Origin of the sequence: Corynebacterium sp. HMSC074A09, from assembly GCF_001811545.1 — a bacterium.
Lineage (GTDB): Bacteria > Actinomycetota > Actinomycetes > Mycobacteriales > Mycobacteriaceae > Corynebacterium > Corynebacterium hiratae.
This window is the reverse complement of sequence record NZ_KV805124.1, coordinates 55,480-111,821: the sequence shown is the minus strand read 5'-3', so window position 1 is coordinate 111,821 and position 56,342 is coordinate 55,480. Positions and strand designations below refer to the sequence as shown.

The 56,342-nt window shown below is 61.3% G+C and carries 51 protein-coding genes (2 of these 51 only partly in view); 20 read left to right on the top strand and 31 right to left on the bottom strand.

Annotation, left to right across the window (positions count from 1 at the left end; genetic code table 11):
* Both HMPREF2807_RS02860 and HMPREF2807_RS02855 read left to right on the top strand, forming a co-directional pair.
* A protein-coding gene (locus tag HMPREF2807_RS02860; RefSeq protein WP_070510387.1) for a hypothetical protein crosses the window boundary here: on the top strand, nt 1-377 show its 3' portion. Its footprint begins 214 nt before the window's first position; 377 of the gene's 591 nt are visible here — the last part of the coding sequence; its start codon lies off the left edge, out of view; it ends in the stop codon at nt 375-377.
* Nucleotides 378-484: 107 nt separating this feature from the next.
* The gene (locus tag HMPREF2807_RS02855; RefSeq protein WP_070510385.1) at nt 485-805 is read left to right on the top strand and encodes a putative quinol monooxygenase; all 321 of its coding nucleotides are present in this window, start codon (nt 485-487) and stop codon (nt 803-805) included.
* A 260-nt stretch (nt 806-1,065) separates the two neighbouring features.
* On the opposite strand, the gene HMPREF2807_RS02850 is transcribed toward HMPREF2807_RS02855, so the two are convergent.
* The gene (locus HMPREF2807_RS02850; RefSeq protein WP_232751605.1) at nt 1,066-3,420 is read right to left on the bottom strand and encodes an acyltransferase family protein; all 2,355 of its coding nucleotides are present in this window, start codon (nt 3,418-3,420) and stop codon (nt 1,066-1,068) included.
* A 95-nt stretch (nt 3,421-3,515) separates the two neighbouring features.
* Nucleotides 3,516-4,313, bottom strand: a complete 798-nt coding sequence (locus tag HMPREF2807_RS02845; RefSeq protein ID WP_232751604.1) for an HAD family hydrolase — start codon at nt 4,311-4,313, stop codon at nt 3,516-3,518.
* A gap of 97 nt (nt 4,314-4,410) precedes the next feature.
* On the opposite strand from HMPREF2807_RS02845, the gene HMPREF2807_RS02840 reads away from it, so the two are divergent.
* Nucleotides 4,411-5,445, top strand: coding sequence for an enoyl-CoA hydratase/isomerase family protein (locus tag HMPREF2807_RS02840; RefSeq protein ID WP_070510383.1), 1,035 nt, complete (start codon nt 4,411-4,413; stop codon nt 5,443-5,445).
* A 39-nt stretch (nt 5,446-5,484) separates the two neighbouring features.
* Here HMPREF2807_RS02840 and HMPREF2807_RS02835 read toward each other — a convergent pair whose 3' ends face one another.
* From HMPREF2807_RS02835 to HMPREF2807_RS02825, 3 genes are read right to left on the bottom strand one after another with little or no spacing between them, the layout of a single operon-like run.
* The gene (locus tag HMPREF2807_RS02835) at nt 5,485-6,645 is read right to left on the bottom strand and encodes a DUF6882 domain-containing protein (RefSeq protein WP_070510382.1); all 1,161 of its coding nucleotides are present in this window, start codon (nt 6,643-6,645) and stop codon (nt 5,485-5,487) included.
* 12 nt (nt 6,646-6,657) lie between these two features.
* A complete protein-coding gene (locus HMPREF2807_RS02830) occupies nt 6,658-7,806 on the bottom strand; it encodes a glycosyltransferase family 4 protein (RefSeq protein ID WP_070510380.1) in 1,149 nt (382 codons plus the stop codon).
* Nucleotides 7,807-7,812: 6 nt separating this feature from the next.
* Complete coding sequence (locus tag HMPREF2807_RS02825) at nt 7,813-9,033, bottom strand: NAD-dependent epimerase/dehydratase family protein (protein WP_070510378.1); 1,221 nt, start codon at nt 9,031-9,033, stop codon at nt 7,813-7,815.
* 193 nt (nt 9,034-9,226) lie between these two features.
* Between HMPREF2807_RS02825 and HMPREF2807_RS02820 the strand changes: the two genes are divergently transcribed.
* Nucleotides 9,227-9,883, top strand: a complete 657-nt coding sequence (locus HMPREF2807_RS02820) for a sulfite exporter TauE/SafE family protein (protein ID WP_046646929.1) — start codon at nt 9,227-9,229, stop codon at nt 9,881-9,883.
* Nucleotides 9,884-9,992: 109 nt separating this feature from the next.
* Here HMPREF2807_RS02820 and HMPREF2807_RS02815 read toward each other — a convergent pair whose 3' ends face one another.
* Both HMPREF2807_RS02815 and HMPREF2807_RS02810 read right to left on the bottom strand, forming a co-directional pair.
* A complete protein-coding gene (locus HMPREF2807_RS02815) occupies nt 9,993-10,538 on the bottom strand; it encodes a gamma carbonic anhydrase family protein (protein ID WP_070510376.1) in 546 nt (181 codons plus the stop codon).
* Between the two features lie 16 nt (nt 10,539-10,554).
* On the bottom strand, nt 10,555-10,953 hold the full coding sequence (locus HMPREF2807_RS02810) for a hypothetical protein (protein WP_046646927.1): 399 nt from the start codon (nt 10,951-10,953) through the stop codon (nt 10,555-10,557).
* Nucleotides 10,954-10,988: 35 nt separating this feature from the next.
* On the opposite strand from HMPREF2807_RS02810, the gene HMPREF2807_RS02805 reads away from it, so the two are divergent.
* From HMPREF2807_RS02805 to HMPREF2807_RS02785, 5 genes are all read left to right on the top strand, one after another.
* Nucleotides 10,989-11,858: a patatin-like phospholipase family protein gene (locus HMPREF2807_RS02805; protein WP_070510374.1), complete on the top strand. Its 870-nt coding sequence runs from the start codon at nt 10,989-10,991 to the stop codon at nt 11,856-11,858.
* A 181-nt stretch (nt 11,859-12,039) separates the two neighbouring features.
* Nucleotides 12,040-13,605 carry an aspartate:alanine exchanger family transporter gene (locus HMPREF2807_RS02800; RefSeq protein ID WP_070510371.1) on the top strand — a complete coding sequence of 522 codons (1,566 nt, stop codon included), beginning with the start codon at nt 12,040-12,042 and terminating at the stop codon, nt 13,603-13,605.
* 155 nt (nt 13,606-13,760) lie between these two features.
* Nucleotides 13,761-14,939: an acetyl-CoA C-acyltransferase gene (locus HMPREF2807_RS02795; RefSeq protein WP_070510369.1), complete on the top strand. Its 1,179-nt coding sequence runs from the start codon at nt 13,761-13,763 to the stop codon at nt 14,937-14,939.
* Nucleotides 14,940-14,976: 37 nt separating this feature from the next.
* Nucleotides 14,977-16,038, top strand: coding sequence for an enoyl-CoA hydratase/isomerase family protein (locus HMPREF2807_RS02790; RefSeq protein ID WP_070510367.1), 1,062 nt, complete (start codon nt 14,977-14,979; stop codon nt 16,036-16,038).
* A gap of 68 nt (nt 16,039-16,106) precedes the next feature.
* Nucleotides 16,107-16,871 (top strand): enoyl-CoA hydratase, encoded by a 765-nt coding sequence (locus HMPREF2807_RS02785; RefSeq protein WP_010187514.1) that lies wholly within the window; start codon nt 16,107-16,109, stop codon nt 16,869-16,871.
* Nucleotides 16,872-17,004: 133 nt separating this feature from the next.
* On the opposite strand, the gene HMPREF2807_RS02780 is transcribed toward HMPREF2807_RS02785, so the two are convergent.
* The 3 genes from HMPREF2807_RS02780 to HMPREF2807_RS02770 all read right to left on the bottom strand — a co-directional run bounded on the left by HMPREF2807_RS02780 (nt 17,005) and on the right by HMPREF2807_RS02770 (nt 20,089).
* Entirely contained in the window at nt 17,005-17,505 is a 501-nt protein-coding gene (locus HMPREF2807_RS02780; RefSeq protein ID WP_010187512.1) for a MarR family winged helix-turn-helix transcriptional regulator, read from the bottom strand.
* A 132-nt stretch (nt 17,506-17,637) separates the two neighbouring features.
* Entirely contained in the window at nt 17,638-19,368 is a 1,731-nt protein-coding gene (locus tag HMPREF2807_RS02775; RefSeq protein WP_070510365.1) for an AMP-binding protein, read from the bottom strand.
* Between the two features lie 160 nt (nt 19,369-19,528).
* A complete protein-coding gene (locus tag HMPREF2807_RS02770; RefSeq protein WP_070510363.1) occupies nt 19,529-20,089 on the bottom strand; it encodes a TetR/AcrR family transcriptional regulator in 561 nt (186 codons plus the stop codon).
* A 231-nt stretch (nt 20,090-20,320) separates the two neighbouring features.
* On the opposite strand from HMPREF2807_RS02770, the gene HMPREF2807_RS02765 reads away from it, so the two are divergent.
* Nucleotides 20,321-21,529, top strand: a complete 1,209-nt coding sequence (locus HMPREF2807_RS02765) for an acyl-CoA dehydrogenase family protein (RefSeq protein ID WP_010187505.1) — start codon at nt 20,321-20,323, stop codon at nt 21,527-21,529.
* Nucleotides 21,530-21,609: 80 nt separating this feature from the next.
* The gene (locus HMPREF2807_RS02760; protein WP_010187503.1) at nt 21,610-22,359 is read left to right on the top strand and encodes an SDR family NAD(P)-dependent oxidoreductase; all 750 of its coding nucleotides are present in this window, start codon (nt 21,610-21,612) and stop codon (nt 22,357-22,359) included.
* A gap of 59 nt (nt 22,360-22,418) precedes the next feature.
* Here HMPREF2807_RS02760 and HMPREF2807_RS02755 read toward each other — a convergent pair whose 3' ends face one another.
* Entirely contained in the window at nt 22,419-23,552 is a 1,134-nt protein-coding gene (locus HMPREF2807_RS02755) for an acetoin utilization protein AcuC (protein ID WP_070510361.1), read from the bottom strand.
* Complete coding sequence (locus tag HMPREF2807_RS02750; protein WP_070510359.1) at nt 23,549-26,188, bottom strand: GNAT family N-acetyltransferase; 2,640 nt, start codon at nt 26,186-26,188, stop codon at nt 23,549-23,551. Before HMPREF2807_RS02750 ends, HMPREF2807_RS02755 begins: the two co-directional genes overlap by 4 nt.
* Before the next feature lie 232 nt (nt 26,189-26,420).
* Between HMPREF2807_RS02750 and HMPREF2807_RS02745 the strand changes: the two genes are divergently transcribed.
* Both HMPREF2807_RS02745 and mmsB read left to right on the top strand, forming a co-directional pair.
* Complete coding sequence (locus HMPREF2807_RS02745; RefSeq protein ID WP_010187497.1) at nt 26,421-27,935, top strand: CoA-acylating methylmalonate-semialdehyde dehydrogenase; 1,515 nt, start codon at nt 26,421-26,423, stop codon at nt 27,933-27,935.
* A 12-nt stretch (nt 27,936-27,947) separates the two neighbouring features.
* Nucleotides 27,948-28,835 (top strand): 3-hydroxyisobutyrate dehydrogenase, encoded by an 888-nt coding sequence (gene mmsB / locus HMPREF2807_RS02740; RefSeq protein WP_070510358.1) that lies wholly within the window; start codon nt 27,948-27,950, stop codon nt 28,833-28,835.
* A 4-nt stretch (nt 28,836-28,839) separates the two neighbouring features.
* On the opposite strand, the gene HMPREF2807_RS02735 is transcribed toward mmsB, so the two are convergent.
* Complete coding sequence (locus HMPREF2807_RS02735) at nt 28,840-29,421, bottom strand: TetR/AcrR family transcriptional regulator (protein ID WP_070510355.1); 582 nt, start codon at nt 29,419-29,421, stop codon at nt 28,840-28,842.
* 75 nt (nt 29,422-29,496) lie between these two features.
* On the opposite strand from HMPREF2807_RS02735, the gene HMPREF2807_RS02730 reads away from it, so the two are divergent.
* Nucleotides 29,497-30,996: a GntP family permease gene (locus HMPREF2807_RS02730; protein WP_070510353.1), complete on the top strand. Its 1,500-nt coding sequence runs from the start codon at nt 29,497-29,499 to the stop codon at nt 30,994-30,996.
* Here HMPREF2807_RS02730 and HMPREF2807_RS02725 read toward each other — a convergent pair.
* The 4 genes from HMPREF2807_RS02725 to pth (HMPREF2807_RS02710) form a co-directional block, all read right to left on the bottom strand.
* Nucleotides 30,993-32,003, bottom strand: a complete 1,011-nt coding sequence (locus tag HMPREF2807_RS02725) for a CaiB/BaiF CoA transferase family protein (protein WP_070510351.1) — start codon at nt 32,001-32,003, stop codon at nt 30,993-30,995. The two genes, HMPREF2807_RS02730 and HMPREF2807_RS02725, sit on opposite strands and share 4 nt — an antisense overlap.
* Nucleotides 32,004-32,079: 76 nt before the next feature.
* Nucleotides 32,080-33,711 (bottom strand): peptide chain release factor 3, encoded by a 1,632-nt coding sequence (locus HMPREF2807_RS02720; protein ID WP_070510349.1) that lies wholly within the window; start codon nt 33,709-33,711, stop codon nt 32,080-32,082.
* Nucleotides 33,712-33,735: 24 nt separating this feature from the next.
* Complete coding sequence (locus HMPREF2807_RS02715; protein WP_070510347.1) at nt 33,736-34,593, bottom strand: SDR family NAD(P)-dependent oxidoreductase; 858 nt, start codon at nt 34,591-34,593, stop codon at nt 33,736-33,738.
* Nucleotides 34,594-34,634: 41 nt separating this feature from the next.
* Complete coding sequence (gene pth, locus HMPREF2807_RS02710; RefSeq protein ID WP_070510345.1) at nt 34,635-35,315, bottom strand: aminoacyl-tRNA hydrolase; 681 nt, start codon at nt 35,313-35,315, stop codon at nt 34,635-34,637.
* Between the two features lie 38 nt (nt 35,316-35,353).
* Between pth (HMPREF2807_RS02710) and HMPREF2807_RS02705 the strand changes: the two genes are divergently transcribed.
* Together HMPREF2807_RS02705 and HMPREF2807_RS02700 are read left to right on the top strand one after the other, a co-directional pair.
* Nucleotides 35,354-36,337 carry a nitronate monooxygenase gene (locus HMPREF2807_RS02705; RefSeq protein ID WP_070510343.1) on the top strand — a complete coding sequence of 328 codons (984 nt, stop codon included), beginning with the start codon at nt 35,354-35,356 and terminating at the stop codon, nt 36,335-36,337.
* Between the two features lie 64 nt (nt 36,338-36,401).
* On the top strand, nt 36,402-37,856 hold the full coding sequence (locus HMPREF2807_RS02700) for a glyceraldehyde-3-phosphate dehydrogenase (protein ID WP_070510340.1): 1,455 nt from the start codon (nt 36,402-36,404) through the stop codon (nt 37,854-37,856).
* Between the two features lie 177 nt (nt 37,857-38,033).
* Here HMPREF2807_RS02700 and HMPREF2807_RS02695 read toward each other — a convergent pair whose 3' ends face one another.
* The 12 genes from HMPREF2807_RS02695 to HMPREF2807_RS02640 form a co-directional block, all read right to left on the bottom strand.
* Nucleotides 38,034-39,566, bottom strand: coding sequence for an ABC-2 family transporter permease (locus tag HMPREF2807_RS02695; RefSeq protein WP_083295520.1), 1,533 nt, complete (start codon nt 39,564-39,566; stop codon nt 38,034-38,036).
* The gene (locus HMPREF2807_RS02690) at nt 39,559-40,302 is read right to left on the bottom strand and encodes an ATP-binding cassette domain-containing protein (RefSeq protein WP_049154265.1); all 744 of its coding nucleotides are present in this window, start codon (nt 40,300-40,302) and stop codon (nt 39,559-39,561) included. Before HMPREF2807_RS02690 ends, HMPREF2807_RS02695 begins: the two co-directional genes overlap by 8 nt.
* A gap of 86 nt (nt 40,303-40,388) precedes the next feature.
* Nucleotides 40,389-41,060, bottom strand: coding sequence for a response regulator (locus HMPREF2807_RS02685; protein WP_049154268.1), 672 nt, complete (start codon nt 41,058-41,060; stop codon nt 40,389-40,391).
* On the bottom strand, nt 41,041-42,246 hold the full coding sequence (locus tag HMPREF2807_RS02680) for a sensor histidine kinase (protein ID WP_049154269.1): 1,206 nt from the start codon (nt 42,244-42,246) through the stop codon (nt 41,041-41,043). Before HMPREF2807_RS02680 ends, HMPREF2807_RS02685 begins: the two co-directional genes overlap by 20 nt.
* Nucleotides 42,247-42,276: 30 nt before the next feature.
* Nucleotides 42,277-43,182: a polyphosphate kinase 2 gene (ppk2, locus tag HMPREF2807_RS02675; RefSeq protein WP_070510336.1), complete on the bottom strand. Its 906-nt coding sequence runs from the start codon at nt 43,180-43,182 to the stop codon at nt 42,277-42,279.
* Nucleotides 43,183-43,270: 88 nt separating this feature from the next.
* The gene (locus HMPREF2807_RS02670) at nt 43,271-43,738 is read right to left on the bottom strand and encodes a PepSY domain-containing protein (protein ID WP_232751603.1); all 468 of its coding nucleotides are present in this window, start codon (nt 43,736-43,738) and stop codon (nt 43,271-43,273) included.
* A gap of 96 nt (nt 43,739-43,834) precedes the next feature.
* The gene (locus tag HMPREF2807_RS02665; protein ID WP_070510334.1) at nt 43,835-44,713 is read right to left on the bottom strand and encodes a fumarylacetoacetate hydrolase family protein; all 879 of its coding nucleotides are present in this window, start codon (nt 44,711-44,713) and stop codon (nt 43,835-43,837) included.
* Between the two features lie 5 nt (nt 44,714-44,718).
* Nucleotides 44,719-45,258: an aminoacyl-tRNA hydrolase gene (gene pth, locus HMPREF2807_RS02660; RefSeq protein ID WP_070510332.1), complete on the bottom strand. Its 540-nt coding sequence runs from the start codon at nt 45,256-45,258 to the stop codon at nt 44,719-44,721.
* A gap of 144 nt (nt 45,259-45,402) precedes the next feature.
* Nucleotides 45,403-46,059 carry a 50S ribosomal protein L25/general stress protein Ctc gene (locus HMPREF2807_RS02655; RefSeq protein ID WP_049154276.1) on the bottom strand — a complete coding sequence of 219 codons (657 nt, stop codon included), beginning with the start codon at nt 46,057-46,059 and terminating at the stop codon, nt 45,403-45,405.
* A gap of 209 nt (nt 46,060-46,268) precedes the next feature.
* On the bottom strand, nt 46,269-47,243 hold the full coding sequence (locus tag HMPREF2807_RS02650) for a ribose-phosphate diphosphokinase (protein ID WP_049154279.1): 975 nt from the start codon (nt 47,241-47,243) through the stop codon (nt 46,269-46,271).
* A 24-nt stretch (nt 47,244-47,267) separates the two neighbouring features.
* A complete protein-coding gene (glmU, locus tag HMPREF2807_RS02645; RefSeq protein WP_049154281.1) occupies nt 47,268-48,731 on the bottom strand; it encodes a bifunctional UDP-N-acetylglucosamine diphosphorylase/glucosamine-1-phosphate N-acetyltransferase GlmU in 1,464 nt (487 codons plus the stop codon).
* Nucleotides 48,732-48,796: 65 nt separating this feature from the next.
* Complete coding sequence (locus tag HMPREF2807_RS02640; protein ID WP_070510330.1) at nt 48,797-50,056, bottom strand: MFS transporter; 1,260 nt, start codon at nt 50,054-50,056, stop codon at nt 48,797-48,799.
* 70 nt (nt 50,057-50,126) lie between these two features.
* Here HMPREF2807_RS02640 and HMPREF2807_RS02635 point away from each other — a divergent pair, with 70 nt between their 5' ends.
* Nucleotides 50,127-51,761 carry a multicopper oxidase family protein gene (locus HMPREF2807_RS02635; RefSeq protein WP_070510522.1) on the top strand — a complete coding sequence of 545 codons (1,635 nt, stop codon included), beginning with the start codon at nt 50,127-50,129 and terminating at the stop codon, nt 51,759-51,761.
* A gap of 73 nt (nt 51,762-51,834) precedes the next feature.
* Here the strand turns inward: HMPREF2807_RS02635 and HMPREF2807_RS02630 are convergent, their stop codons facing one another.
* Nucleotides 51,835-52,473, bottom strand: coding sequence for a DUF4352 domain-containing protein (locus HMPREF2807_RS02630; RefSeq protein ID WP_070510327.1), 639 nt, complete (start codon nt 52,471-52,473; stop codon nt 51,835-51,837).
* Nucleotides 52,474-52,933: 460 nt separating this feature from the next.
* Here HMPREF2807_RS02630 and HMPREF2807_RS02625 point away from each other — a divergent pair, with 460 nt between their 5' ends.
* Nucleotides 52,934-53,653, top strand: coding sequence for a trimeric intracellular cation channel family protein (locus HMPREF2807_RS02625; RefSeq protein ID WP_232751610.1), 720 nt, complete (start codon nt 52,934-52,936; stop codon nt 53,651-53,653).
* A gap of 293 nt (nt 53,654-53,946) precedes the next feature.
* On the opposite strand, the gene rhuM is transcribed toward HMPREF2807_RS02625, so the two are convergent.
* Entirely contained in the window at nt 53,947-54,942 is a 996-nt protein-coding gene (gene rhuM, locus HMPREF2807_RS02620; RefSeq protein ID WP_083295519.1) for a RhuM family protein, read from the bottom strand.
* 565 nt (nt 54,943-55,507) lie between these two features.
* On the opposite strand from rhuM, the gene HMPREF2807_RS02615 reads away from it, so the two are divergent.
* Together HMPREF2807_RS02615 and mfd are read left to right on the top strand one after the other, a co-directional pair.
* On the top strand, nt 55,508-56,116 hold the full coding sequence (locus HMPREF2807_RS02615; protein WP_046648318.1) for a TetR/AcrR family transcriptional regulator: 609 nt from the start codon (nt 55,508-55,510) through the stop codon (nt 56,114-56,116).
* A gap of 12 nt (nt 56,117-56,128) precedes the next feature.
* A protein-coding gene (gene mfd / locus HMPREF2807_RS02610; RefSeq protein ID WP_070510324.1) for a transcription-repair coupling factor crosses the window boundary here: on the top strand, nt 56,129-56,342 show its start. 3,425 nt of this gene lie beyond the right edge of the window; 214 of the gene's 3,639 nt are visible here — the first part of the coding sequence; the start codon lies at nt 56,129-56,131; the stop codon falls past the right edge of the window.

The window sequence follows — 56,342 nt, the reverse complement described above, 5'->3', positions numbered from 1 at the left end:
AGTTTAACGTCCAGTTGCCGGGCTTCATTAAGAAGCCGACCCCGGCCGTCGCCGGCGAACTCGTTGGTGCTACCCACGCCCACCTGCTCAAGCAGGGCCACCACGAGGATGCCAACGCCAAGAACATCGCGCAGGAGTGGGCAAACCAGGCAGCAGCTGGCAAGGTCACCTTCCACGACAATGCAGGCGATGGGCTGACCCACCTGGAGGAGGGCAGCGGCAACATTTACAAGCTCACCGAATCTGAGGCCAAGGAGCGCGTGGACTGGCTCAACCGCGACGTGCCCGTGACCAAGACGGATGGCACCGGCTTCGGCGTCGCCCAAGCTTTTGACGGAACCTACGTCTATGTGGCGGAGTACTTCTTCAACAAATAATCCTCCCGAGAGGCTCTTTTTAAGGCCCTGCTGGAATTGGGCTAGCTCAGTTCAGCCATTGGCGGGGCCTTCTGCACGTTTTCGTGGAGAAGGTTACAGTGGGGCCCATGATTTTGATCAACGTACAGTTCCACGTCAAGCCCGAGTATGCCGAGACCTTCCTCGACGAGATCGACTGGTACACCAAGGCCTGCCAGGCTGAGCCCGGCTGTATCGATTTCAAGTGGTTCCGCGATCCGGAAGACAAGCAGCGCTTCCTGCTCCTCGAGTCCTACAAGGACGGCACCGACGTTGACCACGTCAACACCGAGCACTTCAAGCGCTCCTGCGAGGAGCTCCCGAAGTACCTGGTGGAGACGCCGGACATCATCAACACTCACATCGATGGAAAGACCAATTGGGATAAGATGGCTGAATTCTCCGTATAGGAGAGTGAGCAGCTTGGCTTCCAGTAAGAAGGAAGCACACAAGTAACGGCGAAGCGAGAACGGCCGGGGAGGCACATCCCCGGCCGTTTTCTATGTGCTCAGACCTAGAGGCGAATCACGTCAACTGCCCGAGTTGCCAAAACATGTGCTCCCGCCGCAGGATCTGGCCAGAACTTTGTCAACTTTGGCAGTGCTGCTGGGACAATGCTGCTAGCGCACTGCCCTGATTGGAGAGCAGCTGACTCGAGAGCGGCCGAAGGCTAGAGCGAGCAGGCCGTGGTGCTGGACTTGTCCCCGTTGGCGTACTGCTCGAGGGCGTCGGAAAGCGCCTGCACATACAGCGCTGCGCCCTCGGCCTGTGGGTGCACGCCGTCGTCGTAGAGCAACGCCGGGTTCTCTTGGGCCATGCCGCACCAGTCGGCCACGTAGACGTTGTCGTGCTCCTTTGCGGCCTCGATAATCTCTGCGCGCGCCTGACCCATCCAGTCGCGCTCGCCGTAGGGCACGACGAGGATAACCGTGCGATCGGAACCGAGGATGGTGAGGAGCTCGTCCATCTCGCCGTCCGCAGCCGGCCCGTTCGTTCCCAGCCCCACAAAGACGGTGGAACGTAGCTGTTCAGAGTCCTTCAGCTGTCGAATCGCAGGAATCGCCTCCCCATACTGGCGGGAAACCGCCGCATCGATGAGGATTCCGGGGAAGCGCTCGTTGAGGGCTTCGGAAGCAGCAAGCATGACCGAATCACCCACCGCGTTGATCTCCGTGCCCGCAGGTAGCGCCCGCTTCTCCTTCGGCTTCGTGGTTTCTGTCGGTGTTGCCGGGGCCGATGCCGCTGCCTGCTCGTTGGCTTGGGACATGCGCTCCAATTCTCGCTCCAGCTCGGTCTGGTCCTGTGACGTGACCAGCCCATAGGCCACGCCCAGCGCGGAGAAGATCACCATGGCGGGCACGGCAGGCCACATGGCCTTGCCGAACCCTTCCTTCATCTCTCCCACAGTGGGGCGCGAAGCCCAGTAAGTGCGCCACGTGGCGACATATCCGGCGCGGCGGAAGGGGTTCTCAACGAACTGATACGTCACCTCAGCCAGCAGGCAGGACACGGGAAGCGCGAGTAGTCCCAGCAGCCACGCCGGGGCATCAGACAGCTCGCGGAGGATCATCACCACCGGCCAATGCCACAGGTACAGCGAGAAGGAACGCTGGCCCAGCCACCGCATCACCCGGGTGCGGAAGAGCCATGTGAGCGGTCCGGTCTCACGCACCACGCCCCAGATCATTGCCGCGCCGAGGAGGCTGGTGAGGACCAGGCCGCCGCGGTAGGTGAATTCAAGGTCCGCGCCCATCCACACCAGCTGCGTCAGGTATCCGATTAAGGCAAAGGACCCGATGGTGCCGGCGATAACGCCTGTGCTTGTCGACGCCCATGAGTCCGCCTTCGCCTCCTTCGACGTCGAGGTGAGTAGAAGGGATAACAGCGCACCGATGAGGAGGCCGAAGGCATGGGTATCGGTGCCGTAGTAGACACGGGTGGGGTCTTCGCCCGGAGTGAACAGCAGCGCCATCGCGGCAGCGGAGGCGGCTGCGAGGACGAGAGAGAGCGCGATGGGCAGGCGCTTGGGTTGGCGTCGCGACAGCGCGAAAGCGCCAAACATGAGCAGAGGCCACAGGAGGTAGAACTGCTCCTCAACCGCCAGGGACCAATAGTGGGCGAAGACTTGCACCTCATTGGGCGCAAAATAGGTCTGGCTGGTGGCGATCTGGGTCCAGTTGTTGACGAAGAAGAAGGTACCCAAGAACTGTTCGCGGATCCCCACAGCGAGGTCCCCGCCGATCATTGCGACGAGGGCCGTGCACAGGCATAAGACAACGAGTGCAGCCGGAAGGATGCGCCGGAAGCGCCGGATCCAGAAATCGGTGAGACTGATGCGCCCGGTCACGGCGAACTCGCGCACGAGCAGCGAGGTGATAAGGAAGCCGGAGAGGACAAAGAACATATCCACGCCGAGGTATCCGCCGGGGAGCAGATCCCCGAAGAAGTGGTAGATCACCACAGCCAAGACCGCGAGACCGCGCAGCCCATCCAAACCAGGTACCGGGCGCAGGCGCGCGCGACGCTGGCGCGTGACGGTGGCAGATTCCTTTGGCACCGCTGGAGTGTCAGCGCCCTTCGTGTTGTCCTGTCGCGCGGCTTGGCGCTGTTCCCGGGAGGGGCGTGGTGTTTTGAGCTGCTTGCTCGTCGGTGTGCCGACGGGCTGCGAGCGCCGCGCCAAGGCGCGCGATATCTCATTCTCAGGCCGTGGTTCGGGGGAACTCTCGGCGGGTGTGGGCTGAGCTGGGGGCTGCGAAGCGGCCTTGGCGATCCGCTCGACAGGCTGAGCCGGACGGGGCTGTTCGTCGCACTGCGGCCGGGTAGATTGAATACGCTGTGGCCGCGTAGCGCGCGGGAGCGGGCGGCGGCGCGGCGAGGGGGTTTCCTCGGCGGCCTCGCGGGCTTTGTGCAGCTTGGCCTTGCGCACAGCGGATGCCTTGGGGAGGGACCCCGGGTCCAGCTCAAGGGAGGTGTCCGTGGCCCGACGAGGGACACGGGGCCCAGGGGATCGCAGGAACTTCTTCACTGAACACTCCACACGTAAGGGATCGGGGGTCTAGGGAACCGGGGTAATCCTACTCGGGTGGTGGCAGAGAATCGGGAAGGTTTCCTGGGAGCGTGTTAGGTGCGCAGAAGCTGGCGCAGCACCGTGCTCACACCATTGTCGGTATTGGCAGGCGCGATAATATCCGCTATTTCCTTCAGCTTCGGATGCGCGTTGTCCATGGCGATAGCCGTCCCAGCGGCGCGCAGCATTTCGAGGTCATTGAGGTAGTCACCGAAGGCCACGGTGGCGGTGATTGGAACGTTGGCAAGTTCAGCGAGCTTGAGCAAGGCTGTGCCTTTATCCACGCCGCGGGCCATGACATCGAGCCAGACCTTGCCCGATACCGCCACGTTGTCCTCCGGTACGGCACGACGAATCGGCTCGTAGAGGTGAGCCTCGGAACCGGATTCGCAGAAGATGGCGATCTTGATGATGTCGCTATTGGGGACGTCGTCCAAGTCGTCGACCCACGTGACCGCCTTGTAATACTTGGAAATCTCCGCGCGTGCTGCCTGCGTGACATCCCGCGCCACGTAGGCGGTCTCCGGAGAACAGAGAACGACGGTGTGCGCCTCGCTGATGGCGGCTGCGGCCTCGCGCGCGGCGCGCACGGTTTCTTCCTGCAGCGGGAAGGTGGCGATGATCTCGCTGCTGCGCAAAATCACCGAGCCGTTCTCGGCAATGAATGTGCCACCCTTTGGGAACATGTCTTGTAGGGTGGCCAGCTGGCGTCCCGAGGCCGGAACCAGCTCGCAGCCGCGGGCAGTGGCGAGCTCCTCAAGCTCTGAAAAGTCTGCGGGCAGCTGACCGTGGGCATCGAGGAGGGTGCCGTCCATGTCAAGAGCAACAAGCTGTGGGAGCAAGAAATTCACACCAATCTGAAGGTTGGGTTTAGAAGCAGGGGTCGATGTTAAAACCAGCCTCAAAAACAGGTGGCTGAAACATGTGTGATATGGAACACTGGTGCGCATGACTACGACTGATCCAGTACTCGTTTCCGTCCGCAACCATACCGGAGTCCTCGAACTCAATCGGCCGAAGGCCCTGAACTCGTTGACCCCGGACATGATCGATATCATCCGCCGCTCCCTCGAAACGTGGGCGCAGGACGATGAGATTGAGCAGGTCCTGATTTACTCCAATAGCCCTAAGGCATTTTGCGCGGGCGGCGATGTGCGCCACGCGCGGGAGGGAATCGCGGAAGGCAAGCTGGAGGAGGTCGATGCCTTCTTCGCCAGCGAGTACCTCACTAACGGTGATATCGCAGAGTTCCCGAAGCCCTATATCGCCGTCATCGACGGTGTTGTCATGGGCGGTGGATTGGGCATTTCTCTGCACGGCTCGCACCGCGTGGTGACGGAAAAGGCCTTCGCCTCGATGCCGGAGATGAACATCGGCTATGTCACCGACGTCGGTGTGGCCTATGCGGCCCAGCGCATGGTGGGCACCCGCGGTATCGCCTCACCGGGCTTGGCCAAGTTCTGGGGTCTTAGTGGATACCGCATGTATGCCGCAGACATGTTGTGGACTGGCGTGGCAACCCACGTTGTCAAGGATGCACACGAGCTGATTGAGGCCGCCATTGAGCGCGGTATTGATGCCGCGCTGGAGGACCTCGCCCTGCCCGCACCCGAAGAGCCCGCCCCGCTGGAGCAGGTGGCCAAGGACCTGGAGGAGACGTTTGCCCTGCCAACGTGGGAGGAAATCTCCGCGGAGCTGGACAAGCGCCCGCTCATTGCCGGTGAGGTCCGCCGCCTTATGGCAGGGGCGTGCCCAGCTGCCATTATCGCGGCTAACGAGCTTTATGAGGCAGAGGCCGGTGTCGACGACATTCGCGAGGCCCTCCTTTTGGAACTCAAGCTGGGCATGCACATGTACCGCCGTCCCGACTTTTCTGAGGGCGTGCGCGCGGTACTAGTGGACAAGACCCAGGACGCAGCGTTTAACCCGGCCACCACAGAGGAGGTTGACGTCGAGGAGTTCCGCGCCGTGCTGAACTCCTAACGCTCCCAGCCGCTCACGCACTCAGCGCTGTCCGAGCACTTATAGGGGGCGCGCCCGGTGGTAGGCAGCGCGCGCCCGCTGCTCGTCCACGCCTGCCGGCACCGCAACGTTGAGGGTGGCTTGCGTGGCCGCCGGAGTCGGTGCGGGGAGGTGGAACGCGGGGGCATCGGACAGCGCGAGGCCTTGGCGGCCGTCGGGAAGCTGCACTGGCAGCAAGGTCCACAGGCCCAGAACTGGCATGGCCAGCTGTGGCAAGCGTGCAGAGCGTGCCTCAGTGATGGACACGCGGGCCCGAATCAACTCGGGGATAGCCTGGTCATATCCGAAGCGGCGCAGGTTCGCCGCTGCTTGGGCGGACATGGAGCTGGACAGCTCATCTGCCCAGGCCCAGGTGAAGGCGTTCGTGGAGGCGTCGATCGTCGCGATGAGGTGCGCGGGCACCGTGAGCGAGCCGTAATCGGAGTTCACCACGGTCCGCGACGTAACAGGATCAAGGTCCGCCCACAGGTTGGGGAAGCGGGCCTCCAAGAAGAAGTTGTGCTCGGTGGCGAGGAAGTGGGCGTCGGCCAACACTTCGCGCGCGCTGAGCCCAACGCGGCCCGGGGCCTGGGGGAGAGCCACGATCCGGGAGCCGTGGAAAAGCGCGAGATTTTCCGCGTGGCTCTGCGGAATGCCCAGGTAGGCGAACAACTCGCCGGTGGCTAGGCGCTCGTCGACGCCACCGGTGACGTCCCCTGAGTGCTCAATTCCGGCCAGGATGCTCACCCGAGGATCCGGGTTAATCTCCGCGAAATCGACGGCGACCAATGCTTCGCCATCGCCCTGTGGGACGCGGACAACGGGCCGGTCGCCCACCAGCCGTCGTGCCAAGCCGCGCAGCAGGGCAGAGTCAGGTTGCGGCCCGTGGAATTCCGGCTGCGGTGCGTGCTCTGCCATGCCGGTGGTCCAGCGCAGCTCCCCGTTGTGGATGGTGGCAAGACGCAGTCCATCGAAATCATAGACCCCGGAATCAGTGCTAAAACGCACGACGGCGCGCTGATCCAGGTCTGGCTGCCCTTCCTCCGAGGTTGCTGATGCGGAATCGGTGGGAATGAAATTCACCTCGACGTCGCGAACGACGCCCAGGCGTGAGGCAAACGTGGAGTCGATGCCGGCTTGGATAAAGGCGCCAGCGGAGTACAGGTTCTGGGCTGAATCCATGGGTCTCCTTGACTAGTTTGTATTCCTGCGGAAGGGGTGCTCGATGGCCTCCTCGTAGGCCTGAAGGAGGGCTTGGGTGGATTCTACCCAGGAATGTTTTTCAGCTTCGCGGCGGGCGGCCTGTCCCATCTGCGCCCGGCGGGAGGAATCACGGAGGAGGCTGAGAGCGGCGCGGGCCCACGCGGTGTCGTCAGCGTCGGGCTCGATGAGATGTCCTGTGACGCCTTCTTCGATAACGAAGGGGATGCCGCCGGCATTCGTGCCGATGACCGGAACCCCAGAGGCGAAGGACTCGAGAGCCACGAGTCCCAGGGTCTCCGTGGCGGAGGGGAAGAGGAAAACATCCCCCACGGCGAAGGCGGCGGCGAGCTCCTCGCCGGAGAGGTAGCCAGTGAATACGGTGTGCGCAGGATTGAAGCTGGACTTGAGCTCCTCCAAGGCGGGGCCATCGCCAACGATGGCCAGGCGGGCGTCGCTAAGCTGTGCCCTCACCAGTTCCATCACGTTATCGAGGCGTTCCAAGTCCTTCTCCTTGGAGACGCGGCCGATATAGGTCACCAGCGGGGAATCCGGGTTACCGTCGGTCAGGCGCTCGCGCATCTGTTCCGTGGCGCGACTGGGGTGATAGGTCTGCGTATCAACAGCCTTGGGCCACAGCTGCACGTTGCGGATCCCCATCATCCGAGCCTTATCCACCATGGGGCCGGAGGTGCACAGGTTCACCGCAGCCTGGTTGTGCAGGTACTTCAGCGCGGCTTCGGTCAGCGGCCTAGTCCACCCAATCCCCAACGCTTCAACGTACTCGGGGACATTGGTGTGGAAGCTGGCCACCAGCGGTACGGCATCGCGCTGCGCGGCAAAGACGCCGAGGGCCGCGGTCCAAATGGGATTGACCGCGTGGATGACATCGGGATCGAAATCCCGGATCTCCTTGAAGAATTTCCACGAGGGCAAACCGAATTTAATCTCCGGGTAGACCCACAGCGACAAACTGGGGATGCGGGTGACCTCGAAGCCAGCATAGGTGTCAGGGGCCTTGCCTGTGGCAAAAATCCGCACCTCATGGCCCATCGCGGACAGCTGGTCCAGAGTGCGCGTCAGGCGCGTGACCACGCCGTCGATCTTGGGCAGGAAGACCTCGGTAACGATAGCGATGCGCACGAAGGTTTAAGCCTCCGCAGCGTCCGCGCCGTTGGCCAAGGCTTCGGGAACACCAGCGTGCTGCTGGCGCGTCCATAGCGACTGGGCTGGAATCTTGGAGCGGTCAGCACGGTCGGCGTACTTACGCGCGACTTCCTCCACCTCGTGGAGCAACCCCTCCGACAAAGTGGTCGGCTCCAGGCCGAGCTCGAGGAACGTGTCGTTGGTGACGTGGAGTTCATTCTCTGCGGATTCCTTGCGCGGGTTCGGCACATAAGCCACTTCCGCACCAGAGATCTTCGCCAGTAGTTCTGCCAGGTCACGCACGCGGTGGGTTTCGGTCATCTGGTTGATGATCTTGACGCGCTCCCCGCGTGCCGGCGGATTCTGCAGGGCTAGCTCGATGCAGCGCACCATGTCACGAATGTGAATAAAGGCGCGGGTCTGTCCGCCGGTGCCGTGGACGGTCAGCGGATAACCAATGCCGGCCTGAATGAGGAAGCGGTTGAGCACCGTTCCGTAGTCACCGTCATAATCAAAGCGGTTAATGAGGCGCTCGTCCTTCTGGGTCTGCTCAGTGTGCGTGCCCCAGATGATGCCCTGGTGTAGGTCGGTGATGCGCAGCTCATCATTCTTGGCGTAGTAGGCAAACAGGTGCTGGTCCAGGACCTTCGTCATGTGGTAGACCGAGCCCGGGTTGGAGGGGTAGAGGATTTGCTGCTTGACGACGCCATTCTCGCCCGCATCCACCTGCACATCCAGGTAGCCCTCCGGAATCTTCATACCGGCGGTGCCGTAGCCGTAGACACCCATGGTGCCCAGGTGTGCGACGTGGATATCCTGCTCAGATTCGACGATGGCGGCGAGCAGGTTGTGGGTGGCGTTGATGTTGTTATCCACCGTGTAGCGCTTGGTGCGCGAGTTCTTCATCGAGTAGGGCGCGGCGCGCTGCTCAGCGAAGTGCACCACCGCATCCGGGCGTTCGGTATTCAGGAACTCCAGCAGGCCATCGTAGTCCTGGGCCACGTCGAGGTTACGGAAGCCGATGGTCTTGCCGGAGACCTCGGTCCACGCGGACAGGCGCTCCTCAATGGAGGCGATGGGTGTTAAGGATTCCGCGCCCAACTCCTCATCGATGGCACGCCGGGAGAGGTTATCCACGATGATGACCTCGTGGCCTTGGTCGGAGAGATAGAGGGAAGCGGGCCAACCGCAGAAGCCGTCTCCGCCGAGAATCGCTACCTTCATTTTTGTCTCTCCACTTCTTGGGTCGGGGTCAAAACGTGCTGTACCAGCAGGGGCCTAGTCTATGTTGACACGCGTAAGTTTGGGGTGCGTTACGTGGCACACTTTTTCGAACATACCGTTTGCTCGCCTGCGTCGGGGGCGCGCGGGGTAAACAGTAGATGAATGTTCTCTAAGAGCCTGTAGACTAGCCCGCATGCTTGAAGCCGTGCTGAATGCCTTCGCCGATTCCGTCAACGCGCTTCTCATCGGAATCCTGGTGGCCATCGGCATCATGCTTCCGCGGGGGAGCTACCGCAAGATCGCGGCCCTCGTCATCGTCGGTGACTGGTTCGGTGTGCTCACCGCCGCTGCTGTGGTGATGTTCGTCTTCGTCGGTATCCAGGACAAGGTGGCCGCCGCGCTGGAATCACCGCTGCTTGGTTGGGGTCTGGTGGTCATCGGCCTGGGGCTGGGCCTTCTGGCCTGGCGCTCCAAGGGCGAACCCAATGACATGGTGCAGAAACTCCTCGGCCCACTGCGCACGCCCTCGGCCAAGACTGTCGCGGTGGGCTACGCCATGGGTGTTATCCAGTCCTTGACCTCCGTACCCTTCTTTTATGGGCTGATGCACCTTGCTGCCGGGGATTTCAGCAACACCGTTAAATACGGTGGCCTCTTCTTCTACGCCACCTTTGCGCTGTCCTTGCCCACGGTGTGCGGGCTTTTCATCGCGCTTGTGCGGGCGAAGCCAGACTCCTGGGCCGGACGCGCCTTCGCGTGGGCGCGGGAGAACTCCGCAGCGGTTGCGCTTTGGAGCGGCTACGGAGTGGCCGCCTTCCTGGTGGTGATGGGTCTCGTTGCTCTTCTATAACGAGCCGGCTGGTGGGCAAGAGTTCAAAAGTGAACTGCCCTAGTTGCCAAAGTTCTGGTCAGTTTTTGCGGCGGACTCGGGAGTTTTGTCAACAACGGCAGTTGCGGTGCTAGTCGTAGAGGACGTCGTCGAGGGGGAGGGCGTCGCCAAGCGGCGCCTGATTCTGAGCAATGTCGACGTAGCGCGCGGCGTGCGGGATGAAGGCAGCGGATTCCTCAGGGCTCAACTCACGGCGCACCTTGGCGGGCACCCCGGTGGCCAAGGCGCCGGCGGGAATGTTTTGGCCTTCGAGCACCACCGCGCCGGCGGCGATGAGAGAGCCTGGGCCCACGGTGGAGCCGGAGAGCAAAGAGGCCTTCATTCCAACCAGCGTGCCCGCGCCAACGTGCGTGCCGTGCAGCATGGCCATGTGGCCCACGGTGACGTCATCCTCCAGCACACATGGCGCAGTGGCTTCGACGTGGATGACGCAGTTGTCTTGGATATTGACGCGGGCGCCAAGGCGGATGGCACCAACATCTCCGCGCAGCACGCTGCCATAGAACACGGAAGAATCTGGCCCGATGGTGACGTCACCGATGATGGTGGCATTCGGCGCAATCCAGGCGCTGCGGTGGATGCGGGGAGTGTGCCCTTGGAAGGGGAGGATGAGCATGGCGGATTAGCTTTCTTCAGGGGGTGGGTTCGACGGACACAGCGAGTGACTCGGAAACTTCATAATCGCCGGGCTCCGCGTTGAGTTGGGACAGCGTCTCTCTTTCTGCAAGCGACAACGGGATGGCCCATCCCTTCTTGGGGTCGTGGACGGGACGCTGTTCTCTAGTCGTGGGGGAGAGATGCACCGTGGTCTGAGGGCCACGCAACTGCGCGGGCTCGCCGGAGCGCGCCACCTCACTGAGCACCTGCGCACCGGCAGGGGAGGTAACCAGGATGATGAGACCGCTCGCAGTGTGCACGGAAAGATGATCGAAAGAAACCTCGACGGCGTGGGGATCCGGGGAGGCCAAACGGACAGTGCTGGAGCCGCCAAGCTTGTCGACGGCATTCTTAACCGCAGAAAACAATCCCATGGCGCGATCCTAGCGCGGGGGTACCATCGGGCACTGTGATTGACGCGAAAGATACAGCACTCGTCATTGAAGGCGGCGGCATGCGCAATTCCTATACCGCCGCGTGCATCGTCAAGCTCCTAAAGGAGGAGGTGGAATTTGGCTGGGTTGGAGGTGTTTCCGCGGGCTCTTCACACACCGTGAACTTCCTCTCCCGCGACGTGAGCCGCTCGGAAGAATCCTTCGTGGATTTTGCCAAGAACCCCAGCTTCGGTGGCCTGGGTTCGCTGCTGCGCGGTAGCGGCTACTTCAATGCGGAGTTCATCTATGAGAAGGCCGCCGATCAGGACATGCCCTTTGACTGGGAAGCATTTCAGGCCAACCCGGCGCAGATGTGTATTTCCGCCGCGCGCGCCGATACCGGCGAAAGCGTGTACTGGGGGCGCGAAGACATAAAGACACAAGAGGACCTGATGGTGCGCGTGCGCGCCTCCTCGACCTTGCCGCTGATCATGCCGATGCGTGTTATCGATGGCGCACCGTACGTCGATGGTGCGATGGGGGAATCCGGTGGCATCCTCATCGAGCAGGCCGAGAAGGCCGGCTTTGAGAAGTTCTTGTTCCTTGGCTCGAAACCGCGTGGTTACGTGCGCCCTGAGGTAGGGCGGCCGGCGGCGCTGCGGAGGGTCTTCCGCAAGTACCCGGCTGTCGCGGAGGCGATGATTGAGCGTCCGCCGAAATACAACGCGTCCAAGGACCGGCTTCTGGAGCTGGAAAAGGAAGGGCGAGCCCAGCTCTTCTTCCCGGAGGATATGCAGGTGGCTTCGACCGAACGCTCCGTGACTAAGCTGCGCGCGAACTATGAAGCTGGGCGCGCGCAGACCTATGCGGAATGGCCGGCGTGGAAGGAATTCCTCGAAGGCTAACGGCTGCTAGCAGCGGCTGCATGAGTAGGACACTGTGACCCGCATGGTGTGAGACGTGCCTCCTTGCCAGGGGAGGCAGTCCCGGAGGAAATGCTGTGAACTGCATGGATGCCGCGGTCTTCTCCTCCTGAAACTTCCTTTCACGTGGCGTTTTCTTCCTGCTTTTCTAGAATGACTGACCGTGTTGTCACTTTTTGATGGAAATATTTGGCTGAGCATTTTCTTTGTCGCCTTGCTCGGCACGTTGTTTGGCATGATCCCATTCGGTCCTCTGCGCTTCGGCGCGGCCGGTACCTTGTTCGTGGGCTTGGCCATCGGCGCCTTTATCGATCTCGATGGCACGATTTTGAGCAGCCTGCAAGAGATGGGCCTTGGCCTCTTCATCTATATGCAGGGCTTGTCTGCCGGCGAACGCTTCTTCAAGGGCTTCTCTGAGCAGCTGAAACACATGATCACTGCCGCCATCGCGGTGGTGGGTGCTGCCGCCGTGGCGCTTCTTGCGGGCGGATGGCTAGGGCTGTCGCCGTTGCTCTCCGTAGGCGTATTCTCCGGTGCGACGACCTCGACGGCGTCGCTTGCTGTAGCCCAACAACAGACCGGCGAGGAGCTGCCCGCCGTGGGTTATTCCTTGGGCTACCCGGTGGGCGTAGCCGTTGCCATTCTGCTCGTGGCCTTCCTGCTCAAGCAGTCCTGGCCGGGTTCTAAGGACAAAGACAATTCTGCGGAGGAGGTCTTCCGCTCCCGCACTATCCGGGTGACCAAAGACATCACTTACGAGGAGCTCGTGGAGCGCTTCGAGGACCAATTTGTCATCGCCACGATTCGCCGCGGCAATACCCGGACCGTGGCGGGCGACCATCCAGAGATTCGCAAGGGCGATATCCTGCGCGTGCTCGTGACGAAGGCTAAGCGGCACGAGCTTACCGCCGCATTGGGTAAGCGCCAGCCCCAGGTGCCCTTCGTGGACAAGCGCTTGGTCATTGAAAACGTGGTGGTTTCGAACACCGATATCGCCGGACGAACTGTGGAGGAGCTCAACCTTTTTCAGCGTTATGGCGGCCGCATCGTCCACGTGCAGCGCGGCGATGAGGAGTTCCTCGCCAGCTTCGATACGCACCTCGATGCCGGTGACCGTGTGACGGTGATTGTGGATCAGGACCGTATGGGCGATATTCGCGATTACTTCGGTGACTCGGTTCAGGGCTATTCGCAGCTGAACTGGATCGCTGTGGGTGGCGGCCTGTTCTTGGGCTACCTCATTGCGCTCATCGTGGTGCCGTTGCCGGGTGGCACGTCCTTTGAGCTGGGCTTCGCGCTGGGTCCGCTGATTACCGGACTTGTCCTTGGTGCTCTCCACCGCACGCGCCGCGTGCCGTGGAAGGTCCCGGCCTCTATCAATATGGCTCTTCAGCAGTGGGGCCTGGTCATCTTCTTGGCGTCGGTGGGCCTCGCCTCTAGTGAGGCTTTCCAGTCCACGGCCTTCTCTTGGATGGGCTTGAAGTCCATGATCTTGGCCGCCATCATTACCGTGGTTGCTGTCGCTATCTTCGCTGTTGCCAATAGGTTCCTCGGCCAGTCGGAGACTCGCACCGCCGGAGGTATCTCCGGCATCTTCGGCCAGCCTGCCGTGGTCAACTACGCCACTGGTATGAGCTCTGATTCCCGCATCATGACCGGCTATGCGGCCACCATCGTGGTGGCGCAGATAGCCAAGATCGTGGTCATCCCACTCATGCTCACCTTCTAATCTGGCCCGCGGCTTTATGCCTTAGTAGCGGCTCAAACTGTTCTGTGCAGCAATACTTCGGCATTATGCGAGCTGAGATTGGCCCACAAGGGTGGCGCAGCGCACAATCCATCGGTACGATTCGGGTTAACTTCGTACAGTTTGGAGAGCGAAATATGGACATCGTTATTGTGGGCGCCGCCCGAACGCCCTTCGGCAAGTTGCTTGGCGGCCTTGCGGCCTTGCCCGCAACGGAGCTCGGCTCCCATGCCATCGCTGCTGCGCTCGCGCAAGCGCAGGTCAACCCCGACGACGTTGATGCGGTGATCTTCGGACAAGTCTTGCAGGCAGGTGTGGGGCAAAACCCCACGAAGCAGGCAGCACTGGGGGCAGGAATTTCCCCGAACGCGCACACCACAACGGTCAACAAGGTCTGCCTGTCCGGTCTGACCGCGATTATCGACGCCTCCCGGCTCCTGCGCTCCGGCGAAGCCACGGTGGTAGTGGCCGGGGGAATGGAGTCGATGTCGAATGCTCCCCACCTGCTGCCGCAGTCGCGCAAGGGAAAGAAATTCGGCTCTGTTGAGCTTCTCGATCACATGGAGCACGATGGCCTGCGGGCAGCGGATCTCGGGATTTCCATGGGCTCGCTGTCGGAGAAGTATGCCGAGCGCTATCCGGCCACCCGTCAGGAACAAGACCGCTGCGCCGCGCTGTCCCACCAGCGCGCTCTGCAGGCGAGCGAGGAGGGACTCTTTGACACGGAGATCGCTCCGATCACCGTAGCGAGCCGGCACGACGAGATCACCGTCTCGCGCGATGAAGGCATCCGGGAGGGAGTCACCGAAGAATCCTTGGCTGGGCTGCGTCCGGCCTTTGAGCCTGAAGGAGGCATAACGGCCGGAAATTCTTCACCCATCACGGATGGGGCTGCGGCCGTCGTTCTCACCACCCGCGAACATGCGGAGAAAAAAGGGCTGCCGATCATGGCGGTCCTGCGCGCGCCTGGGCAAGTAGCCGGCCCGGATTCTTCGCTGCAGGAACAGCCCGCTCGTGCCCTTCTTCAAGCCCTGGAACGCCAGGGCTGGAGTGCAAAGGACCTCGACCACATCGAGATCAATGAGGCCTTTGCCGCGGTAGTGGTGCATTCCGCGAGGGTCCTTGGAATCCACCCCGATGACGTGAATCCGCAGGGCGGAGCGATTGCTCTGGGGCACCCTATCGGTGCTTCCGGTGCACGGCTCGTAGTGCATGCGGCGCACCTCTTGGCAGAATCCCATGCCCGCCGCGCCGGGGTCACGTTGTGCGGCGGCGGTGGACAAGGTGAAGCCCTGTTGCTTGAGGCTGTGAACTAACCCCGCCCATAGCTGAGTAGAAAAATAGGAGAAGAAGATGACGAACGAGATTATTAGCGAAATTCGTGGACACGCCGGCGTGCTCACGCTCAATCGGCCCAAGGCCATTAACGCGCTGAACCAGACGATGATTGATGAGATGACGGCGGTGCTTCAGGAGTGGCAGGATGATGACCGCGTCAAGCTCGTTATTCTCCGCGGCGCTGGCGAACGCGGGCTATGCGCGGGCGGTGACGTCGCAGCCTTGTACCACGATGCCCTGGAAGGCGGAACCGCAGGCGCCCATTTCTGGAAGACGGAATACGAGCTGAACTATCTGATCTCCACCTATTCCAAGCCTTACGTGGCTCTCATGGAAGGCATCGTGCTGGGCGGTGGAATCGGCGTGTCGGCGCACGCCTCGCACCGCATCGTGAGTGAGGATTCACGCATCGGCATGCCGGAAGTAGGAATTGGGTATTCGCCCGATGCCGGCGGTTCCTACCTGCTGTCCCGAGCTGCAGATCGCCTTGGCCGCCACTTGGCCTATACCGCGATCCACGTGGGCGCCGCGGAAGCGATCGATACCGGTTTTGCGGATTACTTCGTGCCCAAGGACAAGCTCGACGCGTTGGTAGAGCAGCTGGTGGAGTCGGGGGAACCGGCAGACATCGAGAAGTTTTCCGAAGAGGTGGGACCCGGCTTCGGGGAGGATCGCGCCGAAATGGTTGAGGCCTATGCCGCGGAGACTGCCGAGGAAACCTTGGCCCGGCTGCAAGAACGCGCAGCCGCGGGCGGCGAAGGACACTGGGCCGCGAAGGCTGCCAAGCGGATGAGCCTTAATTCACCACTGGGAATCCGCGTTACCGAGGAATCCCTGAACCGCAATGCGTCCATGAGCTTTGCGGAAACCTTGGCGCAAGAATTCTGGATGTCCGTGAACATGCAAAAGCACAAGGAATTCGTCGAGGGTATCCGCGCGCAGATCGTTGATAAGGACCGTAACCCTTCCTGGGAATACGAGTCCATCGGCGCCGTCCCAGCGGACGTCGTGGCGTCTATTCTCGAACACAGCGAAGGCAATGTGGAAGCTCCCACATTCGATACCTCCGAAAACTAGGCACAGCCATCCCCTGATCACGAGCCAGATATAGCACTACCCGAAATCACAGAAAGGACACTAGTTCCATGGCAATTCTTACTGAAAAGCGCGGCCGCGTCGCACTCATCACCCTTAACCGTCCGGAAGCACTCAACGCGCTGAACAACGACACCATGCTTGAGGTCACGCACGCGGTCCAGGAATTCGACGCCGATGGAGAAGTAGGCGCAATCGTTATTACCGGTTCCGACAAGGCCTTTGCCGCCGGCGCAGATATCAAGGAGATGTCTTCGAAGACGGCGACGGAGATGTACACCGCGGACTGGTTCGCCGGCTGGGACGTCCTCACGCGCGCTCGCACGCCCATTATCGCGGCGGTCAACGGCTACGCGCTTGGCGGCGGTTGCGAGCTAGCTATGATGTGTGACTTCATTATCGCCGGTGACAAGGCCAAGTTTGGCCAGCCCGAGGTCAACCTCGGCGTTACCCCGGGCATGGGCGGCTCCCAGCGCCTAACCCGTGCCATCGGAAAGGCCAAGGCAATGGAGATGTGCCTGACCGGCCGCATGATGGCAGCGGAGGAAGCAGAGCGCTCTGGTCTCGTGGCCCGCGTGGTTCCCGCCGACGAGCTCCTCGATTCCGCGCTAGAAACCGCGCAGCTCATCGCCTCGAAGTCCTTCGTCGCAACGTCCCAGATCAAGGAACAAGTCAATGCCGTGGATGAGCTCTCGCTGTCCCAGGGCATCCAGTTTGAGCGCCGCACCTTCCACGCACTCTTCTCATCCCACGACCAAAAGGAAGGAATGGCAGCCTTCGTGGAGAAGCGTGACCCAGACTTCAAGCATGCTTAAGCTCCTTCGCTCTGCGAAGTAGCTCTGAGGGGGATTAGTTCTCAGACAAAAACTGCCCTAGTTGCCAAAGTTGAAGCCCGTGAATCGGGCAGGGCGGGAGCGCAGGTTTTGCAGATAGGGCAGTTCCGTCGCTCTACTGAGCCTCTGGGGACTCGACGTCCTCGCCGGCGGCGCGGCGAATACGGTTGGCGGCAGCGATAACGCGATCTTGTTCGCGTGCGGGCAGTGCAATGGACTCGAAATAGCGATCGAGTGCCGGTCCCGCCGCGGAAGCCAGCACGATGCCTTGGTCGGTGACCATCACCAAGGTCGAGCGCTTATCTTTAGGGTCGCTCACCCGCGTGATCAGTCCGTCCTTTTCCAACTTGCGCACCGTGTGGGTCAGTGATGCCGGCGGGAGTTGTAGGCGAGAACTGATCTTCGACATCGGCATGCTTCCCGCGCGTGACCACATGAGCACGGCGAGGACCTCAAATTGGCTATAGCTCACCCCAAAGGGAGCGAGAGCCTCCTCGGCACCGTTTCTCAAAATATGGGCGGCGCGCTCGAAGGAGGAGACCGTGGCCAGGCCACGCGCGGAGTGCGCGGAATAGCGCTGAGCCCACTGGCGGCGTGCTTCAGCAATGATATCCATGAGCCGGAAAAGACCTCCTTGTAGCGCGTGAGACAACTATAAGCGACAGCTTCACTGTTCCGAGAACCCGGATGAGAGAAACAAAGGCCCCAGCCGGAAGCTGGAGCCTGCATCATCGGAAGGAGGGTGGTGCTAGCCCTTCGGCGACGGAAAGTCGGAATCAGCAAACTCCGTCGAAGCTGTCGTCTCACCGCCATCAGCTGAGTGGATCTCGGTTTCGCGCTTGCGCAGATCGACGCGGCGAATCTTGCCAGAGACCGTCTTTGGCAGCTCGTAGAACTCGAGGCGGCGGATACGCTTATACGGCGCCAAGCCATCACGGCAGTGCTTGAGGATGGCTTCGGCCGTCTCCGCGTTTGGCTCGTAGCCATTCGCCAAAGCCACGTAGGCCTTTGGCACGGCAAGGCGGATGGGATCCGGGGAGGGAACCACCGCTACTTCGGCGACGGCCGGGTGCTCGATGACGACGGACTCGAGCTCGAAGGGGGACAGGCGGTAGTCGGAAGCCTTGAAGACATCATCGGCACGGCCAATGTAGAAGATGTAGCCGTCTTCATCGCGTTCCGCCGTATCTCCCGTGTGGTAGTAACCGTCGCGGAAGACCTCCGCATTCTTGTCGGGGTCGTTGAAGTAACCCACTGTCAGGCCGACTGGGCGGGGATCAATCTTCAAACAGATTTCACCGGTATCCCCAATCTCATCCGTAGCGGGATCCTTGAGCACGACTTCCCAACCCGGCAGCGGGCGGCCCATAGAACCTGGCTTGACCTTTTGCTCCGGGGTGTTGGCGATCTGCAGGGTGGTTTCCGTCTGCCCGAAGCCATCGCGAACATCAGTGTTCCAGGCCTTGCTGATGGTGCTGATGAGCTCAGGGTTCAGTGGTTCGCCCGCCGCGACGAGCTTCTTCGGTGGGGTCTTCATGCGACCCAGGTCCGCCTGGACGAGCATGCGCCACACTGTCGGCGGGGCGCAGAAGCTGGTGACACCTTCTTCCTCCATCTTGTCCATGAGCGCAGCAGCGTCGAAGCGCGCATAGTTGTACAGGAAGATAGTGGCCCCGGCGATCCAGGGGGCAAAGAAGTTTGACCACGCGTGCTTGGCCCAGCCGGGGGCGGCGACGTTGAGGTGGACGTCGCCAGGCGCCAGGCCGATCCAGTACATCGTGGTGAGGTGCCCCACCGGGTAGGAGGTATGGGTGTGCTCGACGAGCTTCGCCTTCGACGTGGTACCGGAGGTGAAGTAGAGCAGGAGGGTTTCATCGGCCTTGGTTTCCTGCTTCGGCGTGTAGACCTCAGAACCCGTGAAAGAATCTGAGTAGCGCAGGGTCGGGTGCGCCGACTGCGCATCTGGTTCATCACCAACCTGGATAACCGTGAAATCACCGGTGACGTCCTGGAACTTCACGGCATCCTCGGCGTTGGCCACAACCCAGGAAATGCTGGCGCGGTCGGTCCGGTCTTGCAGATCCGCCGCACCCAGCATGGCGGTTGCCGGGTTGAGCACGAAGCCCGCCTTGATACAGGCCAGCATGCACTCCCACAGTTCCACCTGATTGTTGAGCATGAGCATGACGCGGTCACCGCGCTGAACGCCTTGTGCTTCCAGCCAGTTGGCTAGCTGTGCTGAGCGAGCGGACATCTCGGCGAAGGTGCGGCGCGTGCTGCTGCCGTCGGTTTCACAAATGACGAGCGCCTCGCGGTCCTTGGAATCCTCCGCGGTGGCGAGGTGATCGAACCAATCGAGGGCGAAGTTGAAGTGCTCGAAGCGCGGCCACTCGAAGTTGCTGCGGGCTGCTTCATAATCGGTCTGATAAGAAACCAGCAGATCGCGGGCTGCTTGGAATTGTTCGGTCACCGTGGTCATTGGTTCTCCTCTAGCTTGTGCTCATGTGGGGGAAGGACGCTACATTGCCTATGGTCCGCGTCCCAGACCATGCGTCGATGTGACGTGGGTCGCAGCCTACTTTACTTTGAGTTCGAAGTAATTTCTAGAGGATGTGGCTAGCCTGTGCGAAAGTCGCAGGCTAGCGCCGTGAAATTCCATGAAGGATGAGCTGGCCAAGCGTGTGGTAGGCCTCGGCTGGGGCTAGGGTGTCCGAGTAGAAGCCCTGCTGGATGTCGGTCATGGAGCGCTGGAGCAGACGGGAGACAAAATCTGTGTACTCCGCTGTGAACTCGCCGGCTGCAACGCCGTGGCTGAGCAGCTCATGGATGGTTTCGGTAGCCCTGCGTGTGTTGAGGCTGAATACCTCCTGGGCGGCGGGTTCAGAGGCAAGATCGCGCATAAACTCCGGGCTGGCGGGCTCTAGGGCGATGGTCATGGAGGAGAAGTATTTCTCAAGCGCTTGGGCGTATGTGGGTGCCTCGGTGACCGCGGTGCGGCGTGCAATTTCCTTAAAGAAGCTGACCAGTACGCGCCGAATGATGGCATCCCTCGATGGGCCCAGCGCATAGATGGTGGACTTGGAGCATTGGTAGCGCTTGGTTGCGCCATCGATGGTGAAGGACTCGAAGCCCTCGGCCAGGAAGTCCTGCAACAGGGCGTTAAAGAGCTCTCGCTGCCGTGGTGTGAGTGGCTGGGTCATGTGTCTCTCCGTCTGTGTCGATTCCGGCCTTGAGGGGCTCTTTTGGGGCGGGCTAGGAGTCCTGCGTTGTGAAACCTGATCATAGAACACGGTGTGGGGAGTACGGAAAGATGTATAATCGTACCCATTCAATGTGAAGTTCCCCATTGATTTCTTGACCTACAAGACCGTTTATGGCCTCAAATGAATCCATGTAGTCGCGACAAGACCCAGCTAGAAAGGTAGAAAACTATGCCGCCGATCCTTGGCCCACAGCATCCCAGCGGGAAACACTTGGAGAAGATCAAGTACCCCCACGCCGATATCTTCGCCGTCGCTGACCGCCTAGTCCCCGAAGAGCAGGCACGCCTGGCGGAGATCCACGAGTTTCTGCAGACGGAGATTCGCCCGGTCGTGGGCGAATACTGGGACCGCGAAGAGCTGCCTTTCGACCTGCTTCCCCGGATGGCGGAGATGGGCTTGGGTGAAATCGAGCTCACCAACACCTCACGGCTCTACCGTGGGCTGGTGTACGCGGAAGTCACCCGCGCAGACGTCTCGCTCTCGGCGTTGGTGGGCATCCACAATGAGCTCGTCCTGGGGCTCATCGACAAGCTTGGCTCCCCGGAGCAGAAGGACACCTGGTTGGCAGGCCTGCGTCAGTTCACCAAGGTGGGCTGTTTCGCGCTGACCGAGCCGGACCACGGCTCCGATATCGCCGGCGGTCTTGCCACAACGGCGGAGCGCACCGCCGAGGGCTGGGTTATCAACGGCGCGAAGCGCTGGATTGGCGCCGGTACTTTTGCTGATTTCGCCATCACCTTCGCCCGCGATACGGCGGATGATGAGATTAAGGCGTTCATCGTTGAGCTCGACCGTGACGGTGTTACGCGCAGCAAGATCTCGCGCAAAATGGGTCTGCGCATCATGCAGAATGCGGACCTTAACTTCGACAACGTCCTAATCCCACACGAGAACCTCATCCCTGGCGCCGAATCCTTCGCCAACGTCAACGACTTCCTGTGCTATTCCCGCGCCTGGGTGGGCTGGCAGGGAGCTGGGCTGCAGCTCGGCATCTTCGATAAGGCCCGCGAGTACGCGGTCAAGCGCGAACAGTTTGGCCGGCCCATTGCGAAGTTTCAGCTGGTGCAGGAGCAGCTCTCCCGCATCCTTGGCAACGCCACTGCCTCACTCGCCATGATGGCCCAGCTGGCGGAGGTCCAGGAACAGGGCAAGCTGGAAATGCCGTTTGCCGCCCTGGCGAAGGCAACGACCACGCGCCTGGCGCGCGAATCTGCAGCCGCGGGCCGCAACATCGGCGGTGGAAACGGCATTCTCACAGAGTATGACCTGTCGAAGATGATGGATGATGCCGAGATTCTCTTCACCTATGAGGGAACCTACGACATCAACTCGCTCATCGTCGGCCGTGCGGTTACTGGCGTATCCGCCTTCGTTTAAGCAGCTCCGCCCTCGTAATCACTGTCCACACATTTGCAGCACTACACATCCCACGCCCCGCTGTGATCAAAGGAGAAACCATGAACCTACACGAAGCCTCTGCCGTCGTGACCGGCGGTGCATCCGGCCTTGGAGCGGCAACGGCCGCGGCACTCGCAGAGCACGGAGCCACGGTCACCGTGCTCGACTTGTCCGTTCCGGAGGAACAGCACAGTGGCATCGACTACACGGCAGTCGACGTCACCGATGCCGCTGCCGTGCGGGAGGCTGTCCTCGCCGCGGCATCTTCAGCGCCGCTGCGTGTAGCGGTAAACTGCGCCGGAATCTGCCCCTCGGCGCGCATCTTCGGGCGCAAAGGCCCGCACGATCCGGAGCTGTTTTCTAAGACCATAAACGTCAACCTCATGGGTACCTTCCACGTCATGACCGCGGCCGCCGAGGCGATGGCCCAGGCAGAACCACTCGATGAGGACGGCCAGCGCGGCGTCATCATCAACACTGCCTCCGTCGCGGCCTTTGAAGGGCAGGTAGGGCAGGCAGCCTATGCGGCGTCAAAAGGCGCGGTGGCCGCCCTGTCGATTACCGGGGCCCGGGACCTGGCGTCACTGGGCATCCGTGTCAATGCCATCGCGCCGGGCGTGGTGGCCACCCCGATGATGGAGCAAATCACCCCGGAGTTCCGTGAGCAGCTCGAAGCCACCGTGCCTTTCCCCGCCAGGCTGGCAAAGCCAGAGGAGTTTGCTGCCCTGGCCTTGTCTATCGCGGAGAACCCCTATATCAATGGCGAGACGATTCGCTTGGATGGCGCACTGCGTATGCCGCCGCGCTAAGGGTTCGCACCGCGTACTCACTAATGCTGCCCCGCACGTGCGCCCTGCATGCGCGGGGCCTAGCCATAAGCGGGCAAGCCCCAGTAGGGGAAGATGGCGCGCGTGGTCTGTACTAGCGCCGCGTGGGGCTTTTCCGCCATGACCTTGGTGGGGTCGAAGTCCCCGATGGCGGCGCGTGCGCCTTCATCGCCCAGCGTGGGGGAGCCCTCCCAGCCGTCCGGCATCCGGGAGGAGGCGGCGAGCTCCACACCGGCGGCCGCGGCAAGTACCTGCGTCCAGGCGCGGGCGACGGCATCGACTCGATAGCCACCGCCACCGAGGGCCACCCATCGTCCGCCCGCAAATTGCTGTGCCCACACCGCCACCGAGCGGTAGGCGCGCGCCATCGCATCGATGGTGAGTTCCAGGTCCGCGAGGGGATCCGAACGGTGCGGATCCGCGCCGTGCTGGGAAATGATGAAATCGGGGCGGAATTTCTTGAGCAGCGGCGGGACGATCGCGTGGACGACCTGCAGCCATTCCTCATCCGTGACCCCACGGGGCAGGGCCACGTTGACGGCGGTGCCTTCCGCGCCTTGCCCACCAATCTCGTGCGCATAGCCTGTGCCGGGGAAGAGATAGAGCCCCGACTCATGGACCGAGATGGTCAGCACGTTGGGATCATCCCAAAAAATTTTCTCCACGCCGTCGCCATGGTGGGCGTCCAAGTCCAGGTAAACCACGCGTTGGGCGCCGTTGGCCAGTAGCCACTGGATCGCAATGGCGGCGTCGTTATACATGCAGAATCCCGACATGGAATCGGCAAAAGCATGGTGCAGCCCGCCGGAAAGATTAACGGCCCGTGGCGCGCGGCCCTCCCATACAGCGCGCACGGCCGCAAGGGTGCCGCCGGCGATGCGCGCGGCGACCGTCGACAAGCCATGGCTAATCGGGTTGTCCTCAGTGCCCAGCCCAAACCGTTTGGACGGCACCTCGGCGCGGGTGGCAGCGATGTAGTCGGGGCTGTGCACGAGCTGCAAGTGCGAGGTGTTCAGTGGGGTGGGGCACTCGATATCGAACTCCTCCAGCACACTGAAGTGTTGCGCCAGCGACATCGCCGCGGCGACGCGGTCCGGCCCCATCGGATGCTGCGGGCCCAGCGAGTAGCGGTACATCTCCTCCGAGGCAAAAAGCAGCGGCTTCGACTGGCTCATGACAGGGACCTCGCGAGAGGATCGCGGACATCACCCAGCGGGGCGATGCGCATGCGAGCGCCCACCACATCAGTCTGTGTCACCCCGGCGATAACCGGGGAGAGCTCGATGTCAACAAGGGCGGCAATATCGTCCTTGAGTTGGGCCAGCTGCATCATCACCTCCTCGACACGGTGTAACTTAGCGGCCTTGGTACCGCGGTAGCCGGCCAACAGGGGAGAGGCCTTCAAACAGCTGAGCATGTCCAGGGCATCCGTCCGGCGCAGCGGGGGCACGCGCCACTCGACGTCCCCCAATAGGTCCGAGGGCAGCCCGGAGAATCCCGCAGAAATCATCGGGCCCACGACGGGATCTTCGATGGCCCGGAGGGTAAGTGAGGCGCCCGCCGTGACCATGCGCTGCACCACCGGTATCAAGATTGCCGGGTCTTCGCCCAAGTGGAGATCGCACGTGAGTTGGGTGATGGTGGTCCACGCCCGCGCCATGGATTCCTCATCATGGATATCGCGCACGACAGTAGGCAGCTCCGAGCGGCCCCGCACCATCTGTGAGGTGCACTTGAGTACGACGTTCCAGCCATACTCGTGGCCGGCCGCAATGGCCTCCTCAAGGGTGTTCACCGGATTCCACGGAACAATGTCGATGCCATAAGCCCCCAGAATTCGCGCGCATTCCTCGTCGGTCGCCCACCTCCCAGTGGGAGAATCCACAAGTATCTCCGCTACGACTTTGCGTGCTCCGGCCAAGCCGGTGCTGGTAGCGAATTCATCGGCAGGGTTGGGGCGGGCGAGGGTGCGGCGACGTTCGTTATCGATGATGGTCGCCAACGCTTCGATGGCGTCGGCATAGGTGCCAAACACCGGTAGCTGTCCGGGTTTTTCGGGGCCTGGCGCGGTGCGAAAATCGGGAACGTCGAAGCCCACAAAACTGGCGATGAGCGGGGTATCCGTCGTTGTGGAAGCCAGCTGGGACAAGCTTGAATGCGCATCCTTGAGAATGAACTCGCCGACCTCCACGACAGCGCACAGCACCATGTCAATATCCGGATCCTCCAGCGCGCGCCGGGCCTGTTCCGTGATAGCGGGGGCAGGGTCGTCGACGACGGTGAGAGCGTGCGGGCGAAGCCCGAAGCGCCAGGCCGCCTGCTCCATCTGCGCGGTGAGGCCGGAGGAATTCGAAATGACGGCGATACGGCGCCCCTGCGGCACTGGTTGGCGCGCGAGGAGCTGGGCGATGTCGAGCATGGCATCGCGGCGGGTGACCACCATGGCCCCGGTGTAGCGGATGATCTCATCCAGCGCGGCCGGGCTGGCCGCAGACAAATCTTCGACCGCGTAGTGTCGGGCGGACTTCAGCGCGCGCGAGGGAAGAAACACCACGACGTGCTTGTCCAGGGCCAGGCGTCGCAGAATTCGGAAGAACTTGCGCGGGTTACCAATCGAGTCGAGGGACAGCAGGCAGATGCGTGTGTTCTCATCCTGGCTCCAGAACTGCATGACGTCATTGCCGGTGACATCGGCGAAGGAACCAGCAGCGATGAAGTTGCTTAACCCGCAGCCGAGTTGCAGCGCGTGGGAGAGTGCCAGGGTGGCCACGCCCGCCGACTGGGTAAAGAGCCCTACCTGCCCTGCGCGCGGCATGGGCGCGGGGCTCGCGTTGAGACGCACCGACTCATCGGTGTTGATGAGGCCTAGAGCTGCGGGGCCGAGGGCGCGCAGGCCGTAGTCCCTGGCCGCGAGCACGATGTCGCGGGCCTCCTCGCGCGAGAGGTTAGGGTTCTGGCTGCGGGAGATGACCACAACGCCCTTGGCACCCGCGGCGGCAGCGGCCTTCATGACGTCGGCGCCGCCGCGCCCCTGAAACTCGATGACGACGAGATTGACTGGTTCAGCAAGGTCATAGAGCTCATCGACGCTGTGCAGGTTGCGCAGTGACCCAGTGAAGCCGGCGCTGGCCAGCTGCTGGCTGGAGAGCGTACCTACCACCGCCACGGAGCTCGGGTTGAGCAAACGGTGAATCGAGTTGGCTTCGGCGCGCAGCTCGCGGCGCTCCATGACATCGCGGGAATTCTCATTCGGCGCGATGTGGAAATCCACCCTAATGAATCCATCCTCAAGCTCCGGCTTCGCGGAATAGCCCGCCCGCACGAAGACCTGCACCATCCTGCGGTTTTGTGTGAGCATTTCCGCGAAGAAACGCTCCACTTTTCCTTCGCGCCCAATCTCCGCGAGGTGCTCGAGGAGGATATTGGCCACGCCTTTTCCGTGGTGGGAATCCTGGACAAGGAAGGAGACATCGCCCACGCGCGCGGGCAGAAACTGTTCGACGATGGAGTATCCGGCCACCGCCACGATATTGCCGCGCTCCACCATGACGAGCGTGACCTTGTCGTAGCCGTCTGTGTGCAACCACCGGTCCAGGTCATCGTCGGTGAGCGTGGGGTGCGTGCCGAAGAAGCGCAGGTACTTCGATTGATCCGAGACGCGGTCGTAGAAGGCGCGGATGGCGTCGCGGTCGGCCGGCGTGATGGGGCGCAGGGTGGCGATATCGCCATCGTTGAGGATGACATCAGCTTCCCAGCTCGTTGGTCCGGGGTCAAAAGGCGTGGTGGTCGCGGGCTGCTCCGTGTGGTCCATGTCATTACCTTAGCCCGGACTTCCCCGAGCTCAGTGTAGGTGAATGGCATTCACCCCACGGCTTCCAAGGGAAGCCCAGGAGGAAAGTGCAGGACACACCATGTATGCCAGCTCACACCAGGGGGTAAATGGTGTGTTAACTCTCATTTATTGTGGCGTGTGGCACCGGGCCGGGGTTAGTGTGTGACCCAAGCCATAGAAGGAGCCGGAGGTTCCAGGAAGGAGACGCGCCATGCGCACTGTTTATCACTACGTCAACGGAGAAACTTTCGAGGGGACGTCGGGCAACACGCAGCCCGTCCTGAACCCTTCGACCGGCAAGGAGCAGGCCGCCGTCGCTCTTGCGAACAAGGCCGATGTGGACAGCGTCATCGCGGAATCCGCGAAGGCGCAGCCAGGTTGGGCGGCGCTGAACCCGCAAAAGCGCGTTCGCATCATCATGGAGTGGATCCGTCTCATCCACGAGAACATGGATGAGCTGGCCACGCAGCTCTCCCTGGAGCACGGCAAGACCTTCCCGGATGCCAAGGGCGATGTCCTGCGCGGCGTCGACGTGCTGGAGTTTGCGCTCGGCGCCCCGCACCAGCTCAAGGGCGAGTACTCCTCGGAGGTCGGCACCGGCATCGATACCTACTCGCTGCGCCAGCCGCTCGGCGTGGTTGCCGGTATTACCCCGTTCAACTTCCCGGCCATGATTCCACTGTGGAAGGCCGGCCCGGCCCTGGCGGCGGGCAATGCCTTCGTGCTCAAGCCCTCCGAGCGTGACCCCTCCGTGCCGGTTCGCCTGGCGGAGCTCTTCATTGAGGCCGGCGGCCCCGCCGGTGTTCTCAACGTTGTGCACGGCGGCAAGGAAGCCGTCGACGCCATCCTGGATTCCGACACGATCAAGGCCGTGGGCTTCGTGGGCTCCACGCCGATTGCGCAGTATATCTACGAGCGTTGCGCGGCGACTGGCAAGCGTGCCCAATGCTTCGGTGGTGCAAAGAACCACGCTATTGTGCTTCCCGACGCCGACATTGACGCCACCGCCGATGCCATCGTGGGCGCGGCTTTCGGCTCCGCCGGTGAGCGCTGCATGGCCCTGTCCGTGGTGGTTCCCGTGGGGCAGGACACGGCAGACCGTCTCCGCGATGCCATTCTGGCGAAGATCCCGGAGCTGAAGGTCGGCCACTGCCTCGACCCGGAGGCCGACTACGGTCCCCTGGTCACCGCCGAGGCGCGCGACCGCGTCCACCGGCTCATCGCCGAGGGCGTGGAGGCGGGTGCCACGCTGCTTGCCGACGGCCGCGAGTTGGACATGTCCGACAAGACTTTCAACGAGGATTCCCTCGCGGACGGCTTCTACTCCGGCCCGAGCTTCTTCGACAACGTCACCGCCGACATGTCCGTCTACAGCGAGGAAATCTTCGGACCGGTGCTGGTCATGGTCCGCGCTGAGACCCTGGAAGAGGCCGTGTCTTATCCGAACGACCACGTCTACGGCAACGGCGTAGCGATCTTCACCCAGAACGGTGGCGCGGCCCGCGACTTCTGCAAGAACGTCCAGGTCGGCATGGTGGGCGTCAACGTTCCGATTCCGGTGCCGATTGCCTACCACACCTTCGGCGGCTGGAAGGCCTCTGGTTTCGGCGACCTCAACCAGCACGGTCCGGATTCCTTCCGCTTCTACACCAAGACCAAGACCGTCACCTCGCGCTGGCCCAGCGACGACTCCGCAGGTCCCCAGTTCACCATGCCGGTCATGTAAGGAGAGAACACAATGACGACTATCGCGTTTATCGGATTGGGCAACATGGGCGGCCCCATGGCTGCCAACCTTGCGAAGGCCGGGCACGAGGTCCGCGGCTTCGACGTCGTGGAGGAAGCACGGGATCGCGCCGCCGAGCAGGGCATCACCATCATCGACACCGCTGAGGAAGCCGCGCAGGGCGCCGAGGTAGTCTTCACCAGCTTGCCCAATGGCGGACTGGTTAAGCAGGTCCTCGAGTCGGTCCTCGCAGCAAACGAAGAACCAAAGACCTATGTTGATTTCTCCACCATCGCGGTCGCGGAAGCCCGTGAGCTCGCAGACACCGTGAGCAAGGCTGGCTCCGCCTTCCTGGATGCGCCGGTATCCGGCGGCATCGCAGGTGCAGCCGCAGGAACACTCGCCTTCATGGTCGGCGGCACGGCCGAAGACTTTGCGAAGGTCAAGCCGTTGCTCGACATCATGGGTAAGTCCGTGACGCACTGTGGTGACATCGGCAACGGCCAGGCGGTCAAGGCCTGCAACAACATGATCCTCGCGGTCCAACAAATCGTCCTGGCGGAGGCCCTCGTCCTCGGCGAGCGCCTAGGGTTGGACCACCAAGCCTTCTACGATGTTGTCTCCAACGCAACCGGCAATTCCTGGTCGCTGTCCGTCAACGCCCCGGTCCCGGATATCGTGCCGAGCTCACCGGCGAATAACGACTTCAAGCCGGGCTTTGCCGCCGCCCTCATGCTCAAGGACCTCAAGCTGGCCATGGCCGCGGCGGAAGACACCAAGACCGACACCGTCCTGGGCCGGATTGCGGAGGAGCAGTACGCCTCCTTCGTGGACGAAGGCCACGGCGGACTCGACTTCTCCGCCATCATCACCGAGGTTCGTTCCAAGGGCGCATCTTAGAAAATTAGGGCGCTGGGTTGCCATCGAGGATGCCCTGCAGCAGCGGGGCATAGTACTCGATGAGTTCCTCGGTAGAAAAGGCCGCGAACTCAGTATCGCCGAAACGCCGCATGAACGACAGCCCCATGAGCAGCGCGAGTGCCGACTGGGCCCGCAGCTCCGGCGACGGGTACTGGCTCCCGGACTCTTTACGAATCCGGGAGGCCAGGACATCCAACAAATCGGATTTAATTCTCTTACCAATGGCTCCGAGAGTCTGATAATCGCCGCTCGCGACCGAAATGGTACGGGCCATGGAGTATGGGGCGTTATGCGGCGCGGTGAGGGTCTCCACCACCGCGGTGCGGCCTAGCTCGCTGAAAGGGCCGGCAAAGAGCGCCGCCGAGGAAGCGGTGAAATCCACCGTTGCCTCAAAAAGCCCTTCCTTGTTGTGGAAGTGCTTCACGATCAGCGCGACGGACACTTCCGCTTTTTCGGCGATGTCCTTCATCGACACCTGGGAGAAGGACCGCTCACTGAAAAGCTCGCGTGAGCACTCGAGAATCCTCTCCCGCGTCGAGGCTGCTTTCTCTTCCATAGGGGACATGGTACCGGCGCCGCATGCGCAGGAAGGGCGATTCGTCCTCTTGCCTCAGATGACCAAGACTGTGAGGTAGAAACAATGGTTATCTCATTCATCGGGGTGATTCTCTCCCTGATTTTCCTCGTCGTGATGGCCTATCGCGGGCACTCCGTGGTGGTTGTCGCTCCCTTCGCGGCCTTGATCGCGGTGCTCTTTTCCGGCGAGCCTATCTTGGCCACCTATACCCAGATCTTTATGCCGGCAGCCGGAAACTTCGTGACCAAGTATTTCCCGCTCTTCCTCTTCGGGGCAATCTTTGGGTACCTGATGACATCCACAGGGCTGGCCCGTTACCTAGCGCGCGGAATTACCGCGCTATTCGGGCCTAAGCGGGCAATGTTCTCGACGGTCATCGCCACCGCATTGCTTACCTACGGCGGTGTGTCCGCGTGGGTTGTGGCTTTCACCATCGTGCCCATCGCGACCGCTCTGTTTAAGGAGTCTGGGATCCCCAAACGGCTCATGCCTGGTGCGATTGCCTTGGGAACCATCACCTTCGCGCTGGCCGGGCTTCCCGGTTCGCCGCAGATCCACAATGCCATTCCCACGAGTTACTTCGGCACCAATGTCTACGCGGCACCGCTCTTCGGCCTCATTTCTTCCGCCCTCATGCTGGCGGCGGGAACCGCGTGGCTCGAATACCGCGTGCGAACCCTCCGCGCGAAAGGTGAGACGTTTGAGCCGCTCGATGCCGACGGGAAGGTCATCGAAACACCCGAGGGAATCGGCGACAGCGGGGAAGAAGCAAGTGTAGAAATCGGTGGTGAATCATTCGACACCAACTCCGGTGGCCGGGTGGCCACCCACGCCAGGGCTGAAACCGAGCCTTCTGTCCAGGTGCAGGGATTGTTGGGCCTGGCTCCCATCGCTGTTGTCATCGCGGTCAACTTCGCCATGGTCTACGGGGTGTCGAAAGTACTGGACACCTCCTACTTGGCCGAAGCGAAATACGGCGAAACCAACCTCGATGCGCTGTTGGGCATCTGGTCACCGACGGTCGCTTTGGCCTGCGCGGTGTTCGTCATCGTGGCGATGTTCCCCAAGCGCGCCGCCGAGTCCATTAAGGAATTCTCCGATGGCGCCAAGAATGCAATCCTTCCGTGTCTCACCACGGCCTCGGAGGTTGGCTATGGCGCGGTGATTGCCGCACTGGCTGTCTTTAGCGTGGTCAAAAACAACATGATGGGAATCTCCGATAACGCCTTGGTGGTTTCCACGGTGTCCACCGCCGTCATCTCCGGCATCACAGGTTCCTCCTCAGGTGGTCTATCCATCACGATGCAGACCCTGGGTGATCAGCTGGCGCAGCTGGCCACAGAGCAAGGAATCAGCCTCGAGCTGATGCACCGCGTGACCGCGATGGCCTCGGTATCTTTCGATTCCATGCCGCACAACGGCGCGGTGCTTACCATGCTGATTGTCTGCGGCATGACGCACCGCCTGTCCTATAAGGATGTTGCCGTGGTGACCATCATCATTCCGCTGGCAACGCTGGCGTTGATGCTCGGCGTCAACGCACTCATCCCCGGCCTGAGCTAGAGAAAGCGCGGGGCCGCGCTAGGCTCAGTGTGGCCCGCGCTTTCCACATAGGTTTCTCGCGCGGCAAGATGCGGGTGCGCCAGAACGTCCTCGGGGGAGACGACCTCCGTGACACAGGCATCGCTGCCGCGGAAGATATCGATCCATTCCGCTTGTGTCTTTTCCGCGAAGCGTTGCGCGATGATCTCCTTCATGGCCGGCCAGGCATCGCGGTCATTTTGTTTGTAGCCACTTAGTTCCTGTTCAAGCCCCAGGCCTTTGACCATGAGCGCATAAAACTGCGGCTCGATGGCACCGGCGGCCATCCACTGATCATCAGCCGTGCGGTACACGCTATAAAATGGGGCACCTCCGTCTAGAAGGTTGGTCCCGCGGTCCTGCCACTGGCCTTCGGCGCGGAAGGCATGCAGCATGGCGGTGAGGTTGGCCGCGCCGTCGACAATAGCGGCATCCACTACGCAACCGCGGCCGGTGTTCTTCGCCTGTAGGACGCCCGCGAGAAGTCCGGTCACCAAATACATCGAGCCGCCTCCGAAGTCCCCGAGGAAGTTGACCGGCGGAACGGGAGCACCATCGCTGCCCGCGATGGGGTGCAGCGCACCAGAGACTGCGATGTAGTTGATGTCGTGGCCGGCGGTGTGGGCCAGCGGGCCGGATTGGCCCCAGCCGGTGATGCGCCCATAGACCAGTGCCGGGTTTATCTCTTGCACCTCTTCCGGGCCTAGGTCTAAGCGCTCAGCTACGCCGGGGCGGAATCCTTCGATGAGGATGTCCGTTGTGGTCAAGGTTTCGCGCAGCTTGTCGACGTCCACCGGATCCTTAAGGTCCACCTCCAGAACTTCTTGCCCGCGGTAGAGGATGCTGTGCGGGACCACTGCGGGAGGGTTTCCTGGGCGGACCACGCGGGTGACCTGTGCACCCATGTCCGCAAGCATCATCGCAGCGAAGGGGCCTGGGCCGATGCCGCCGAGGAAAAGGACTGAAATGCCGGTGAGAGGAGAGCTCATGGTGACCTACCTAAGGGTGTACGGATTTCTAGTCAATCGTACCGTGAGGTGGATCACCCGACAAGGGCGTGAAAAACTAATCTGCCACGAGCGTTTCGATGGTGAGCTCCGGGTGCTCCTTCTCAATGAAGGCCAGCTTCCACTTATCGCCAAACAGAGCGATGAGTTCGCCGTCGGTGCGGGTAAAGATTTCTACGCCGCGCTGGCGGCCCAGCTCGGGTGCGGATTCGGCGTCGGTGCGGCGCGCCACGGAGTAGGGGATGGGCTCGGTGATGGTCTCCACGTTGTACTCGACTTCCATGCGAGCCTGCATGACCTCGAACTGCATGGGGCCCACCGCGGCCATGACGGGGGCGGCATCGCCGCGCGTATCGTTGCGCAGGATCTGGACCACGCCCTCCGCCGCCAGTTGGTCCAGGCCCTTGCGGAAGGCCTTGTAGTCGCCCAAAGACTTCGCGCGTAGGATGCGGAAGGACTCCGGCGCGAACTGCGGCATGGGCTTGAACTGTACCTTCTTGCCTGTGTAAATCGTGTCACCGGGAGCCAAGGAACCGGCGTTGACCAAGCCCACGATGTCACCCGGGTAAGCCGTGTCCACGGTGTCACGCGTGCGGCCGAAGACCGTCAGCGCATACTTGGTGGAGAAGCTGCGGCCGGATTGGGCGTGGTTGACCTGCATGCCGCGCTCAAACTCACCGGAGACCACGCGCATAAAGGCCAAGTTATCGCGGTGCTTGCGGTCCATGCCCGCCTGCACCTTGAAGATGACGCCCGCAAAGTCGTCAGTAACCTCACGTACCTCGTCGATGGCGGAGGTGGCCGCTTCAATGGCCTGCGGATCCGAATCGCGGGAGCGCGGAGCCGGGGCGATGGCGCACAGGGTATCCAGAATCTGGTGCACGCCGAAGTTCAGCATCGCGGAGGCGAAGATGAGCGGGGAGGTTACGCACTGTTCGAAGAGCTCCTGGTCGTGCAGGGCGCCATCGGCAGCCAGCAGCTCTGCTTCCTCCACGGCCGTCTCCCAAGCATCTCCCTCCTTTTCTCCTGCGCTCGCAGGAGAAAAGTGCTCCTCCGGGGCGATGGTGGAACCACCGGCGGTGCGCAGGAAGTGCACGTACTCATCGGCCTCGCCGTCATCGTTGATGTGGGCCAAGCCGCGGAAGTCGCCGGCGATACCCACCGGCCAGTACAGCGGGGTGGGCTGTAGCTGGATTTCGTTGACGATTTCGTCGACAAGCTCCAGCGGCTCACGGCCCACGCGGTCCCACTTGTTGATCACCGTGATGATCGGCAGGCCGCGGGCCTTGCACACGCGGAAGAGCTTGAGGGTCTGGGGCTCGAGGCCCTTGGCGGCGTCGATAAGCATCACGGCAGCATCCACCGCCGTGAGCACGCGGTAGGTATCCTCCGAAAAGTCCGCGTGGCCCGGGGTATCCACCAGGTTGATCATGTAGGGCTCGCCCTCGTGGCCCTCGGGCGCGTACTCGAACTGCAGCGCGGAGGAGGCCACGGAAATACCGCGTTCCTTCTCCATCTCCATCCAGTCAGAAACCGTGGACTTGCGGTTGCCCTTGCCGTGCACCGCGCCGGCCTCGTTGATGACGTGCGCGTGGAGCGCCAGCGCCTCCGTCAGCGTGGACTTACCAGCATCCGGGTGGGCGATGACTGCGAATGTGCGGCGGCGGGAAGCTTCGGAGGCAATACTCATGCGGGCTAGTTTAGCCGCTGGGTGCTACCACTCCACATTGAGCTGGCGGCCCAGATCATCAAAGATGCGCCGGGCCACGGAGAGCTTCTTCGCAATTGGCCGCTGCAGGCCTGGCTTGCGCTTCTGGTTGTAGTACTCGCCGGAGTTGAAATGGATGCCGGGGGTGCCGCTGAGGAAGTAGGCCAAGTTCTCCCCGCCTTTGTCCGCCTTGCCCAAGACGTATTGAGCCGCAGTGGTCGAATAGAGCTTGCTCGTCCTGCTCGTTGAGTTATGCCCGAAGCCAGTATTCAATATCCCCGGGTGAAAGGCCACGGAGGTCAGCCCATGGGAGTCGAGGTAGCGGGTCAGCAGGATATCGCCCAACTTGGCGTTGCCATAGGCGCGCTCCGCCGTGAATTTTTCAAAAGTATTCGGGTCACCGGGGTCGAAAGCGGAATACAGCATGTTGGCCAACGAGGCGGTCTGCACCACGGTGGCGTCGCTGGCCCGCAGCGTATCGCGCAGCAAGGAGGTCAGAAGAAAAGGCGCCACAACGTTGATCTGCCACGTGCGCTCGAAACCATCGGCGGTGGCGAAGGGGCCGTCGAACATGCCGCCGGCGTTATTGCCCAAGGCATCGATCTGCGAGTACTGGCTCAGCTCCTCGGCGAGCCGACGCACCTGGCCCAAAGACTCATAATCGGCCACATGAAAGTCGGCGCCGATCTCCTCGGCCACAGCCTGCGTCTTCTCCGGATTGCGGCCCACGAGCACGAGCGAATCCTGCGGGCGGCGCTGGTGAAGGATACGGGCAGCGGCCGCGCCCACGCCGTCAGAGGCTCCGGTGATGACGATAGTTCTCGGGTCGTTATTCAATGGCAGGCTCTGGCTCGTGCGGCTCATACTTGGACAGTGTAGGACGTTGAGCGTGGTCGCGCCGGGGTTTATTTCGCCCGGGAATGGATTTCCTGCTGGGCCTTGTTGAGACCCTCAGCCACGATGAGACGTGCGGCCTCGGCGGCGGTGGCGATGGTGGAATCGAGCTCAGCGCTGGCGTCGACAGGCGCGAGCACCCAGTCCGGGATGGAACCACCCTTGGGTGGGCGCCCAATACCGATGCGCACGCGCAGGTAATCGCGCGTGCCCAAGCGCTCGCTCAGTGACTTAAGGCCGTTGTGGCCGTTTTCGTTGCCGCCCTTCTTAATGCGCACCTTGCCGGCGGGCAGGTCGAGCTCATCGTGGATGACGATGATGTTCTCTGCCGCAACGCCCAGCAGCGTGGCCAACGGGGCGATGGGATCGCCAGAGAGGTTCATGTAGGTGTGTGAGCGCAGCGCTACGACCTTCGTGCCCCCAAGCTCGAGCTGCGCCGCGCTGAGTTGGTGTCCGGTGACAGGCTCGAGCATGTCACCAGATTCGGCGAGGAGATCATCCACGGCCATGTACCCCACATTGTGGCGGGTCGCGGCGTATTTCGCGCCGGGATTACCCAAACCCACGATGAGCCACTCGGCGCTTAAATCCGAGGGGTTAAGTCCGGAGGCGGCGGCCTTCTGTGTTTTCTTATTCGGTGCTTCGCCGGCGCGGCCAAAGAGGCGGGTGAAAAAGTCACGGATGGCAGACACAACTACTTCCTTGATGGTTTTCTTTAGGCTGGGTAACCATGAGTCAACTTCTTGAGACTATCACTTGCCCTGTCCTACCTGCTCCGATGGCGGGCGGGCCCACCACGCCTGAACTAGTGGCCGCCGCCGACGCCGCCGGTTCCTTCAGCGCGCTGGGGCTGGGAACCTGCTCCGTCGACGCCGCGCGGGAGGCCATCGCTGCGTGTGCCGGTACGCGCTTCGGGGTCAATATCTTTCACCCGCAGCGCGCACTGACCGAAACGGAACTCGCCGCTGCGCAGTCCCTCGCCGCCGAAGAGGGCGCCGTGCTTGGCGACGTCTCCCTCAACTTCGGCTGGCAGGACAAGCTCGACGCCGCGCTGGAGGGTGGGGCAGCGGTGCTGTGGTCGATGTTCGGCGTCTTTAGCGAGGACGAGGTCGCGCGCATCCATGACGCTGGGGCAGAGGCGTGGACCACGGTCACCAACCCCGAGGAGGCGCAGGCCGCGGCCGCCCGCGGCATCGATGTGTTGTGCGTGCAGGGCCCTGAAGCTGGCGGGCACCGTGGTGTGTGGGACCCGAGTGCGGAACCCGATCAGCGCCCTCTCGAGGAACTCGTCGCGGCGGTCCACCAGGTCACGGACCTTCCGCTCATTGCCGCGGGTGGTCTGCGCACGGCGGAAGATGTTGCCACGGCCCTGGCCTGGCCGGGGGTAAAAGCAGTCAGCTGTGGTTCCGCCTTCCTGCTCTCCGAGGAAGCGGGGACGAGTGAACACAACCGTGGCCTTCTGCGCCGCGGTGGCCAGACGGTGTCCACCCGCGCGTTCTCTGGGCGCTACGCCCGCGGGCTGGAGACCGCCTACACGCGGGCACACCCGGACCTGCCTTTGGTCTACCCCTACCTCAACGCGCTACTGAAACCTCGTCGCGCCCAGCTTGACGCGGACGTGGACTATTGCCTCGTAGGTGTCGATGTAATGAAACTTGGCGGGGGTAGTGTGGCGGAGATCCTCGCTCAACTACACCCAAACGGGCATGAATAACGGTTAATATTTACGGATGGACAGAGTTTTACACCCTTTTTGACGAGTAAAGGATACAAAGCACGTGACTTCGAACGCGCACATTGGGCACGAGGATTGGAACGAGCGCCTGGAGCTGGCCCAAGAGATGATCCCGCTCATCCACCAGCTGCACCGCAACAATAACGTTGTCACCTCTATCTACGGCCGCCTGCTCATCGGCGTGACCGACATCGACATCATCAAGGCGCACCGCTACGCCCGCCGCATTGCTGAGCGCGAGCTTTCCACCGCAGAGACCCTGCCGATTGTGAAGGAACTGTGCTCGATGAACCTGGGCACCGCCTCCATTGACCTGGGACGTCTGGCCACCGGCTTCGAGGAGTCCGGCTCCGATAACCTGCGCAACTACCTCGAGGAGACCCTCGTGGATCTCGTCGGCGCTGGTGTGGACAAGGAATCCACCGACGTTGTCCTCTACGGCTTCGGCCGCATCGGCCGCCTGCTGGCCCGCATCCTCATTGCTCGCGAGGCTGCCTACGGCGGCGTGCGCCTGCGCGCCATCGTCGTACGCAAGAAGGGCGACATGGATATCTTCAAGCGTGCCTCCCTCCTGCGCCGCGACTCCGTCCACGGTGCCTTCAACGGCACCATCGCTGTTGATGAGGAGAACGAGGTCATCTGGGCCAACGGCACCAAGATTCAGATGATCTACGCCAATGACCCGGCGGACATTGACTACACCAAGTACGGCATCGACAACGCCATCGTCGTCGACAACACCGGTGTGTGGCGTGACCGCGAGGGCCTGTCCCAGCACCTGCAGTCCAAGGGTGTGGCTCGCGTGCTGCTCACCGCTCCGGGCAAGGGCGATCTGAAGAACATCGTCTACGGCATCAACCACGGCGATATCGAGGACTCCGACCAGATCCTTTCCGCCGCATCCTGCACCACCAACGGCATCACCCCGGTGCTCAAGGTCATCAACGACCGCTACGGCGTGGTTCACGGCCACGTGGAGACCGCGCACTCCTTCACCAATGACCAGAACCTCATTGATAACTTCCACAAGGGTGACCGCCGCGGCCGCGCAGCTGGCCTGAACATGGTGCTCACGGAGACCGGTGCAGCCAAGGCCGTGTCCAAGGCCCTGCCGGAATTTGAGGGCAAGCTCACCGGCAACGCCATCCGCGTTCCCACCCCGGACGTTTCCATGGCCGTGCTCAACCTCGAGCTAGAGAAGGAAGCTGACCGCGACGAGGTCAATGACTTCCTGCGCAACGTGTCCCTGCACTCCGACCTGCGCCAGCAGATCTCCTACATCGCTTCCCCGGAGGTTGTGTCCTCTGACTTCGTGGGCTCTACCCACGCTGGTGTGGTCGATGGTCTCGCCACCATCTCCTCCGGCAAGCACCTCGTGCTCTACGTGTGGTACGACAACGAGTTCGGCTACTCCAACCAGGTCATCCGCATCGTCGAGGACATCGCCGGCGCCCGCCCGGTGGTCTACCCGAAGCGCGTTGACGTCTCTGAACTCTAAGAGCTAGAACAAGAACACCGCCCGCGCTGCATGGCGCGGGCGGTGTTGCTGTTTTGAGGGCCTGCTCTGGTTTGCGACCTAGCTTTGCCAGGATGTTTCAAACACGCAACTGCCCGATTTGCCAAAAGTAGGGGCTGAGATTGAAAAATCCGGGCGACTTTCGTCAGATTGGTCGGTTTAGCGGGAAGATAGCGCTCGAGTATGGAGTAAATGCCGTGCGCGCAATGTTGCAGCCACACCGAGCACTGCGGCCAACATCACAGCGACGGCATAGCGCAAAGGTGAGTGCGCAACCAAAGGCCAGGCGGGGAAGGCAAGGATCCATAGGCCGGTTTCTGCCAAGACATCGCCGCCTAACGTGATGGAGACGATCGTCCCTACGATTGTGAGGGCGATAGCACTCACGATGCCGAGGCGAATCACCAGTATGAGTGATACGGCCGCGATGACAAAGCCCACCCCAACCGCCAGGGGGAAAGCCAGAAGCTGGGCAGCGATATCGCCACCTGCGAGTGCACTGGTCAGGCATGCGGCAGCGCAAACCGCCACGATGACGGACAAAAACCACATGAGGATTCCGGATGTGCCGAACCGTGTTTCCATATACACCAGCGGCCACGAATCTGACATGCGCGGCCATACGAGGACAGGCAAAATACCTGCGCCGACCGGCAGCAGAAAGAAGTAAAAGAAACCTTCGACGTAGTTAGCGGGATAGAGCAGGGCGACAAAGCCTAGCGCCAGAATGCTGAGCATCAGGCAAGAGAACACCGCTGGGCTAAAAGCTGCACGGTGGAGTCCTAGCAGCGTAGACCACAGCGAGGACTGTGCCGCCGCACGTGGGTGGTTCGTAGGCTGCCATACTTGGGCTTTTTCCACGGTGGTATCAGCCACGTCGGCGTCAGCCTGGGCTTTTGTAGAACGCGTGAAACGGTGTCGCAGCGAGAACATTGGCTGGTATCGTCGCGGCGTGTAGACTGCGGCTAATGCTCCGAGCACGGCGAGGATGACGCACAATATGAAAGCCGGTAGTGGACTGCTGCTTAGAAGTGGGTCGTGTGGTTCAAGAGGCACCGAGTTCTGGTGAATACGCAATGCGCGTAAAAGCAGTCGTTGCGGCCATGCTGGGGGAAAGGCCCACCACTTGCCTGATTCAACAGTGCTCGGAAGGATGCTGAGCATTTGCCACAAGGCCGCAGCAACCAGTGTAAAGGCGAAGCCCAGTCGGCGGGCACAGGCAGCGGAAAGCCCGGCAATGCCAAGTGCACCAAGGAAAGAATAAAGCCCGGCGACGAGGATAAGCTCGTGGTTCTCGCGCCCCTGGATGGCGACAGCGAGCCAGGAACCACCAAAGTTCAGCATGTGGAAGAGCGCAATGCTGGCAATGACGCCGAGAAGCCGGACAGCGTTCTCCCGACGCGGGTTGAGGTTTCTCCACTGCGTCCCGCCGCTGCGGGTAACGGCCTCACGGTGTTCTGGGACCGCAGCGAATAGCGCAACAAGTGGGGCGTACATGCCGGTAACAAATAAGGATTGCCAAGCCAAGACGCCTGTGGCATCACTGTGCACCGATGCCATAGATGAAAAGATCACCGTCATGATGACCAGCGGTAGAGCAAGTAAAGGCAACCACTGTAAGGTGCTTCCACGGCTGCGCAGTAGTTCTGCTGAAAGGTAACTCGGGCGAGGATCAGTAGTGTGCTTAGGCACGTGACTCTCCTCCCCGGTTGGTAGGCGCTTGGGAGGGGTGGCCAGGTGAGGTAAGTCGGAAGAATTCCTCCTCCAACTGACCACGTGGAGCTAGCTCGTGCAGGGAACCGGAATAGCGAATCGTGCCCTCGGCCAAGACGGTGATGTCATGGGCAAGGTGCAGGACCTCTCCAAGTTGGTGGGAGCTGACGATAACGGTGTGCCCAGCTGCGGCTAGTTGTTGTAGTAGCTCTCGCAATTCCTTGATGCCTTGGGGATCGAGGCCATTCTGGGGCTCATCAAGAACAAGTACCTCTGGATCGCCGAGGAGAGCTTGTGCTAACGCCAGGCGGGCCTTCATACCAGTGGAAAAGGATTTCGCCTTCTTGGAGCCAACGCCGTTGAGCCCAGCGATGGAGAGAACCCGGTCAATCTCGGAATCAGGAAGGCCCAGAAGTCGAGCGTGAACGCGAAGATTCGCCGAGGCAGAAAGATGGCCATAAAAGGCTGGCCCGTTCACTGAGGCACCAATGCGGCGAAGCACATTGCGGTTCCAAGGTTGGCCCGCCACGTTGATGGAGCCTGAGTCAGGCGGCAGGAGACCTAAGAGGATGGAAAAGAGCGTCGATTTTCCTGCCCCGTTGCGCCCGAGGAGCGCATGCACGCGGCCCGGGGAGATGCGGAAGGAAACATCATCGAGGACTCGTTGCCGACCAAAAGACTTCGAGATGTGCTCAAAAGAGATATCGCAATTCATAAAATGCAGTATCGCCGGGGCTCATCATAAAGTAATCCGCCTGCATGATGGTCTTCAGTGAGCAGACCTCCTACCGTGGTAGGAGCTTAGGCAACCCCAGCACGCTGCGCTAAGAGAACGAGGGCCACTCGGTCACGTGCGGCGAGTTTAGACATGAGCGCGGAGACGTGAGTTTTCACCGTGGTTTCTGCGATGACCATGTCGGCGGCTATCTCCGCATTTGTAGCACCACGCGCGATGAGCGAAAGCACTTCCATCTCGCGGCGCGTTACGAGGCTGAGTCCTTGGCGTTCCTGGGCGCTGAGGTTTTCGCGCGTCAGCGCCGAGCGATAAGCTTCCAGCACTGGGCCGGTTACCTCGGCGGCCAGCACCGATTCTCCTTGCGCCACGTTGCGAACGGCGGTCACAAGAACCTCTGGGTCGGCATCCTTCAGCAGGAAACCGTGGGCGCCAGCGGAGATGGATCGCGCCACGAGCTCTTCATCATTGAATGTGGTGAGCATGATGATGCGGCACTCGGGCTTGCGTTCGAGTATGGCCTGAGCCGCTGCAATGCCGTCCATACCGGGCATGCGAATGTCGAGGATAGCCACATCAATGTGGTGGCTCAGCGCTGCTGTCACGGCGTCCGCCCCCGTGGCCGCGGTGGCCGCGACCTCGATGTCTTCTTGCGCAGTGAGGATGGTAGACAACGCTGAGAGCAGCATTGCTTGATCATCGGCCAATAAGACGCGGATTCTAGAGCTGCTGGGTTGCATCCTTGGTCTCCTTCATCGGTATCTGTGCATGCAAGGAAAAGGAATGAGCATCGCCGGAATAGTCGAGGCGACCGCCGAGCGAACGGGCTCGTTCCGCCACTCCGACTAAGCCCACGCCGCTTCCCGCGACGTTGCTTGGTGTGGGATGAGGATTGGTGGAGGTGAGGGTGAGCGTGGCGGCGTCATCAAGTACAAGCTCAACGAAGACGCGCGTGCCGACGCCCTGATGGCGCAGAGCATTCGTCAATCCTTCCGTGACAATGCGTACCAAAGCCATCTGCACCAACGATGGCACGGCGTATTCAGTCGGGAGGTTGGCGTCCACCTTTAGCCCAGCAGCGCGGAAGCCTTCGAGGATTCCTTCGATGTGCTCAAGTTGTTGAGCAGGCTCCAGAGCCGTGGGTCGGGGTGAGCGCAAGGCAGCGACGATTCCGCGAACCTCGCGCAGGGCGGTATCCGCATTATCGCGGATCGAAAGAAGTGCTTCTTCAGCCGCGCCGGAGTCCGCAGTTGCTGCAATGATGCCTGCATTAGCCTGAACCTTAATCAGGGTGAGGGAATGGGCAAGGACATCGTGAAGTTCCCGTGCAATGAGGAGGCGTTCTTCTTCTTGTGCTTGGTGGAAGCGCTCGCGCGCTAGTATCTCCCGTTGGCGATCACGGTCAAAATACCGGGCAGCGATGAAATACGTGCTTCCCAGCACCGCCCAGTGAGCCACCACCATGGCAAGGAAGGGTGTGTCGACCTCATAGCGCAGAAGGTAGGTCTCAGTGTCGATGCGCCACATGAAGGGGGAGATAAAGGTACCGATCACGGTGATGAACAGAACCACCCGCGGAATCAGCCTCTGGGTGATGTACCGCGAGGTGGTGTACACGGCCATGGGGGCGGTCAACGCCCATGGGGTGAGGCCGCTATTGGTGGGGAGCTGGTTCATCCATATGACAGCCCAGGCCAGGAGCAGAACTAGGAATCCTGTTGCGCTCACGACAGGCTTCGAGCGCCAGACTAAGAAAAGCGGTATGAACAGTAGCGACAAGAGAGCCTCGACAACTTCCACCGTTCCGGGGGAGGAAAATGCCAAGGCACAATAAAAGGCCGCTACGAGCCCCGCGACTCCTGCGAGTAGCGCGTCCCCCAAATGCACCGAGGACAGAAAGGTACGCGCGGTGCGGGAAGAGCTCATAGTCGGCCATGGTAGTACATGCCGAAAGTACTACTTCTTCTTTTTGTCCTTCTTGCCCTTCTTTTTCTTTCCTTGCTTCTTGCCGGAGCCGGAGCCGTTGACCTTGGCACGCTCCAAGTCAGCCGCGACATCCGGGACGTAGGCAAAATCGTTGCGCGGCGGGCGGACGTACTCGGCTTCGAGCTCGGGGCGGCTCGGGATCTCAGGTACATCCTGCTCCACGTGCTGATAGGGAACGGTCTTGAGGATGTGGTTTATCACGTTGATGCGTGAACGCTTCTTATCCTCAGACTCCACCGTGTACCACGGGGAGGACGGGGTATCGGTGTGGACGAACATCTCATCCTTGGCACGCGAGTAGTCTTCCCAACGGGTAATGGACTGCAAGTCCATGGGGGAGAGCTTCCAGCGGCGCAGCGGATCGTTGCGACGGGATTTAAAGCGTGCGAGCTGCTCCTCGTCAGAGACGGAGAACCAGTACTTGAGCAGGATAATGCCGTCTTCGATGAGCATGTGCTCCAGCAGCGGGGCCTGGTGGAGGAAGCGAACGTATTCCTGCTGGGAGCAAAAGCCCATGACGCGTTCCACGCCGGCGCGGTTGTACCAGGAACGGTCGAAGATGACGATCTCGCCTGCGGTGGGCAGCTTCTCAATGTAGCGCTGGAAGTACCACTGGCCCGCCTCGCGGTCAGTCGGCTTGGGCAGAGCTTCGATGCGGCAAGTACGCGGGTTCAGGTACTGCGTAATGCGCTTGATGGCGGAACCCTTGCCGGCGGCGTCGCGGCCTTCCATGATAATGACCACGCGGGCGCCGGTCTCAACGACCCACTGCTGCATCTCGACGAGCTCTGCTTGGAGGCGCTTGAGCTCGTCCTCATAGGCTTGCTTGTCTAGCTTCGGCGGCTTGGTGGCAGACTTCTTAGACTGTGAACTCATACCTTTAAATTTACCTCTTAGCTGGGGAAATGCCTAACCGCAGGGGTTAGAGATGTGCGTGGGATGGAGCTGGGGATCAGACTGGCGATCAGTCAACCTCGTGTTGCGTCACCGCGCCGCTGGCGGCGTCGACATCGAGCTCGTGTTCCTGGCCGTTGGCCTTGAATTCAATCTCCCAGTGCGGGCCCTTGCCATCGTCACCATCGTCGTAGTCGACTTCCTTTTCTGTGACGGCCTGGGCATCAACGCCGGCGTGGGCTAAGGCTTTCTCAAAAGCTTCATCGCCGCTGAGCATGCCGGAGCCCTCTGCGTTGCCGGTGGCCCCGGCACCAGCCGTGCCGGCAGGCTGCTGAGCGTCATCATCGTCGCGGTCATCATCACGGTCATCGTCGCCAGCATCCGTGCCCGTCGCTGTGGCCGTTTCCGTCACGGTTTCCACCGGCGCGGGAGTCGGCGTCGGGGCGGGCTCGGCCTCCTTATCCGACGAGCACCCCACCAGCGCGGTGCTGGCGCAGAGTGCGATGCCGGCGGCGGTGAAGCGGGAACGAAGAGTCATCGAGGCTCATCCTTCTCAGTTAATCGGGGGAAATGTGGTGTCCCACCGTATCGAAATCAGAGCGTGCTCGCTGAAGAGCCTGGATATGGCTGAATGTTAACGGCCGTGACAGGTGCAGCCTTCGCCGCAGCCACCGGAAGCAGGGGGCTCACCGAAGCGCGTGGTGTTCTCAATTGCCCCTAGCCCTTCGATGCTGATGCGGGTGCGGGAGCCGTCGCCCAGCAGCGCCTCCTCACCACGCGCGAAGCCCACACCTTCCGGAGTGCCGGTGGCAATGACATCGCCCGGATTAAGAGGGTAGAGGGAGGAACAGAAAGCGATGAGCTCGGCCACGGAGAAGATGAGATCATCAGTGTTGTCATCTTGGCGCACGTCGCCGTCGACGGTCGTCCTAAGCCGCGCGGCTTTGCCCGGGGCCCATTCATCAGCCGTGGTCAACCATGGTCCGAAACCAGCGGTGCGGTAGAAGGATTTGCCGGCGTGGAACTGCGTGGTGGCGCGCTGATAATCCCGCAGGGTGTAGTCGTTCATGATGGCATAGCCGGCCACGTAATCCAGCGCATCTTTCGTGCTCACCTGGTGCGCGCGGCGTCCCATGACCACGGCGAGCTCTCCTTCGTAGTCCAGCTTCTTCGTGGCATAGGCCGGGACATAAACGTCGTCGAAGGGCCCGGTCAGGGCCTCCGGAAACTTGATGAAGAGCGTGGGCTGCGTGGGAAGCTCGCGCCCCATCTCCCGGGCATGCTTGGCGTAGTTGACGCCAACGCAGATAATCTTGCCGGGGTGGGGGATGACGGGGGCTAGGTCGGCATCGTTGAAAACCACAGGCTCGCCGGACAGCTGCGCGGCCTTGCTCCAATCGGGGCTGGCGAGCAATTCTCCGACGTCCTCATAATCCAGCTCGGTGCCCACGTTGGGGCCGTCGATGCGGATAGCGCAAGTACCAAAACTGGTGCGGAGAGTAGCGAGCTTCATGGCGGCTAGTCTAACGCGCGAAGAATCTCATCGACGGCATCGGCACAGATGATGGGAATCTCGTGGGCCTCCTGCTTAGTCCACGGCTTGAGCACGAATGCGGCCGGATCCATACGGCCGGGCGGGCGGCCGATGCCTACTGAAAGCCGCTGATAATCCTTGGTGCCCAGGGACTTCGTGGTGGAGCGCAGGCCGTTATGGCCGTGGTCCCCGCCGCCGAGGCGTCGCTTGATGGTGGCGAAGTCGAGCTCCAATTCATCGTGGATCACGATGATGTGATCATGAGGAACATTGAAGTATTGGGCGAGTGCCTTGATGGGACCGCCGGACAAGTTCATGAAGCAGCGCGGCTTGGCGACGATCACTTTGGTATCGCCACGTCGCGCTTCGGCGACATCCGTGTTTGTCTTTTTGTGAACGGAAAAGGAAGCGAATAGCTCGTGGGCTAGTTCATCAGCCACGTCAAAGCCGATGTTGTGGCGAGTTCCGGCGTACTTCGGCCCGGGGTTTCCTAGGCCAACGACGAGAAAAGGAGAAGAAGTCACGCAGCCATTCTAAGCCGCTGGGGTGAAGACACAAGAGCGCACCGCCACCTGCACGCTCACCCCCTCGGTATGTAGGGGAGGGAGTGAGAAAGAATGCAGGCAGCGGTGCGCTAGAGAATGAGGAGTGATAAGGAGAGGGGAGTTTTACTCCTCGTCGGCCTTCTCCTCGGCGGCGCCCTCGTCTGCGGACTCGGCGCCAGCCTCAGCGCCGCCGTCCTCGGCAGCCTCAGCGGCAGCCTCGAGCTCCTCATCAACCTGCGGCTCGGAGATGGAGACGATGACGGTGTCTTCCTCGGCCACGAGGGTGGTGCCCTCCGGCAGGGTGATGTCGCCAGCGGTGACCACGGTGCCATCCTCGAGACCCTCGATGGACACGGCGATCTCCTCCGGAATGTTGAGCACGTCTGCCTCGACCAGGAGGACGTCGGCATCCTGGATGGACATGAGGCCCGGAGCCGGCTCGCCCTCGAGGACAACCGGAACCTCGACCTCAACCTTCTCGCCACGCTTAATGGAGAGCAGGTCGATGTGGTCGATGTTGAAGGTCAGGACGTTCTGGTCGACGTGCTTGACCATGACCAGGTGCTGCTCGCCCTCGAGCTCCAGCTCGAACACGGCGTTGACGCCGTGGTTACGGACCAGTGCGGTCATTTCCAGGCGGTCAACGGCGAAGTGCAGAACGTCGACGGCGTGGCCGTAGACAACGCCCGGGATCTTGCCTGCAGCGCGCAGACGGCGAGCGAAGCCCTTGCCAAACTCAGAACGGACTTCAGCCTTCAATACGGGGCGCTCAGAAGCCATAAGTAAATCTCCTTAAAGTATCGTTGTGCGGCAAGGGCTCATGAAGAACCGTGTAGATACGACAAAAGCCTGCCGATGGACGTCTTGGACGAGTCATCGCAGGCTTAATACAAGATTCACTGCTTAACTTGTGCTATCGCGTCGATAACGGATTTCTCCCTCGCCGAGACGCACAAGATTTTAGCAGCAGCGTCGTCGCAGAACCAAATCTAGTGAGTCTCAAACAGCGTGGTCACAGAACCGTTCTCGAAAATCTCGTGGATGGTGCGAGCCAGCAGCGGGGCGATGGACAGCACAGTGAGGTTGTCCCAGCCCTCGGTGGACTGCGGCAGGGTATCGGTGGTGATGACCTCGACAGCGCCGCACTCGGACAGGCGCTCGCGAGCCGGGTCGGAGAAGACACCGTGGGTACAGGCAATAACCACGGACTTGGCGCCGGCCTCCTCCAGTACGCGGACCGCGCCCGCGATGGTGCCACCGGTGTCAATCATGTCATCGAGCAGGATGCAGTCCTTGCCCTCGACGTCACCGACGACGCGGTTGGACACCGTCTTGTTGGCTTCGGTGTTAGAGCGGGTCTTGTGGACGAAGGAGAGTGGGGCATCACCCAACTCGTGTGCCCACTTCTCTGCCACCTTCACGCGGCCGGCATCGGGGGAGACCACGGCCAAGTTGTCCATCGGGTACTTGGACTTGATGTAGTCGGTCAGGATCGGCATGGCGTGCATGTGGTCGACCGGGCCATCGAAGAAGCCCTGAATCTGGTCGGTGTGCAGATCCACGGACACGATGCGGTCGGCACCGGCAGCGGCGAGCAGGTCCGCCACTAGGCGGGCGGAGATAGGCTCGCGGCCGAGGTGCTTCTTGTCCTGGCGCGCGTACGGGTAGAAGGGCAGGATGGCGGTGATGCGCTTAGCAGAGCCGCGCTTGAGCGCATCAATCATGATGAGCTGCTCTACCAGCCACTTGTTGAGCGGCTGGGTGTGGGACTGCATCACGAAGCAGTCAGCACCACGGACGGACTCCTCGAAGCGAATGAAGATCTCACCGTTGGCGAAATCGCGGGCGGTGGTCGGAACCAGATCGGTCTTGAGCTCCTTGGCCACAGCCTCAGCCAACGCCGGGTGAGCGCGCCCGGTGAAGAGCATCATGTTCTTGCTGCTGCCGGTAACCTTGCCAGTCATCAGTAGATATCCCTTTACTTGTCGTTAGTTAGTGGTCTGATCGTCAGCCTGGGCGTCCTGTGCCTTGTCGGCGGCTTCCGCTGCCGGCGTGCCCGGACGCTTCTTTTGCACCCAACCTTCGATGTTGCGCTGCTTGCCGCCGGAGACCGCGAGCGCTCCCGGGGGAACGTCGTCCTTAATTACTGTACCCGCACCGGAGTAGGCGCCATCACCGACGGTGACGGGGGCGATGAACATGGTGTCCGATCCGGTGCGCACGTGGCTGCCGATGGTGGTGTGGTGCTTGTTGACGCCGTCGTAGTTGACGAAGACGGAAGAGGCACCGATATTCGAGTAATCACCCACGGTGGCATCGCCGATGTAGGTCAGGTGCGGCACCTTGGTGCCGCGGCCAATCTGCGCCTTCTTCGCCTCGACGAAGCCGCCCAGCTTGCCCTCTTCACCCACGATGACGCCCGGGCGGATGTAGGTAAACGGGCCCACCTGAGCGTTGGTGCCGATGACGGAGTCGAAGCCGTGTGTGCGCACCACGCTGGCGCCAGCGCCCACCTGCATATTGGTCAGGGTGGTGTCGGGGCCCACCTCAGCACCATCGGCGATGGTTGTCGCACCCCACAGCTGGGTATTGGGGTGAATGACAACGTCCTGGCCAATGGTCACGTTGACGCCGATCCAAGTGGTATCGGGATCGACGATGGTGGCGCCGCCGCGCATGGCTTCCTCGACCACACGGCGGTTGAGAATGCGACCGGCCGCGGCCAACTGCACGCGGTCATTCACACCGGAGAGCTCCTCCGGATCGACAGCAACGTGCGCGCCGACGCGGTGGCCTCCCTCGCGGGCGATCTCCAGCACATCGGTGATGTAAAGCTCGCCCTGGGCGTTGTCGGAGTTGAGCTTCGTCAAGGCGTCGCGAAGCACGGCTCCATCGAAAGCAAAAACGCCGGAGTTGACCTCGCGCACCGCGCGCTGCTCCTCGGAGGCATCCTTTTGCTCCACGATGGCGGTGACCGATCCATCCTCGGCGCGCAGCACGCGGCCGTAACCGGTGGGATCCTCCAGGGTCATGGACAGCACGGTCACGGCGTTGCCTTGGCCGGTGTGGGTCTCGTGCAGCTGGCGCAGTGTCTCCGGGCGCAGAAGCGGAACGTCACCGTTGGTCACGATGACGGTGCCGTCGAAGTCAGGCAACGCACTCAGGCCGCACTGGACGGCGTGACCGGTACCGTTCTGCTCTTCCTGGACGGCCTGGGAGACCTCGCAGTCCAGCTCCTCGGAGATGGCATCGACGGCAGGGGAGACCTGGTCGCGCTGGTGGCCCACGACGACCACGAGGTGCTCCGGGTTCAAGCCAGCGGCTGCGTGGAGGGCGTGGCCGAGAAGTGACCTCCCGCCAATCTCATGCAACGTCTTTTGGGTTGAGGATTTCATGCGGGTACCTGCGCCTGCGGCAAGGACGATGGCGGCGCAGTTCGTTACTTCAGCCACGAGTGTGTGCTTCTCCTGTGATTGGGGATGTCAGGACTTACTTTTTTCATCATAACGCCTGCGTTCTATTTTTCGCGTGAGACCTCCGGAAGTGCCCGGGCACGCCAGGCGCCGAGCAGACCGATGCAGGCCAAGAACAGAATGGCTGGCGAGGGACCAGCCAGCGCGATCACGGCGGAGATGCCGCCAATCACGAGGAGAATGACACCCATCATGGTGTTCGCGGCCCCGACGTAGCGGGTGCGCTTATCTTCACCGGCCATGTCCACCACATAGGTCTTGCGCGCCACGCGAATGGCACTGTGCGCCAAGTTGACCAGGAAGAATCCGAGGGGAAGCGCCCACATGCTTACCGCTGCCGGCGCCCACGCGGCACACGCGACGATGCCCAGCAGGATGATCGCTGCGGCACCCGCACCCCAGGACATGACCAAGCGGGAGGACTTATCCGAGAGCACGCCGGATACACGGCCACCCACGAGGCTGGCCAAGCCCGAGGCCAAGACGAAGCCGCCGAGCCCGCTCAAAGCCTGCGAACCGATGCTCTGCGAAAGCACCACGATAAAGGAGGTGGACAGGGCAGACACCAAAAGCAGGGCACGAACGTTGACGAAGCTGCGGAAGCGGGAATCCTGGGTGTATAGCTTCCAGGTGTCCGTCCACCAGCTGCGGTTCAGGCCTTTCTGACCGGCGTCATCCGGCACCGGCTCCTCGATGGTGCGGAAGACTGCTGCCGCCAAGAACCACGTGGCCGCACCGATGGCCAGCAACGCCGCCAAACCCCAGCGCGGGAGCTCGCCCAGCACGGCGAGGATGCCACCGGTAATCAAGGTGACCGCGCCGCCGAGCTGCGTGGCCCGGCCGGTCACTACTCCGCGGTGGCCCTTGGAGATGGTGCGGCCCTGCACGTCTTTGCCGGTCAGCGAACACAGCGCGCGCAGCACGGCGAGAGCTGCCAGGGCGAGGCAGACGATGAGGCCGAGGAGGGGGCCGTCGACAAGCACCGCAGCCGCCGCGATGATCGCCGCGCACAGACCCTGGCCCACCGAGCCCAGCACCCACAGGCGTTTGCGTGCTGGATGGGACACCACCCACGGGGTCAGCGCCGCCTGCGGGAGCATGGAGCCGGACTCGCGCAAGGGGACCAGTAGGCCCGTGAAGAAGCCCGGCACCCCGGCCACGCTAAACAGCCAGGGTAGGACCGTCTTTCCGGAGAGCAATTGATCGCCCACTCCCTGCAGGCCATTCGACCAGACGAAGCGGCGGGCATTGGCGGACTCTTCGGACGGTGAGGAGCCGTGGGGAGATGCTGAACGCGAAGCCATGACTGTGATCTTAAGCCCGGCTCGCTCCAATCCGGGGTCTAAGGTTCACCTGATCTCTATCCTGGGAGGCATGTCTATCTCCGCTCGCCCTACAGTATCCCGCCGTATTTTTGTCCAGGGTTCCGTGCTGACTGTTGCCGGTGCCGCCGTGATGGGGTTGAGCGCCTGCTCCACTTCGGGGTCGAAGAATCAACCGGAGCCGCTGGGCTACGACGGCGAGCCGCGTGCCCTGCCCATCCCGCCCGTGGAGGAAGGGGAGGTCGTCGACGGCACGCGCGTATTCAAACTCACCGCCCAGGACGGCTACTCGGAGATCCTCCCCGGCAACGACCGCACGCGGACGTGGGGCTTCAACGGCGCCTTCTTGGGCCCCACTCTGCGGGCTCGGCGGGGCGAGAAAGTCCGCGCGGAAATCACCAACGACCTCATTGAGATGACCACGGTGCACTGGCACGGCATGAAGCTTCCGGCCTATTCGGATGGCGGCCCGCACTCACCGATTGAGGTGGGCAAGACCTGGAAGCCCGAGTGGGAGATCATCCAGCCCGCGGCCACGCTGTGGTACCACCCGCACCCGCACATGGCCACGGCCACGCATGCCTACCGCGGGCTGGCGGGCATGTTCCTCATCGGTGACGATGTGGCCGATGACCTGGACCTGCCGCAGGACTACGGTGTGGACGACATCCCGGTAGTCATCATGGATGCCAAGTTCACCGACGATGGCCAGATTGATGAAAAGAGCGATAACACTCTGGGCCTTCTGGGCACCACGCCTCTGGTCAACGGCATCACCAATGCGCGCTTCGACGCCACCACGCGCCGGGTTCGCTTGCGCCTGCTCAACGGTGCTTCGATGCGCTTCTACACACTGGAGCTCAGCAACGGTCCCTTCCACGTCATCGCCACGGACACGGGGCTTCTCGACGCCCCCGTGGAAGTCGACTCCCTCTTCCTCGGCCCCGGCGAGCGCGCCGAAATCATCGTGGACTTGGAGCCCGGCAAGGAAGTCCAGCTGCGCTCGGTGCCGCGCAAGGATAATTTTGGGGTGCCCAAGGACAAGGACGCGGCCGACTTCGGCTTCCAAGATTCCTTCGACCTGCTCACCATTTCCGGGCCGGCGGAAAACGCCTCGGAACCACCCGCCCTGCCGGCAACCCTTGACCCCGCCGCGGCGGAGACCCCGTCCACGGAGGGGCTTGAAGAGCGCGAGTTCGTGCTCAACACCTTCATGATCAACGGTGAGCAGATGGACATGGCACGTGTGGATACCGTCATCGATCACGAAGCCCCGGAAATCTGGACCGTGACCAATGAGAACTCTGACTGGCCGCACAACTTCCATATCCACAACGCCCGCTTCAAGGTTCTGGAGTGGGACGGCGACGAGAAGATGGATGTGTTCAACTCCGGCTGGAAAGACATTGTCAACCTTCCGCCGAAGGTCACCGCACGCCTGCTGGTGGAGTTCGGTCACTTCCCGGATAAGACCATCCCGTACATGTACCACTGCCACATGCTGCTGCATGAGGACGAGGGAATGATGGGGCAGTACGTCATGGTCAACAAAGGCGAGAAGCCCGACGTGCGCGTCAAACCCGCCGCCTTAGTCTTCGACCAAACCGCCACCGCCCACTCCGCACATGCCGGCCAAGTGGTGGACTCCTCCCGCAGCCCCTATGCGACGCCGGAGGCGAAGGCTTAACCGAGAGCCAAGTTTGGGCTTCAGCAGCTTGAGGATGTGGTGGTAGCTGGGGTCAGTTTCGTCGGCGTGCGTGCTAACTACGCACGTCTATGGAGGCAAGCCTGTTTCCAATCGTGTTGTCGCCCCTGTCATCGTATGCAAAAGCTGCGGGTGTGAAGTCGCCGGGAACCTCGAATACCCAGGTATATGGTGTGGAGAATCCCGGGCCAATGGAGTTGTTCTGAATATCCCGGTTTGCTTGAACTCTCCAGTGGTCGTCGAGGGGTTCGTACATGCGGCCCTCTTGGTCAGCAATCCAAGCGAACATGCCAAAATCGGCGATAAACGGGGTTTTCCCTTCGTTGAAGACTGTTCCGGAAACGACGACGAATTGTGCGCCCTCGTTCCGAGGAGCTTCCATGGCGGTATCAGGTGCACCCGGGTTGAATTCTTTAGTTCTCAGCTCAACGTTGGGGGAGAGCGTCACGGAGTCGATGATGACCTTTTCGTTTCCGCTCATAGCTGGTTCACCGAGCTTGGGGAGATCGTCGAGGGTTTGGCTCTTGGCGCCGCCATCTTGTGTATTTGAGCTGTTAGCGTTGTTCATCTCGCCTGCTTGCGAGGACTCCGGTTCTGCAGAGGCTGTGGAAAGCTGCCCCGGTTCAGAGCCAATGAACGCATAGGTAGCGCCTGCACCCACTGCAACGCCGACCACGGCAGCGACTGGAACCATCCACCATGCCGCCTTCGGGGATGCTGACTTAGCGGATGAGCTGGAACCAGCCGATTGTGGTGCAGTAGAAAACGGGTTCTGTCCTAGTGTCGGTTGTGGCGGTTGCTGTGCATCGTTAGGGAACATGACTGACCTTTAGAGAGAAGAGAGTGAATGAATTTTTCACAGTGTAAACCCACAGCACTGCGTTTCCACTATCAGATCAGAGCATCAGTGTGCGTCACAGAAGGGGAGGGTTCGGTTTCCCTAAAAGTGCAGACCTGCTGGTCGTCGACAAGCAGTGCGTTGGCGCTTCACGACGCCCACGCTGCATCAATGCACTTCCAGGTCTTCACTTTTGGAAACAATGAGTGTCAAGGGTGCTTGAGTAGACACTCTGAGGCGGCACGGGGCTAGCGGTAGTGAACTGCAACAAATTCACTATCGTTATGTGAGCAGTACGCTAGGGTCAGTATCTGTGATTCAGGAAGTCGACCCGCTCATCCATTCCCTGTACCAGGTCTTTGACCTCATCGGTGTGGTACTCAACGGCATCATCGGTGGCACGATTGCGCGCCGCAGGAAATTCGACATCATTGGCTTCGTCTTTCTGGCGCTCTTTTCGGCGCTGGCGGGCGGCATGATTCGTGACATGCTGATCTCTCATGGCCCAGCAGCCGCTATCTCTGATCCGTGGTATCTCACTCTGGCATGCGTGGGTGCGCTCATTGCTTTCTTGATGGACCTCAAGGGCAAGGTCTGGGAGATCTTCCTTGAGCACGCGGATGCTGTCATCTTGGGTGTGTGGTGTACGACTGGCTGTGTGAAGGCGCTGGCCTACGATATGCCGTTTATTGCCTGCGTCTTCTTAGGTGTTCTGACCGCAGTGGGCGGCGGTATGGTGCGCGATGTTGCTTCCGGGCAGATTCCCTCGGTCTTTGGCGGCAGCCCGCTGTATGCCGTGCCGGCGGTACTTACCGGAATCGTGATGGCTTCCTTCGCACACTTCGATAAGTTTGCCCTCGGTATGATCGTCTCGCCCTTCGTGGGCTTTGGTCTGGCAGTTACGGCGTATTGGCGCGGGTGGGTGCTTCCGCGAGCAGGTGTAGCGCCCCTGAATTACACTGCGGCGCAGGTGGCATCGATCGCGCGGAGAGCCGAAATTAGGGGTTTTCGGCGTGGCCGCAGAAATCGTAAATAGGTTCTCGCGGGATTTGAACCTATCACTTGCGCAATACGGTCAGTTCCACGCAGCCCCCGAAGGCTCTCGTCCAGCGCTTTCTCGATATGTTCCTTCGCTTTTCTCCATACGTGTCATCGCACCGTCGAACCATGTACGGTGCCCGGGGCGCTCAGCTGCCCGCCTCGCTGCTCGGTCCGCAATAGTGCTTTCGGACCATGATCTTTACGCCGCTTAACCTGCTTCTCGATCACCTCTCGGGCGACTGCCACCGCGTGATGATCATGTGTCTTAGGAGTGCCCGATTAATCAATTTAATCCTCACCCCGTTTCAAGGTCTTGATTTCGGCTTCTAGAGCTTTCATGTCTATTTCGTTGACCTTAGAATCGAGTTGGCGTTGGTAAGCATCCCATTCTTCCTCGGCTTTGTTTACTGCCTGCTCGTGTTTCCTCTTCCCATATCCTTTGAGGACTTCGCGTTCGTTGAAGATGAGCCAGGCTTCCGTTTTTTCCACCCAATCCTTCAAGAGCATGGTTTTTCCCATCTCGGCTTGGTCTTCTGCATAGTCCAAATACATTGTGGTGAGCCTGCGCATACGCCTAGCTTCGTCTTCGTTAAGGAAGTTTTTCGCAATGCCCATGTCGCTTTTGTGGGGCGATTCTCCGCCCCACGTCGTGAGCCCAGCGTATGGCTTAGTGTGGTCTGCGCGTTCCCAGATTAGCTCTGCTGCGGTTCGGCCGTGGGTGGCGAAGTGGAGTCTGTTTTGAATCCCTGCGAAGAATTGTTGGACTTCTTTAAATGATTTCTTTTCCTGGTAGTCAGCGCTGGTTGCGGCTATGACGTCACAGATTTTGCGGAAAAATTGGCGTTCGGAGACCCGAATCTCTCGAATGGTTTCAAGTAATTCGTCGAAGTGGGTGTCAGCACCATCGTTTTTGAGTTTTTGAGCGTCGATGGCAAAGCCTTTGGTGAGGTATTCCCGTAGAACTTCTGTGGCCCATTTTCTAAATTGCGAGCCGCGTGGACTTCGTACGCGGTAGCCAACGGCGAGAATCATGTTTAGGTTGTAGTGATTAACGGACCTGGTTTGACCTGGTACTTTCAAAAGTTGTTTGAAAGTAGCTTCTGCACCTAATTCGCCTGAGCGTGTGATTGACTGAATATGGTGCGAGACGGAAGCTGTGGTGACGTCGAAGAGATCGGCCATCTGCTTCTGGGTGAGCCAGGCGTCGTTGTCTTTTAGTTGGAGTCTTACGTGTGCTTTACCATCTTGGGTGGTGTACATAGCGACTTGGTCGGGGGTAGTCACTGGTATCCTCTCCTCGATTTTCTCGTTCTTCCTGCTTATTCAGTGACGAGTCCGCAGCGAATTTGTCCGGCTCGTGGTCAAGCTCGCGGACAGCACTGTCATCCTCATCCTGCAGTGAAACAGAGGCACCGGACATGGGGGTCAAGATACGGGATATCTTCACGTTCGACCACGTGGTCAAAGGTTTCTGCTCAGTGGGCGAGTATATTATTGATGCGGCGCGCTACATCTGCGATTACCTGTTGGTCTGTAAGTGCCCGGAGCGGTTTCCACAGGTTCCGAAGTATCGCCAGCGCAATAACCCGCCACCTGAAAACGCAGGTAGACGGGCTATGCTAATCAGCTTCCCCACCAGGACTCGAACCTAGAATGACGGTACCAAAAACCGTAGTGTTGCCGATTACACCATGGGGAAACTGCGCACACAACGTGGGCGCTGGGGGACATGTTACCTGACGGGTGCGGGCGAGACCTAAACAGGTGGCCAATCTTCTTTATTGCGTTGCAAGCTGCCGACCTTTAGCTGGTGCGGGCGATGTCCAGTGGGGGAGATACAGTAGAAGACATGGTTCGACAAAGGATGACCGGGCGTGAGCGCCGTGAGCAATTGATCTCCATTGGGCGCGCGGCCTTCGCAGAACGCGGCTTCGATGGTGCCAGCGTGGAAGACATCGCCGCGCGCGCCGGCGTGTCCAAGCCGGTGGTCTATGAGCACTTCGGCGGCAAGGAAGGCCTGTACGCCGTCGTCATCGACCGCGAGCTCGTCGCTTTGGAAAAGGTCGTCACGGAATCACTGCAGACGGGTTCGTGGCGCCAGCGCATCGAGCAGGGGGTCGTCGCTTTGCTGACCTACGTGGAGGAGGAGACCGATGGTTTCTTAATCCTCGTGCGCGACTCCAAGCCAGGGGAGGAGCGTAGCTTCTCCACGCTGTTGAACACAGCGGTAAATCAGATTGCGCATATCCTCGGTGAGGCCTTCGAACACCGCGGTCTCGACCCCGAGCTGTCGGTGCTCTACGGCCAAGCGCTCGTCGGCATGGTGGCCACCACGGCCCAGTGGTGGCTAGATGAGCGCGAGCCTTCGCGCGAGACAGTCGCAGCGCACATCGTCAATTTGTGCTGGAATGGTCTTTCTGGCATGGAAGCAGCACCGAAGTTGAAGGGAGCCAAGTAGGTGGCAACGCCGATGCTGGGCGGGCTGCTCAAAGTAGCCGCCTCAGATCCGAAACTCAAAGGTCTCGCTACTCAAGTGGGCACACCGTCGCTGCACATCACGGGCATCGACCAGGCGCGCCCCTGGGCCATTGGCACGCTGGCTCACCACGCGCCGGTGCTGGTGGTGACTGCCTCCGGGCGTGAGGCGGAGGACCTCACCGCAGAGCTGGCAGCCATGCTGGGGG

Excerpts from the sequence above, each read along its gene's own strand:
- HMPREF2807_RS02855 (WP_070510385.1), top strand. The coding sequence starts at position 485 with ATGATTTTGATCAACGTACAGTTCCACGTCAAGCCCGAGTATGCCGAG.
- HMPREF2807_RS02840 (WP_070510383.1), top strand. The coding sequence starts at position 4,411 with ATGACTACGACTGATCCAGTACTCGTTTCCGTCCGCAACCATACCGGA.
- HMPREF2807_RS02835 (WP_070510382.1), bottom strand. The coding sequence starts at position 6,645 with ATGGATTCAGCCCAGAACCTGTACTCCGCTGGCGCCTTTATCCAAGCC.
- HMPREF2807_RS02825 (WP_070510378.1), bottom strand. The coding sequence starts at position 9,033 with ATGAAGGTAGCGATTCTCGGCGGAGACGGCTTCTGCGGTTGGCCCGCT.
- HMPREF2807_RS02820 (WP_046646929.1), top strand. The coding sequence starts at position 9,227 with ATGCTTGAAGCCGTGCTGAATGCCTTCGCCGATTCCGTCAACGCGCTT.
- HMPREF2807_RS02815 (WP_070510376.1), bottom strand. The coding sequence starts at position 10,538 with ATGCTCATCCTCCCCTTCCAAGGGCACACTCCCCGCATCCACCGCAGC.
- HMPREF2807_RS02810 (WP_046646927.1), bottom strand. The coding sequence starts at position 10,953 with ATGGGATTGTTTTCTGCGGTTAAGAATGCCGTCGACAAGCTTGGCGGC.
- HMPREF2807_RS02795 (WP_070510369.1), top strand. The coding sequence starts at position 13,761 with ATGGACATCGTTATTGTGGGCGCCGCCCGAACGCCCTTCGGCAAGTTG.
- HMPREF2807_RS02790 (WP_070510367.1), top strand. The coding sequence starts at position 14,977 with ATGACGAACGAGATTATTAGCGAAATTCGTGGACACGCCGGCGTGCTC.
- HMPREF2807_RS02785 (WP_010187514.1), top strand. The coding sequence starts at position 16,107 with ATGGCAATTCTTACTGAAAAGCGCGGCCGCGTCGCACTCATCACCCTT.
- HMPREF2807_RS02780 (WP_010187512.1), bottom strand. The coding sequence starts at position 17,505 with ATGGATATCATTGCTGAAGCACGCCGCCAGTGGGCTCAGCGCTATTCC.
- HMPREF2807_RS02775 (WP_070510365.1), bottom strand. The coding sequence starts at position 19,368 with ATGACCACGGTGACCGAACAATTCCAAGCAGCCCGCGATCTGCTGGTT.
- HMPREF2807_RS02770 (WP_070510363.1), bottom strand. The coding sequence starts at position 20,089 with ATGACCCAGCCACTCACACCACGGCAGCGAGAGCTCTTTAACGCCCTG.
- HMPREF2807_RS02765 (WP_010187505.1), top strand. The coding sequence starts at position 20,321 with ATGCCGCCGATCCTTGGCCCACAGCATCCCAGCGGGAAACACTTGGAG.
- HMPREF2807_RS02760 (WP_010187503.1), top strand. The coding sequence starts at position 21,610 with ATGAACCTACACGAAGCCTCTGCCGTCGTGACCGGCGGTGCATCCGGC.
- HMPREF2807_RS02755 (WP_070510361.1), bottom strand. The coding sequence starts at position 23,552 with ATGAGCCAGTCGAAGCCGCTGCTTTTTGCCTCGGAGGAGATGTACCGC.
- HMPREF2807_RS02750 (WP_070510359.1), bottom strand. The coding sequence starts at position 26,188 with ATGGACCACACGGAGCAGCCCGCGACCACCACGCCTTTTGACCCCGGA.
- HMPREF2807_RS02745 (WP_010187497.1), top strand. The coding sequence starts at position 26,421 with ATGCGCACTGTTTATCACTACGTCAACGGAGAAACTTTCGAGGGGACG.
- mmsB (WP_070510358.1), top strand. The coding sequence starts at position 27,948 with ATGACGACTATCGCGTTTATCGGATTGGGCAACATGGGCGGCCCCATG.
- HMPREF2807_RS02735 (WP_070510355.1), bottom strand. The coding sequence starts at position 29,421 with ATGTCCCCTATGGAAGAGAAAGCAGCCTCGACGCGGGAGAGGATTCTC.
- HMPREF2807_RS02730 (WP_070510353.1), top strand. The coding sequence starts at position 29,497 with ATGGTTATCTCATTCATCGGGGTGATTCTCTCCCTGATTTTCCTCGTC.
- HMPREF2807_RS02725 (WP_070510351.1), bottom strand. The coding sequence starts at position 32,003 with ATGAGCTCTCCTCTCACCGGCATTTCAGTCCTTTTCCTCGGCGGCATC.
- HMPREF2807_RS02720 (WP_070510349.1), bottom strand. The coding sequence starts at position 33,711 with ATGAGTATTGCCTCCGAAGCTTCCCGCCGCCGCACATTCGCAGTCATC.
- HMPREF2807_RS02715 (WP_070510347.1), bottom strand. The coding sequence starts at position 34,593 with ATGAGCCGCACGAGCCAGAGCCTGCCATTGAATAACGACCCGAGAACT.
- HMPREF2807_RS02705 (WP_070510343.1), top strand. The coding sequence starts at position 35,354 with ATGAGTCAACTTCTTGAGACTATCACTTGCCCTGTCCTACCTGCTCCG.
- HMPREF2807_RS02690 (WP_049154265.1), bottom strand. The coding sequence starts at position 40,302 with ATGAATTGCGATATCTCTTTTGAGCACATCTCGAAGTCTTTTGGTCGG.
- HMPREF2807_RS02685 (WP_049154268.1), bottom strand. The coding sequence starts at position 41,060 with ATGCAACCCAGCAGCTCTAGAATCCGCGTCTTATTGGCCGATGATCAA.
- HMPREF2807_RS02680 (WP_049154269.1), bottom strand. The coding sequence starts at position 42,246 with ATGAGCTCTTCCCGCACCGCGCGTACCTTTCTGTCCTCGGTGCATTTG.
- ppk2 (WP_070510336.1), bottom strand. The coding sequence starts at position 43,182 with ATGAGTTCACAGTCTAAGAAGTCTGCCACCAAGCCGCCGAAGCTAGAC.
- HMPREF2807_RS02670 (WP_232751603.1), bottom strand. The coding sequence starts at position 43,738 with ATGACTCTTCGTTCCCGCTTCACCGCCGCCGGCATCGCACTCTGCGCC.
- HMPREF2807_RS02665 (WP_070510334.1), bottom strand. The coding sequence starts at position 44,713 with ATGAAGCTCGCTACTCTCCGCACCAGTTTTGGTACTTGCGCTATCCGC.
- HMPREF2807_RS02655 (WP_049154276.1), bottom strand. The coding sequence starts at position 46,059 with ATGGCTTCTGAGCGCCCCGTATTGAAGGCTGAAGTCCGTTCTGAGTTT.
- HMPREF2807_RS02650 (WP_049154279.1), bottom strand. The coding sequence starts at position 47,243 with ATGACTGGCAAGGTTACCGGCAGCAGCAAGAACATGATGCTCTTCACC.
- HMPREF2807_RS02640 (WP_070510330.1), bottom strand. The coding sequence starts at position 50,056 with ATGGCTTCGCGTTCAGCATCTCCCCACGGCTCCTCACCGTCCGAAGAG.
- HMPREF2807_RS02635 (WP_070510522.1), top strand. The coding sequence starts at position 50,127 with ATGTCTATCTCCGCTCGCCCTACAGTATCCCGCCGTATTTTTGTCCAG.
- HMPREF2807_RS02630 (WP_070510327.1), bottom strand. The coding sequence starts at position 52,473 with ATGGTTCCAGTCGCTGCCGTGGTCGGCGTTGCAGTGGGTGCAGGCGCT.
- HMPREF2807_RS02615 (WP_046648318.1), top strand. The coding sequence starts at position 55,508 with ATGGTTCGACAAAGGATGACCGGGCGTGAGCGCCGTGAGCAATTGATC.